Source organism: Novosphingobium sp. (assembly GCF_037133355.1).
Classification (GTDB): Bacteria; Pseudomonadota; Alphaproteobacteria; order Sphingomonadales; family Sphingomonadaceae; genus Novosphingobium.
In genome coordinates this window covers 332,370-389,078 of the sequence record NZ_JBAXOI010000001.1, presented here as the reverse complement: position 1 = coordinate 389,078, position 56,709 = coordinate 332,370, and the positions used below count along the sequence as shown (strand labels likewise).

Annotated in this window: 52 protein-coding genes and 1 pseudogene (1 of these 53 cut by a window edge); 28 read left to right on the top strand and 25 right to left on the bottom strand. The window is 66.6% G+C overall.

Features of this window, described 5'->3' with window-relative positions:
* Together WCL10_RS01945 and WCL10_RS01940 are read right to left on the bottom strand one after the other, a co-directional pair.
* Positions 1-52 carry the 5' end (the start) of a tRNA (guanine(46)-N(7))-methyltransferase TrmB gene (locus tag WCL10_RS01945; RefSeq protein WP_336893918.1) on the bottom strand. Its footprint begins 689 nt before the window's first position, so only the first 52 of its 741 coding nucleotides appear in the window; it begins with the start codon at positions 50-52; the stop codon falls past the left edge of the window.
* 45 nt (positions 53-97) lie between these two features.
* A complete protein-coding gene (locus WCL10_RS01940) occupies positions 98-2,470 on the bottom strand; it encodes a TonB-dependent receptor (protein WP_336893917.1) in 2,373 nt (790 codons plus the stop codon).
* Between the two features lie 173 nt (positions 2,471-2,643).
* Between WCL10_RS01940 and WCL10_RS01935 the strand changes: the two genes are divergently transcribed.
* Both WCL10_RS01935 and WCL10_RS01930 read left to right on the top strand, forming a co-directional pair.
* Entirely contained in the window at positions 2,644-3,789 is a 1,146-nt protein-coding gene (locus WCL10_RS01935; RefSeq protein WP_336893916.1) for a calcium-binding protein, read from the top strand.
* A 65-nt stretch (positions 3,790-3,854) separates the two neighbouring features.
* On the top strand, positions 3,855-4,733 hold the full coding sequence (locus WCL10_RS01930; protein ID WP_336893915.1) for a helix-turn-helix transcriptional regulator: 879 nt from the start codon (positions 3,855-3,857) through the stop codon (positions 4,731-4,733).
* A 73-nt stretch (positions 4,734-4,806) separates the two neighbouring features.
* Here WCL10_RS01930 and WCL10_RS01925 read toward each other — a convergent pair whose 3' ends face one another.
* Positions 4,807-5,508, bottom strand: a complete 702-nt coding sequence (locus tag WCL10_RS01925) for a response regulator transcription factor (protein WP_054121404.1) — start codon at positions 5,506-5,508, stop codon at positions 4,807-4,809.
* A 51-nt stretch (positions 5,509-5,559) separates the two neighbouring features.
* On the opposite strand from WCL10_RS01925, the gene WCL10_RS01920 reads away from it, so the two are divergent.
* Positions 5,560-5,775, top strand: coding sequence for a hypothetical protein (locus WCL10_RS01920; RefSeq protein WP_336893914.1), 216 nt, complete (start codon positions 5,560-5,562; stop codon positions 5,773-5,775).
* Here WCL10_RS01920 and WCL10_RS01915 read toward each other — a convergent pair.
* The gene (locus WCL10_RS01915; RefSeq protein WP_336893913.1) at positions 5,772-6,710 is read right to left on the bottom strand and encodes a tetratricopeptide repeat protein; all 939 of its coding nucleotides are present in this window, start codon (positions 6,708-6,710) and stop codon (positions 5,772-5,774) included. The genes WCL10_RS01920 and WCL10_RS01915 overlap by 4 nt on opposite strands.
* A 398-nt stretch (positions 6,711-7,108) precedes the next feature.
* On the opposite strand from WCL10_RS01915, the gene WCL10_RS01910 reads away from it, so the two are divergent.
* From WCL10_RS01910 to WCL10_RS01895, 4 genes are read left to right on the top strand one after another with little or no spacing between them, the layout of a single operon-like run.
* On the top strand, positions 7,109-9,697 hold the full coding sequence (locus WCL10_RS01910) for a cyclic nucleotide-binding domain-containing protein (RefSeq protein ID WP_336893912.1): 2,589 nt from the start codon (positions 7,109-7,111) through the stop codon (positions 9,695-9,697).
* A 3-nt stretch (positions 9,698-9,700) separates the two neighbouring features.
* Complete coding sequence (locus WCL10_RS01905; protein ID WP_336893911.1) at positions 9,701-10,621, top strand: hypothetical protein; 921 nt, start codon at positions 9,701-9,703, stop codon at positions 10,619-10,621.
* 8 nt (positions 10,622-10,629) lie between these two features.
* Positions 10,630-12,510, top strand: coding sequence for a cytochrome c3 family protein (locus WCL10_RS01900; protein WP_336893910.1), 1,881 nt, complete (start codon positions 10,630-10,632; stop codon positions 12,508-12,510).
* A 19-nt stretch (positions 12,511-12,529) separates the two neighbouring features.
* Positions 12,530-13,378: a phosphodiesterase gene (locus tag WCL10_RS01895; protein ID WP_336893909.1), complete on the top strand. Its 849-nt coding sequence runs from the start codon at positions 12,530-12,532 to the stop codon at positions 13,376-13,378.
* A 9-nt stretch (positions 13,379-13,387) separates the two neighbouring features.
* Here the strand turns inward: WCL10_RS01895 and rpoN are convergent, their stop codons facing one another.
* Complete coding sequence (gene rpoN, locus WCL10_RS01890; RefSeq protein ID WP_336893908.1) at positions 13,388-14,917, bottom strand: RNA polymerase factor sigma-54; 1,530 nt, start codon at positions 14,915-14,917, stop codon at positions 13,388-13,390.
* Between the two features lie 50 nt (positions 14,918-14,967).
* Positions 14,968-15,696, bottom strand: a complete 729-nt coding sequence (gene lptB, locus WCL10_RS01885) for an LPS export ABC transporter ATP-binding protein (RefSeq protein WP_336893988.1) — start codon at positions 15,694-15,696, stop codon at positions 14,968-14,970.
* Positions 15,697-15,950: 254 nt separating this feature from the next.
* Here lptB and WCL10_RS01880 point away from each other — a divergent pair, with 254 nt between their 5' ends.
* Together WCL10_RS01880 and WCL10_RS01875 are read left to right on the top strand one after the other, a co-directional pair.
* Complete coding sequence (locus tag WCL10_RS01880; protein ID WP_336893907.1) at positions 15,951-16,334, top strand: hypothetical protein; 384 nt, start codon at positions 15,951-15,953, stop codon at positions 16,332-16,334.
* Positions 16,335-16,439: 105 nt separating this feature from the next.
* A complete protein-coding gene (locus WCL10_RS01875; protein ID WP_336893906.1) occupies positions 16,440-17,786 on the top strand; it encodes a metallopeptidase TldD-related protein in 1,347 nt (448 codons plus the stop codon).
* Between the two features lie 12 nt (positions 17,787-17,798).
* Here the strand turns inward: WCL10_RS01875 and ppa are convergent, their stop codons facing one another.
* The 3 genes from ppa to WCL10_RS01860 form a co-directional block, all read right to left on the bottom strand.
* Entirely contained in the window at positions 17,799-18,335 is a 537-nt protein-coding gene (gene ppa / locus WCL10_RS01870; RefSeq protein WP_336893905.1) for an inorganic diphosphatase, read from the bottom strand.
* A 94-nt stretch (positions 18,336-18,429) separates the two neighbouring features.
* The gene (locus WCL10_RS01865; RefSeq protein ID WP_336893904.1) at positions 18,430-19,095 is read right to left on the bottom strand and encodes a DUF1345 domain-containing protein; all 666 of its coding nucleotides are present in this window, start codon (positions 19,093-19,095) and stop codon (positions 18,430-18,432) included.
* A gap of 7 nt (positions 19,096-19,102) precedes the next feature.
* On the bottom strand, positions 19,103-21,118 hold the full coding sequence (locus WCL10_RS01860; RefSeq protein WP_336893903.1) for a peptidase M61: 2,016 nt from the start codon (positions 21,116-21,118) through the stop codon (positions 19,103-19,105).
* Positions 21,119-21,241: 123 nt separating this feature from the next.
* Here WCL10_RS01860 and hisS point away from each other — a divergent pair, with 123 nt between their 5' ends.
* The 8 genes from hisS (at position 21,242) to WCL10_RS01820 (ending at position 29,219) form a co-directional block, all read left to right on the top strand.
* Positions 21,242-22,495, top strand: coding sequence for a histidine--tRNA ligase (gene hisS / locus WCL10_RS01855; protein WP_336893902.1), 1,254 nt, complete (start codon positions 21,242-21,244; stop codon positions 22,493-22,495).
* 34 nt (positions 22,496-22,529) lie between these two features.
* Positions 22,530-23,600 (top strand): peptide chain release factor 1, encoded by a 1,071-nt coding sequence (gene prfA, locus WCL10_RS01850; RefSeq protein WP_336893987.1) that lies wholly within the window; start codon positions 22,530-22,532, stop codon positions 23,598-23,600.
* 30 nt (positions 23,601-23,630) lie between these two features.
* Positions 23,631-24,470 (top strand): peptide chain release factor N(5)-glutamine methyltransferase, encoded by an 840-nt coding sequence (gene prmC, locus WCL10_RS01845; protein ID WP_336893901.1) that lies wholly within the window; start codon positions 23,631-23,633, stop codon positions 24,468-24,470.
* 311 nt (positions 24,471-24,781) lie between these two features.
* Positions 24,782-25,624 (top strand): DUF4167 domain-containing protein, encoded by an 843-nt coding sequence (locus WCL10_RS01840; protein WP_336893900.1) that lies wholly within the window; start codon positions 24,782-24,784, stop codon positions 25,622-25,624.
* Positions 25,625-25,661: 37 nt separating this feature from the next.
* Positions 25,662-27,245 carry an apolipoprotein N-acyltransferase gene (gene lnt, locus WCL10_RS01835; RefSeq protein ID WP_336893899.1) on the top strand — a complete coding sequence of 528 codons (1,584 nt, stop codon included), beginning with the start codon at positions 25,662-25,664 and terminating at the stop codon, positions 27,243-27,245.
* A gap of 39 nt (positions 27,246-27,284) precedes the next feature.
* Positions 27,285-28,490 (top strand): methionine adenosyltransferase, encoded by a 1,206-nt coding sequence (gene metK, locus WCL10_RS01830; RefSeq protein WP_336893898.1) that lies wholly within the window; start codon positions 27,285-27,287, stop codon positions 28,488-28,490.
* A gap of 110 nt (positions 28,491-28,600) precedes the next feature.
* Positions 28,601-28,891, top strand: a complete 291-nt coding sequence (locus tag WCL10_RS01825) for a nucleotidyltransferase family protein (RefSeq protein WP_336893897.1) — start codon at positions 28,601-28,603, stop codon at positions 28,889-28,891.
* A gap of 133 nt (positions 28,892-29,024) precedes the next feature.
* Complete coding sequence (locus tag WCL10_RS01820; protein WP_336893896.1) at positions 29,025-29,219, top strand: HepT-like ribonuclease domain-containing protein; 195 nt, start codon at positions 29,025-29,027, stop codon at positions 29,217-29,219.
* Between the two features lie 9 nt (positions 29,220-29,228).
* On the opposite strand, the gene WCL10_RS01815 is transcribed toward WCL10_RS01820, so the two are convergent.
* The gene (locus tag WCL10_RS01815; RefSeq protein WP_336893895.1) at positions 29,229-30,530 is read right to left on the bottom strand and encodes an acyl-CoA dehydrogenase; all 1,302 of its coding nucleotides are present in this window, start codon (positions 30,528-30,530) and stop codon (positions 29,229-29,231) included.
* Positions 30,527-31,921 (bottom strand): phosphotransferase family protein, encoded by a 1,395-nt coding sequence (locus WCL10_RS01810; protein WP_336893894.1) that lies wholly within the window; start codon positions 31,919-31,921, stop codon positions 30,527-30,529. Before WCL10_RS01810 ends, WCL10_RS01815 begins: the two co-directional genes overlap by 4 nt.
* 172 nt (positions 31,922-32,093) lie before the next feature.
* Between WCL10_RS01810 and WCL10_RS01805 the strand changes: the two genes are divergently transcribed.
* Positions 32,094-33,071 carry a serine hydrolase gene (locus tag WCL10_RS01805; protein WP_336893893.1) on the top strand — a complete coding sequence of 326 codons (978 nt, stop codon included), beginning with the start codon at positions 32,094-32,096 and terminating at the stop codon, positions 33,069-33,071.
* A gap of 139 nt (positions 33,072-33,210) precedes the next feature.
* Here WCL10_RS01805 and WCL10_RS01800 read toward each other — a convergent pair whose 3' ends face one another.
* Positions 33,211-33,402, bottom strand: a complete 192-nt coding sequence (locus tag WCL10_RS01800; protein ID WP_336893892.1) for a hypothetical protein — start codon at positions 33,400-33,402, stop codon at positions 33,211-33,213.
* 289 nt (positions 33,403-33,691) lie between these two features.
* On the opposite strand from WCL10_RS01800, the gene polA reads away from it, so the two are divergent.
* A complete protein-coding gene (gene polA, locus WCL10_RS01795) occupies positions 33,692-36,535 on the top strand; it encodes a DNA polymerase I (RefSeq protein ID WP_336893891.1) in 2,844 nt (947 codons plus the stop codon).
* 16 nt (positions 36,536-36,551) lie between these two features.
* Here polA and WCL10_RS01790 read toward each other — a convergent pair whose 3' ends face one another.
* On the bottom strand, positions 36,552-37,244 hold the full coding sequence (locus WCL10_RS01790) for a hypothetical protein (RefSeq protein ID WP_336893890.1): 693 nt from the start codon (positions 37,242-37,244) through the stop codon (positions 36,552-36,554).
* 157 nt (positions 37,245-37,401) lie between these two features.
* Here WCL10_RS01790 and WCL10_RS01785 point away from each other — a divergent pair, with 157 nt between their 5' ends.
* Entirely contained in the window at positions 37,402-38,910 is a 1,509-nt protein-coding gene (locus WCL10_RS01785; RefSeq protein ID WP_336893889.1) for a YifB family Mg chelatase-like AAA ATPase, read from the top strand.
* Positions 38,911-38,930: 20 nt separating this feature from the next.
* Here the strand turns inward: WCL10_RS01785 and WCL10_RS01780 are convergent, their stop codons facing one another.
* From WCL10_RS01780 to WCL10_RS01770, 3 genes and pseudogenes are all read right to left on the bottom strand, one after another.
* Positions 38,931-39,674: a LytTR family DNA-binding domain-containing protein gene (locus tag WCL10_RS01780; RefSeq protein WP_336893888.1), complete on the bottom strand. Its 744-nt coding sequence runs from the start codon at positions 39,672-39,674 to the stop codon at positions 38,931-38,933.
* A gap of 13 nt (positions 39,675-39,687) precedes the next feature.
* Positions 39,688-40,419: pseudogene (locus WCL10_RS01775) on the bottom strand (histidine kinase); the annotation flags it as partial.
* Between the two features lie 1,260 nt (positions 40,420-41,679).
* A complete protein-coding gene (locus WCL10_RS01770) occupies positions 41,680-43,203 on the bottom strand; it encodes a fumarate hydratase (RefSeq protein ID WP_336893887.1) in 1,524 nt (507 codons plus the stop codon).
* Positions 43,204-43,401: 198 nt separating this feature from the next.
* Here WCL10_RS01770 and WCL10_RS01765 point away from each other — a divergent pair, with 198 nt between their 5' ends.
* From WCL10_RS01765 to WCL10_RS01745, 5 genes are read left to right on the top strand one after another with little or no spacing between them, the layout of a single operon-like run.
* Positions 43,402-44,007, top strand: a complete 606-nt coding sequence (locus WCL10_RS01765) for a protein-L-isoaspartate O-methyltransferase (RefSeq protein WP_336893886.1) — start codon at positions 43,402-43,404, stop codon at positions 44,005-44,007.
* A 5-nt stretch (positions 44,008-44,012) separates the two neighbouring features.
* Complete coding sequence (locus WCL10_RS01760; RefSeq protein WP_336893885.1) at positions 44,013-45,476, top strand: TolC family outer membrane protein; 1,464 nt, start codon at positions 44,013-44,015, stop codon at positions 45,474-45,476.
* Between the two features lie 59 nt (positions 45,477-45,535).
* Positions 45,536-46,057, top strand: coding sequence for a DUF2497 domain-containing protein (locus WCL10_RS01755; protein ID WP_336893884.1), 522 nt, complete (start codon positions 45,536-45,538; stop codon positions 46,055-46,057).
* Between the two features lie 32 nt (positions 46,058-46,089).
* The gene (locus WCL10_RS01750; RefSeq protein WP_336893883.1) at positions 46,090-46,518 is read left to right on the top strand and encodes a thioesterase family protein; all 429 of its coding nucleotides are present in this window, start codon (positions 46,090-46,092) and stop codon (positions 46,516-46,518) included.
* Positions 46,503-46,880 (top strand): (2Fe-2S) ferredoxin domain-containing protein, encoded by a 378-nt coding sequence (locus WCL10_RS01745; RefSeq protein ID WP_336893882.1) that lies wholly within the window; start codon positions 46,503-46,505, stop codon positions 46,878-46,880. The genes WCL10_RS01750 and WCL10_RS01745 overlap by 16 nt, the downstream gene beginning before the upstream one ends.
* 1 nt (position 46,881) lies before the next feature.
* Here WCL10_RS01745 and WCL10_RS01740 read toward each other — a convergent pair whose 3' ends face one another.
* A complete protein-coding gene (locus WCL10_RS01740; RefSeq protein WP_336893881.1) occupies positions 46,882-47,193 on the bottom strand; it encodes a hypothetical protein in 312 nt (103 codons plus the stop codon).
* A gap of 123 nt (positions 47,194-47,316) precedes the next feature.
* On the opposite strand from WCL10_RS01740, the gene WCL10_RS01735 reads away from it, so the two are divergent.
* Genes WCL10_RS01735 through xth form a run of 3 tightly spaced genes read left to right on the top strand, consistent with a single transcriptional unit; the run spans position 47,317 to position 48,920 of the window.
* On the top strand, positions 47,317-47,748 hold the full coding sequence (locus WCL10_RS01735) for a CBS domain-containing protein (RefSeq protein ID WP_336893880.1): 432 nt from the start codon (positions 47,317-47,319) through the stop codon (positions 47,746-47,748).
* Positions 47,749-47,784: 36 nt separating this feature from the next.
* Positions 47,785-48,138, top strand: a complete 354-nt coding sequence (locus WCL10_RS01730) for an iron-sulfur cluster assembly accessory protein (RefSeq protein ID WP_336893879.1) — start codon at positions 47,785-47,787, stop codon at positions 48,136-48,138.
* 2 nt (positions 48,139-48,140) lie between these two features.
* Entirely contained in the window at positions 48,141-48,920 is a 780-nt protein-coding gene (xth, locus tag WCL10_RS01725; RefSeq protein ID WP_336893986.1) for an exodeoxyribonuclease III, read from the top strand.
* Here xth and WCL10_RS01720 read toward each other — a convergent pair.
* The 8 genes from WCL10_RS01720 to WCL10_RS01685 form a co-directional block, all read right to left on the bottom strand.
* The gene (locus WCL10_RS01720; RefSeq protein ID WP_336893878.1) at positions 48,917-50,761 is read right to left on the bottom strand and encodes a hypothetical protein; all 1,845 of its coding nucleotides are present in this window, start codon (positions 50,759-50,761) and stop codon (positions 48,917-48,919) included. The genes xth and WCL10_RS01720 overlap by 4 nt on opposite strands.
* The gene (locus WCL10_RS01715; RefSeq protein WP_336893877.1) at positions 50,761-51,174 is read right to left on the bottom strand and encodes a GtrA family protein; all 414 of its coding nucleotides are present in this window, start codon (positions 51,172-51,174) and stop codon (positions 50,761-50,763) included. Before WCL10_RS01715 ends, WCL10_RS01720 begins: the two co-directional genes overlap by 1 nt.
* A gap of 50 nt (positions 51,175-51,224) precedes the next feature.
* Positions 51,225-52,844, bottom strand: coding sequence for an NAD(P)/FAD-dependent oxidoreductase (locus tag WCL10_RS01710; protein WP_336893876.1), 1,620 nt, complete (start codon positions 52,842-52,844; stop codon positions 51,225-51,227).
* 112 nt (positions 52,845-52,956) lie between these two features.
* Positions 52,957-53,595, bottom strand: coding sequence for a PilZ domain-containing protein (locus tag WCL10_RS01705; RefSeq protein ID WP_336893875.1), 639 nt, complete (start codon positions 53,593-53,595; stop codon positions 52,957-52,959).
* A 163-nt stretch (positions 53,596-53,758) separates the two neighbouring features.
* Positions 53,759-54,637, bottom strand: coding sequence for an FAD:protein FMN transferase (locus WCL10_RS01700; protein ID WP_336893874.1), 879 nt, complete (start codon positions 54,635-54,637; stop codon positions 53,759-53,761).
* 16 nt (positions 54,638-54,653) lie between these two features.
* Entirely contained in the window at positions 54,654-56,003 is a 1,350-nt protein-coding gene (locus tag WCL10_RS01695) for a DUF3570 domain-containing protein (protein WP_336893873.1), read from the bottom strand.
* On the bottom strand, positions 55,994-56,215 hold the full coding sequence (locus WCL10_RS01690; RefSeq protein WP_336893872.1) for a DUF4266 domain-containing protein: 222 nt from the start codon (positions 56,213-56,215) through the stop codon (positions 55,994-55,996). Before WCL10_RS01690 ends, WCL10_RS01695 begins: the two co-directional genes overlap by 10 nt.
* A gap of 4 nt (positions 56,216-56,219) precedes the next feature.
* The gene (locus WCL10_RS01685) at positions 56,220-56,693 is read right to left on the bottom strand and encodes a TlpA disulfide reductase family protein (protein ID WP_336893871.1); all 474 of its coding nucleotides are present in this window, start codon (positions 56,691-56,693) and stop codon (positions 56,220-56,222) included.
* Positions 56,694-56,709 lie beyond the last annotated feature (16 nt).

The window sequence follows — 56,709 nt, the reverse complement described above, 5'->3', positions numbered from 1 at the left end:
GGCCATAGAGGCGGTTGATGGTGAGCGGATCGCCCGGCTTGTGCGCGGTCATGGTGCGGGCCTCTGGCAGCGAGACTCCACGAGGTCAATGGCGCGCTCAGAACCTGCGCCGCACTCCGATGGTCCAGCGGCGCGGCGCGCCGGGCCCCAGAAAGCGGGGGGACGACGCCCCCGGCGCCTCGGCCAGCGGGACGTCGCCGATCTCGCCGAACGTGCCGAACGTGGTATGGCGGCGATCGAACAGATTGCGCACTTCGCTGAACAGGGTGATTTCACGCACCAGTTCGATCCCGGCGCGCAGGTCCACCAGCACATAGCCTGGTACCAGCGGCGCGCGGTTCGATTCGTCGCCCAGAAGAACCTGGCCCGAGCGCACCGAGACCGTCCCGCCCAGGCTGAAGCGCCGCCATGGCCCCGCTTTTCCGGCATAATCCAGATTGAGATTGGCGGAATGGCGCGGCACGCCGGGGAGCCGGTCGCCCGGCTGGACGAGGATCGCACCGTCTTCTCCAGCCGCCGGATTGGCCGGGCTGGCGATCCGCACCGCCGTGCGGTTCGTCGCGTCGCTGAAGGCATACGTCGCGGCCACGCGAAGCCCGCCTCGTTCGGCGTTGAGCGAGAGTTCGATCCCCTGCCGCCGTGCATCGCCCAGGTTCTGGAAATAGGCCCGCCCCCGCACGCCCGAGGCGACGCGGCGAATCTCGTCGCGGCTGTCCGCACGATAGACGGAAAGCAGCCAGCTGGCGCGCCAGCCGCCTTGCCGCACTTCACCCGATGCACCCAGTTCCCAGCTTCGCGCGACGACCTGCCGCAGCGGCGGATCGGCCACAAAGAAGTTGGCAAGGCTGCACGGCGCCTCCGGATCGGCGCACGACAGTTCCGCCGGGGTCGGCGTGCGATTGGTCTCGGCATAGCCGGCGCGCAGCGACAGCCCGGGGGCCGCTTGCCAGTCGAGCTCGATCCCGGGATTGAGCCGGGTGAAGTTGTGCCGACCGTTGAGCGCGGTGCCGATCCGGTCATCCAGCCCGATCGCGGCATAGTTGTAGCGCAGCCCCGCCTCGAGTCGCAGGTTGGGCCCGAGCGGTAGGGTCTCGGCCAGGAAGAACCCCGCATAGAGATTGCGCGCGACAACCGAAACCGGCGTGATCGCCGCATCGGCCTGCACGATCACCGGCCCTGCCGCCCGCACACCGCGCGTCTCGTCGAGGGTGCCGAGCACGGTGGTGGCGGCAAAGTCGCTGCGTCCATAATCGAGGCTGGTGCCAATGGTGAGCACGTTGCTGCCACCCGGCAGCGGCCGCCGGTCGGTGATCTGCGCGAGCAGGCCCAGCGCACGCGAGCGCAGCGCGCCGCGGTTGAATACGGCATAGGTCGGATCGCCGGGCAGCGCTCGCAGCGTGCGGCCGAGGGGGTCGGTCAGGACTTCGGCTTCCTGCGCCGCGTCGCTTTCAAGGCACAGCAGTCCCGGCTGATCCTCGCACGGCGCGATTTCGGCGGCATCGCCGTTCAGCGCGCGGGCTTGCTGCCACTGCGCATAAAGCGCAGCCTGGAGCCGCGTCGTGGGCGCCAGAGCGGCCCAGGGATGCAGGCTCACGCGGGCGTAGCGGTTTTCGGTACGGTCGGGATGCGTGAAAACCGCACTCCGCCGAACGCGCAGCAGTTCCTCCGGCGCGGCGCCGTTGCCGCTGAGGCCGGTGCTTGCGAGGATCAGCTTGCCATGCAGCCCGGCCTTCGCGCCATCGAACCCCACGTCACCGAAGCCGCTGGCGAGCCGCGACGGGCTGAAATCGCGCCAGCCGTCCTCGCCGCGCAGCTGTACCGCGGCGAATGCGCTCCACCGTCCGGCAGCGCCTCCTGCCGCCACGCTCAACTCGCGCGCGCCATAAGCGCCGAGCGAGGCGGCGGCGCTGAGGCCCGGATCGCTGCGCCCCGTTGCGGTTTCGAGGACGAGCGTGCCGCCGAGTGCATTGAGGCCATAAATGGGGCTCGAATCCGCCAGCTCCACACCGCGCAGCGCGGCATCGGGTAGCAGGTCAAGCGCGATGGTATCGCCGAACGGCAGATTGAAACGCGCCCCGTCGAGATAGGCGGCGAGGCCCTGCGCCTGCCCCAGCGCGCCCGAGGCGGTCTGCCCGCGGTAGATGAGTGCGGGCTGCCAGAGATTGCCCTGCACGTCCTGCAGAGTCACCCCCGCGACCTGCCGCGAAAGCGCGCCGATCAGATCGGGCCGCCCGCCGCGCGCCAGATCGCGCCGAGAAAGCGTCAACGCGTCGTCACTGTCAACGCCCGCACCGGGCGCGGTGACGAGAATGGCCGCGTCGCCGGTATCGGCCTGCTCCTGCGCTTGAAGCGGCCCGGACAGGCCTGCGCCTAATACAGCAGCCGGCATCAGGGCGGCAGCGGCAGCGCGCAGGGTGGAGAGCAGGATCGATCGCATGGGGACGCGGCTGGCGAGGTAACCGCGATGCACGCGCACTGCAACGCAGGCGGTTGGCGACCTGCCTCGCCAAAGGTGAAAGAAGCCAAACTGGTTGCGACAGCGTTTGCCCGCTCGCGCGCTCGGCTGCTAGGCGGCCACGCAGCCAGGGCCTGCGGGGAAGGGACGATTGCATGGCAAAAGTATCTGCTTTTCAAGCATTTGATATGACGGCCATGCTCGATCTGAGCGCCCTTGGCACCTCAGCGGAAGACTTCGACTTTCTCGACAACGTGAACTTCGCGCTGCTGGGCAATGTGTTCCAGGATGTCGCGGCCTACCAGTTCACAGCCGGCACAACCCAGCTTGCAGCGTTCGGCGGCCGCAACTTCTCCTTTATCAACGGCGTGCCTGTTTCGGGCACCGTCACCGGCATCGCGCTGACCGAAGGGTCGCTGGCAGACGGGCTGGATGGGCAGTCGCTGAGCGTGCTGATCACCGGTCTTTCGGTCAGCACGATCGATATCGCCAAGGCCGTCGCATCGGCCAGCAGCGCCGATGATGCAGTTGTGCTTTCGAAGATATTCGCGGGCAACGACCGGTTCGACCTCAGCCAGGGCGACGATGTGGCCTTCGCGCTGGGCGGCGCGGACCGAATGTTCGGAAATGGCGGCAACGACACGCTGCTGGGCGGCGCCGGCAACGATTCGCTGTTCGGCGGAGCGGGTGACGACATTCTCGACGGCGGAACCGGCGCAAACCTGCTTAACGGAGGCACCGGCAGCGACACCGTCTCCTATGTCAGTGCATCCGGCGCCCAGACGATCGACCTCAGGCAGACCACCGCACAGACAAACGGCGATCGGCTGGTGGGCATCGAGAACCTTACCGGCAGCGATTTCGACGACGTGTTCACTGCCGGCCGGGCCGCCTCGATCCTGCTCGGAGGCGGCGGGGATGACACGCTGGTTGGCGGCGCGCGCGGCGACGTGCTCGCGGGCGGCACCGGCAATGACTTGCTCACCGGCGGGGCGGGCAACGACATCTTCCTTTTCGATGCACGCCCTACAACCGCCGCCAACGCTGACGTGATCACCGATTTCGTAAGGGGCCGAGACAAGATCGTCCTCTCGAGCGGGGTGTTCAAGGACGTGCCGCTGCTGGGCGAGAACGGGCTCGACCCGGCCGCGTTCGTGCGCTCGGCTTCGGCAACCGCAGCGCGCGATGCGGATGATCGCCTGATCTACAACACCAAGAGCGGCATTCTGTTCTTCGATGCGGACGGTGTGGGCGGCAAGGCCCCGGTGGCGATTGCGCAGCTTGGCCTTGATCTCCATCCGAACCTCACGGCCGGCGATATCCTGTTCATCTAGCGGCCTTGGGGCCCCCCAAGAAAATTGGGATGGACGCCTGTCGGGGCTTGTGGTGAGCAAGGCCCATGTCGGCCATGGAATGTCTCCCCGCAGCGCACCCCGATGGGGCCCCTGATCGGCCACCTGATCGGCAAAGCGCGCTCGCAGGCAAGCTTACCGAGAGGGAGATCGAAATCCTGCGCCTGCTGGCGGCGGGACATACAGTCAAGTCAATCGCCGCCCGCCTCGCCCGCTCGGAAGCCTCGATCAACGAGCGGCTGCGCGATGCGCGCCGCAAGACCGGCGTGGGCAGCAGCCGCGAACTGGCCCGGCTGCTCGACGAACAGAAAATCTGGGACAAAATTCCTGATCTGGCATCGCCGCCATCCTCCGGGGCAGCACCGGGACAGCCCGCAAGCCGTGGGCTCACCCGAACCGGAGGAACGATTGCCATGCTTATCGCCATGCCCATTATCGCCGCAGGATCTCTGATCATGGCGGCGGACGCGCCCTTCCGCGCTGCCCGCCCGCAGGCGGCACCGGCGGCGGCTGCAGTGTCCCGCGCCTCGCCGCTTGTTGGCCGCTGGGCGCTCGATGTCGCCCGTGTGCCGGCGGAGGAGCGGCCTCGCAGCGTCACCATCAGCTTCAGCGTTGCGCCCGATGCGCGCTGGACCACACAGGTGGAGATCGTGAACGCCGACGGCGCGGCGTTTCATGCTGCATCGACCGCAGCGCTCGATGCAGCGCCCGTGCCGATCACCGGCAACATGCCCTTCATCGACAGCGGCTCGCTCCGCCAGCCCGCCCCCGGCACACTGGTGATGACCCTGGGCAAGGACGGCGCGCCCGTTTCCACGCGGGTCTACACGGTCTCGCGCGATCGCCGTTCGATGACCGAGACGATTATCTGGGCCGGCAGCGCAATGCCCAAGCTGGAGACCAACACGTTCCGCCGCATCGGCTGAGCCCATAACGCGAGCGGCCCGCCATTACTGACGGGCCGCTGCGGGAGGTAGTCGTTCGGGGGGTCAGGCCAGATCAGGCCGCTTCGACATCCAGCTTGTCGTCCGGATCGCGCAGAACGTAGCCGCGGCCCCAGACGGTTTCGATGTAGTTTTCACCGTCACAGGCATGGGCAAGCTTCTTGCGCAGCTTGCAGATGAAAACGTCGATGATCTTGAGTTCCGGCTCGTCCATCCCGCCATAAAGGTGGTTGAGGAACATTTCCTTGGTCAGCGTGGTGCCCTTGCGCAGCGAAAGCAGCTCGAGCATCGCGTATTCCTTGCCCGTCAGGTGAACGCGGGCGCTGTCGACCTCGACCGTCTTGGCATCGAGGTTGACCGAAAGCTTGCCGGTGCGGATGACCGACTGCGAATGGCCCTTCGAACGGCGCACCACGGCGTGGATGCGGGCGATCAGCTCTTCGCGGTGGAAGGGCTTGGTCACGTAGTCGTCGGCGCCGAAGCCGAAGCTGCGAACCTTGGAGTCCATCTCGGCAATGCCGGAAAGGATCAGCACCGGGGTCTGCACTTTGGCAACGCGCAGCTTCTTGAGCACGTCGTACCCGTGCATGTCGGGCAGATTGAGATCCAGCAGAATGATATCGTAGTCATAGAGCTTGCCGAGATCGAGGCCTTCTTCCCCGAGATCGGTTGCATAGACATTGAAGCCTTCGGTCGTGAGCATAAGCTCGATTGCCTTGGCCGTGGTCGGCTCGTCCTCGATCAGCAGCACGCGCATGGATCAGCCCCTTGTTGCCATTCCCCAGTGGCAGCTTGCCCCGCTTCCGGGGTGTTCACCGCCATTAACCATATGACCAATGAACATGAAAGGTTAATTTATCGTAAGCACGGCCAGCGGGGCCGACCTGATGGGGTGCAATCGACTCCGTTCTGGCGCAAAGCTGAAAATCAATGTGTTTCAATACCTAAAGGCAAGCGCGGTCGACCCATTCCGCCGCCTGCCCTGATCGCGCCGGCAAGCTTTTTTAAAGCAGCAGCCGCTTAATTGGGGGCGGCAGCGCCGGGAACGCCGATCGCGCTGGCCGCTTCGCGCAGCTTGCGCGTTGCGGAAAGATCGTTGCGGAAGGCGGCGAGCCCGCCCTCAAGCGCCTTGGCCGCCTTGCCCGGTTCGCCAAGTTGCATGCGGCTGCGCATGAGCATGATCCAGCCGTCGGCATTGCCCGGGTTCTGCTTGAGCTTGGCCTCCAGCCCATCGACCATGCCGCGGATCATGGCTTCCTGCTGGCCCTTGGGCAGGCCGGAGGCTGCCTTTATCTCCGCAGACGAGGGCCCCGGGATGGCGCCCGAGGCGACTTGCGCCCCATTTGTTGCCATGCCGCCTGCGGGCGCGGCGAACTGCGCGGCGGCAAGACGCTCCTCGTACGGGATCTTGTAGCGATCGCCGACGTTCTTGATCACCGCACGGATGTCCTCCGCATAGGGCGCATCGGCAGGCGTTTCCTTGAGCAGGGCAAACCACGCGTCGATCGCCTTGCGGTGCTGGCCGGCCAGATCCATCGCCACCGCGCGGAAATAGCGCGCGCGCGCATCCTTGGGATCAAGCTTCAACGCCTTGTTGAACGCAGCCTGCGCGTCAGCGGGGATCTTGCCTTCGGTCTTGCTCGCCAGCACCAGCGCTTCACCCAGGAACGAAAACGTCTGGGCATTGCCGGGATCGAGCTTGACCGCCTGCTTGAGCGCGGTCGCCGCCTCGGCAAAGCGCTGGGTCTGGAAATAGGACCAGCCGAGCATCTGCCAGCCCTCGGCATCGTCGGGCTTGGCCTTGAGCCGGGCTTCGAGCCGGGTGATCACATCGTCGACCGATGGCGCCTGGCTTTCGGTCGGCGCAGGAGGCCGGGTGATAATCTCGGCATCGCGCTGGCCGCGCCAGACCGCAATACCCCCGGCGGAGAGCGCGACCACTGCAGCGAGGGCGAGCACGATCCGTCCGCCTCGGCCCGAACCCGACGGTGCCGAAGCAGGGGCCGGGGCCGGGGGCGAAGCTTGCGGCGGAGAGGGGGAAAGGGCAGATTCAGCGCTCGGCGTTGGTTCGGCCTCGGTCATCACATGCTCCCCGGCGCGCCGCGATCGGTGCTGCCCTCGGTTACCGGGCATATCCTCTGCCCCCCGTGCCTTGCAAGCGGTGCAGACTATCCGCGGTGCCCAGCGCCATATCGCACCAAAGCGGCACGCATACCCACTAGAAGCAGCCAAATAGCGACTGGCAAAGCGCGGCGCTTGGGCTAATGTTCCGGCCCGACGGGATCGCTAGTCGGGAACACGAGACGCAAGGCCAGCGTAAAAAAGGCCTGCGCTCGCATGGCGGGGGGCACGCACCGGTGAGCGGAGTGGAAGGCGAAGTGTTCCGGGTTGCGATCATCGGATCGGGCCCTGCCGGTATGAGTGCGGCGAGCCGGGCGGCCCAGCTGGGGCTTGCGCACGTCCTTCTCGAAAAGACGGACCACCTCTCCGACACGATCTTCAAGTACCAGAAGGGCAAGCACGTGATGGCAACGCCGTCGCAGCTCGTCCTTCGTTCCGATCAGGAATTCGACGCTGGCAAGAAGGAAGACATCCTCGGCCGCTGGCAGCGCCGCACCGAGGAGCTGGGCGTCAATGTCAAATACGGCGCCGAGGTCAAATCGATCCGCGGCACCGGCCCCGCTATCGAAGGTTCGATCCAGAAGATCGTCACCCGCGCGCGCGACGGATCTTCCACCACGACCGAACTGCAGCGCCACGCCCCGCCTTATGCGATCACGCTGACCAATGGCGAAGTGGTCATGGCCGAAGCGGTCGTGCTCGCCATCGGCACGCAGGGCAATCCCAATCTGATGCGCTGCCCGGGCGGCGACCTGCCCCACGTGACATACCAGCTCGACGATCCCTATGCGGTGCTCGACCAGCACATCGTCGTCATCGGCACCGGGGACGCAGGCATCGAGAACGCGCGCGGCCTTGCCGAGGATTCGGCGCAGGGCAACGTCGTCACGATCCTCAACCGCTCGGCCAAATCGTCCAATGTGCGCGAGAGCTTTGCTACCGCCAAGGAACCCAATGCCAAGGCGCTGGTGGAGGACGATGCCGCAGGCAAGCTGACGATCCGCTACGAGACCGAGACCAAGGCGGTCGAGCCCGGCTGGATCACGCTCAACACACGCGACGGCGAGGAGCGCATCCGCTGCGACCGGATCATCGCGCGCATCGGCTCGGCCCCGCCGCGCGGCTTTGTGGAAGGGTGCGGCATCGAGTTTGCGAGCAATGACCGGCTCGCCTTCCCGACGCTTTCGCCGCAGTTTGAATCGACCGCACCGGGCATCTTCGTGATCGGCGCGCTTGCGGGTTACCCGCTGATCAAGCACTGCATGAATCAGGGCTACGACGTCATCGAGTTCATCAACGGCAACTCGGCGCTGAAGCCCGCGGACGAGCCCCTGCTCGAAGCCAAGTTCGCCGGCCTTCCGGGCAAGCGCAGCGTGGCCGAATGGCTTGAACTGCTGCGTACCAATATCGCCATCCTGGGCGGCATGACCACGCTGCAGCTGCGCGAGTTCATGCTCGATTCCGATGCCCGGTTCTACCAGGCGGGCGAGGTGATCTTCGAGAAGAACGATCCCGGCTCGTCACTCTTCGCGATTGCGGACGGCACCGTGCATGTGCGGATCGACGCCAACGACCCAAGCAAGGTCGTGCCGATCCAGAAGGGCTCGATCTTCGGCGAGGTCGGCCTCATTTCCGGGCGTCGGCGCGGGGCGACCGTGGTCGCGGCGGGCGACTGCATCTGCGTCGAGATCAGCCGCAACGCCGCGCTCAAGCTGCAGAGCCAGGTGCCAAGTGCGCGGCGGACCATCGAGCGCATCTCGACCGAACGGCAGTTGCTGCAGATGTTCGGATCAGGCCTGACACCCGAAGACGTGCGCGAAGTGGTCGATACCGCCAAGATCATGCCCGTGCGCGCGGGCGAGGCGATCATCACCGAAGGCGCGGACGACAAGGACATCTTTGTCATCCGCGTGGGCTCGATGATTGTCGAGAAGGTGGTGGGCGGGAAGCCCGTGTTCCTCTCCTATCTGCCGGCCGGCTCTTATGTCGGTGAAATGGCGCTTATCGATGGCGGCCAGCGCACCGCCACGGTGCGTGCGGCGATCAAGTCCGAAGTCATCAGGATCGACGGCGAGGCTTTTGGCCGCGTGCTGGCCGCCAAGCCGGCGCTGCTTGCCCGCGCGCGGGCCGACATGGAAACCCGCCGCGCGACCAATGCCTTTGTCGAATCCAAGAAAGACGGCTTCTCGGGCGTGGTCGATCTCTATTCGGAGCAAGCCAAGTTCCTCGTTTCGCAAGGTCTGGGCGAGGCGACCGACGTGCTGCTCATCGACGAGCGGCTGTGCGTGGGCTGCGACAACTGCGAGAAGGCCTGCGCCGACAGCCACGACGGACTGTCCCGGCTCGACCGCGAGGCGGGCAAGAGTTTCGCGCACCTGCATGTGCCCACTTCGTGCCGCCACTGCGAGCACCCGCACTGCATGGCCGATTGCCCGCCCAACGCGATCCACCGCGGGCCGGACGGCGAAGTGTTCATCAACGACACGTGCATCGGCTGCGGCAATTGCCAGCGCAACTGTCCCTACGGCGTGATCCGCATGGACAAGGTGCCGCCCAAGAAGCCCTCGCTCATCTCGTGGCTGCTGTTCGGCAGCGGGCCAGGACCCGGGGAGCCGCCCTACAAGTGGTCGAAGAAGAACACCAAATACACCGGCGACCCCGCAGTGGACGAGGCGCTTGACCGCAAGAAGGCGATCAAGTGCGACATGTGCGCCGGGATCGAGGGCGGCCCCAGCTGCGTGCGTGCCTGCCCGACAGGCGCCGCCATCCGCGTTTCGCCCGACGAGTTCCTGACCGTTGCGCGGCTCGAGAACGAGGGGGCCTGAGCCATGGCGACAACTCCCGCTCCCGCCCCGGCGGCCCCCGCCAAGCGCCGCCGCACCGGCGCCACGCGCGAACGCCAAAGCACGCACGAGGGCTTCCTCGTCCACCGGAATGGCAAGTGGATCAAGATTTCGTCCGCGCTCGCCGCTGCGCTGATCCTGCTCTACATTTTCGTGCCGCTGCCGCCGCAGCACTTCGGCTCGACCTGGCTCGGCTACACGCTCGGCACCATCGGTGCGCTGCTCATCCTGTGGCTCACCGCGCTCGGCATGCGCAAGCGCGCGATCACACCGGGGCGCTGGTCGTTGAAGGCATGGACTTCGGCGCATGTCTGGCTCGGCGTGCTGCTGATCGTGATCGGCACGCTCCATTCGGGCTTCGCTTTTGGCTGGAACGTGCACACGCTGGCGTGGGCGCTGATGTTGATCGTGATCATCTCGGGAATTTTCGGCGTGACAGCCTATGCCACGCTCCCCCGCGCACTGTCGGCCAACCGCTATGATGCGGAAGGCGCGATCACCGAGAAGCAGATGGTCGAAGCGCTGCGTTCGCTCGACCGGCAACTCCATGATGCCGCGCAGCCGCTCGATTCCGAGTGCGCCATGCTGGTGGGCCGCAGCCTCGAGCAGGACCCGTTCACCGGCTCGATCGTCAATCGCCTGACCGGCCGGTACCCCGGCGATGCGACGCGTGAGGCAGCAGGCGAACTTCGGCGCCTGCGTGCGCACCGCCCGCGCACAGCCGATGATCCGCTCGACAAAGTCGATGCCCTCCTTACCCGCAAGGAAGCGATGCTGGCGCGGCTGCGGCGGCATTTGCGGCTCAAGGGCTGGCTGCAGGCCTGGCTCTATGTCCACGTGCCCATGACCTTCGCGCTGATCGCCGCGCTGTCCGCGCATATCGTCAGCGTCTTCTTCTACTGGTGAGCGTGATCATGAGCTTTGTCGTCCGCCAGATCGCGCTCAAGTCCAGCGGGGAGGAGATCATCCGCCGCTCGGTCGTCGAGGAAGATGTCCTCGTCATCGGCCGCGACGGGTCCTCGGGCATCCACTTGCCCGACCTTGCCGTCGATCCTCGCCACGCGCGCGTGCGCCAGATCGATGCCGACACCCTGACCATCGAATCGATCGGCGACCAGCCCTTCACCGTCAACGGCCGCTCGGTCACTTCCAGTGAACTTGAACTTTCGATCGGCGCCGAGCTCGGCTTTGGCGGCCACCGCATCACCGTGGCGCGCGAGGCGGAAAGCGGGCTGCCTGCCTTCACCGTGCGCCGCGTCGAGGCCGTGTCGGAAAGCGCCGAGGCGATCGAGCTTGGCAGCGCCTATTCGTTGCAGAAGCTGCTCCCGGGCAAGCGCCTGTCTGCATGGGGCTTTGCCGCGCTCGTGCTGCTCGCGTTCCTGGCCGTGCCGATCTGGTCGTGGGCGACCTACCAGCCGCTCGCGCTGCACAAGGACGCGCGGCGCCCCGCCGGCATCCACGGCGACAGCGCGTGGTCCTCGGGCAACCTCAGCCTCGCGCACAAGAATCTGGGCAACGATTGCCAGGCCTGCCACGTCCAGCCGTTCGTGGCGGTGCGCGACAACGCCTGCATGACCTGCCACCAGCAGGATGCGCACCAGCATATCGCGGATGGCGCGCGGCTGCTGAAGGCGCGCGGTGAGCCGGCCGGCTTCGCAGGCTTCCAACGGGCCGTCGCCAGTGCGTTCAACAAACCTGCCGGCAGGTGTGTCGATTGTCACACCGAGCATGAGGGCGCGGGTGCTATGCTGGCCACTCGGCAGCAGTTCTGCACCGATTGCCACGATGGATTGAAAACCCGCTTGCCTGACACGAAGATCGCCGATGCCGCCGATTTCGGGACGGCCCACCCTCAGTTCCGGCCCATGCTGGTGGCCGGCTTGGCTGGGGACAAGCCGCTGTTCCAGCGCGCGGTGTGGCAGGACGGCATGAAGGAAAGCACCGGGCTCAAGTTCACACACGCCCAGCACCTCTCCAAGACGAACGGCATCGCGCAGATGGTGCGCCGCCGTCCGGGCGAGTTTGCGGCCGGCGATGCGCTCAGCTGCAAGGATTGCCACCAGACTGACAGCGGCGGGGCACGGTTCAAGCCGGTCGAGATGGAGAAGGCCTGCCAGAGCTGCCATTCGCTGACCTTCGACGAGATCGGCGGTACCTTCCGCACGCTGCGACATGGCCAGCCTGAACAGGTCGTCGCCGATCTGCGCGCGGCCTTCCGGGGCGGCATGCCGCCGCGTCCGGAAAGCCTTTCAGGCCTTGCGCGCCGCATTCCGGGCGCGGGGGCGCAGCAGGCGACCGCGGCGGACTATGCCCGGGCGGTCCGCTTCTATCCGGTGCAGGCCGATGAAGCCGTGGCGCAAGTCTTCAGCAAGGGCGGCATGTGCTACGATTGCCATACTGTCGGGCGCGGCGGCAGTGCCGCGACGGCAGGCTTTACCGTGCAGAAGGTCGCGCAAAACGGGCGGTATTACAACAAGGGCTGGTTCGACCATAAGGATCACCGCAAGTCCGAATGCGTGACCTGCCATGTGAAAGCCGCAACCTCGAACGATGCCGATGCGGTGCTCGTCCCCGGAATCGACGGAGCGGGGGGCTGCCGTTCGTGCCATGTCGGCGAAGGCGGAGCGAAGCTCGCCAGCGCGCACGTGAAGGAACCGGTCGCATCCGGCTGCGCAATGTGCCACGAATATCACATGGACAATGGCGCCCCTTGGAAGCCGGCCGACAAACGCAAGGGCCCCGCGCTGCTTACCGCAGCGTGGGATCGCCCGCGCCATCCGCCGTTGCCGCGCTGAGGGGTCTGGGAACCGCCGGATGCTGATCGCGCAGATCACCGATATCCATCTGGGCTTCGAGCCAGACAGCCCCGGCGAGTTCAACCGCCAGCGACTTGACCGGGTGATCTCGGACCTCACAGCGATGGTGCCGCGGCCGGACATGCTGCTCGCGACCGGCGACCTGATCGACCGGGGCGATCGTGCCAGCTACGAGCGGCTTTCAGAAGCGCTCTCCGGTCTCCCCTTCCCGGTCTACTATGCGCTCGGCAACCATGATGAGCGCGCCACGTTTGCCGAAGTGTTTCCGGAGGCGAAGTTTTCCGGCGGCTTCCTGCAATATGCCATCGACACGCCTGCCATGCGGATTCTCGTCCTCGACACGCTTGAGGAAGGCCGCCACGGCGGCGCGTTCTGCGAAGCGCGCGCCGCCTGGCTGATGGCGCAGCTCGATGCCGAGCCCACCCGCAAGACGCTGATCGTGCAGCATCACCCGCCGATCGAAGTGGGCATCGCCTGGATGAACACCGACCCAGACGAACCCTGGACCTTGCGGCTGGCGGATTGCCTGCGCGGGCGCAGCAACGTTATCGGCCTGATTTGCGGGCACATCCACCGCGCGATCACCACGCATTGGGAAGACCTTGTCGTCGCAACCTGCCCCTCGACCGCGCCGCAGGTTGCGCTGGACCTTAGGCCGATCGACCCGGAACAGCCCGACCACCGCCCGCTGATCGTTGCCGATCCGCCCGCCTATGCGCTGCACTGGTGGAACGGACGCGAGCTTGTCACCCATTGGCAGACGGCAGAGGACCACACGGTGCTAGCGCGGTATGACGCCAACCTGCAGGGGATGATCAAGGACATGCTGGCCGAACGGCCCAATTGATCCCGGCGCCTAGCGCACCCCCGCCAGCGCCTTCTGCCGCCGCCGCTGCACCGAACTGCCGAGTCCGATCGCCTCGCGGTACTTCGCCACTGTCCTTCGCGCGAGATCGAAGCCACGGGTTCGCAGGAGATCGACCAGCGCATCGTCCGAAAGCACGGCCTTGGGGTCCTCCGCGTCGATCAGCTGGCGGATGGCGGCCTTGACCGCTTCGGCCGAAACCGAACTCTCGCCGTCGGACGAGGCGACGCCGGAGGTAAAGAAGTATTTGAGCTCGAAGGTCCCGCGCGCGCAGTGGAGGTACTTGTTCGAGGTGACGCGGCTGACGGTCGATTCGTGCATCGAGATCGCCTCGGCCACCGTACGCAACGTCAGCGGCTTGAGGTGCGCGACGCCCAGCTGGAAGAAGCCTTCCTGCTGGTTCACGATCTCTGCCGACACCTTGAGGATCGTCTTCTGCCGCTGGTCGAGCGCCTTCAGCAGCCAATTGGCGTCGGCCAGCCGCTCGCCCAGCCAGGCCTTGGCATCCTTGGCCATGCAGGCATGGCGCATCTCGACGTAGTAGCGCCGGTTGACCACGAGGCGCGGCAGGGTGGCGGGATTGAGCGCGATGTCCCAGCCGGGCGCGCCGTCGTCGCCGATCACCGCGCGCACGAGAATGTCGGGCACCACCGCCTCGGCCGGGGCGCTGCCGAAGCGCAGGCCAGGCTTTGGGTCGTAGCCGCGAAGCTCGCGCAGCATGTCGGCAAAGTCCTCGTCGTCAACGTGGCACAGCCGCTTGAGGCGCGCGAGTTCGCCGCGCGCGAGCAAATCGAGGTTCTCGATGAGCCGCGCCATGCACGGATCATAGCGGTCCGCCTCGCGCGCCTGGAGCGCGATGCATTCGGCAAGGCTGCGCGCGCCGACCCCGGTGGGATCAAGCGACTGGACGAGGCCCAAGGCCGCCTGCATCGCCGCCGCTGGCAGGCCCAGCGCCTGGCCCGCTTCATCGAGGCTTGACGTGAGGTATCCCGCCTCGTCGATCTGATCGATCAGCCAGCGCCCGGCGAACAGCAATGCCGGGTCCGACGTGAGCGCGCCGATCTGGGCGTGGAGGTGCTGGGCCAGCGTCTCGCCCGCGCCGCCGCGCTCGTCGATATCAGGGCCCTCGCCCCCTCCGCCGCTGCCGCCGAAATCGCCGAGGCTCTCGGTGAAATCGATCCGTGCGCCGTCGCCGGTGTCGCGGTCGCGGTCAAGCGTGCTGGCATCGATATCGAGCGGCCGGTCATCCGCCGCACGGCCTTCGCTGACGAGCTGGTCGACCGGCGAGGATTCCAGATGGGTGCGGCGCAGCGCTTCGGGTTCGCCCTCCGGCACCGCCTCGAAGGCGCCGTCCGGCGCACCCTCGCCCAACTCAAGCAGCGGGTTGGCGTCGAGCGCCTCGCCGATAAAGGCTTCGACCTCGAGATTCGACAGCGCCAGCAGCTTGATCGCCTGCTGGAGCTGCGGAGTCATGACCAGCGACTGGCTCTGGCGGAGGTCTAACCGCGGGCCCAGCGCCATGGCCGCCTATCCTCCCGGTCGGCGCAGCGTCGAAACGCGTGTCCGCCGCATCACAGGGTGAAGCCCTCGCCGAGATAGAGCCGGCGCACATTGGGATCGGCGACCAGCGCCTCCGGGCTACCGGCAAACAGCACCTGCCCGCCATAGATGATGCAGGCGCGGTCGACGATATCGAGCGTCTCGCGCACGTTGTGGTCGGTGATGAGAACGCCGATACCGCGATTCTTGAGATCGATCACCAGGTGGCGGATATCGCTGATCGAAAGCGGATCGATACCGGCGAACGGCTCGTCGAGCAGGATGATCGAGGGATTCGCGGCCAGCGCGCGCGCGATCTCGCAGCGCCGCCGTTCACCGCCCGAAAGCGCCATGGCGGGCGAGGTGCGCAGGCGCGTGAGGCCGAATTCATCGAGCAGCCGGTCAAGCTCGGCGGCCCGGGTCGCCTTGTCGGGCTCGACCAGTTCAAGCACTGTCAGGATGTTCTGCTCGACCGTCATGCCCCGGAAGATCGAGGTTTCCTGCGGCAGATAGCCAAGCCCGAGGATCGCGCGGCGATACATCGGCAGGCGCGTGATATCGACCCCGTCGAGCAGGATGCGCCCCGAATCCGGCCGCACCAGGCCCATGATCGAATAGAAGCAGGTGGTCTTGCCCGCGCCGTTGGGGCCGAGCAGGCCCAGAACTTCGCCCTTGGCCACGGAAAGCGAGATATCGGTCAGCACCGCGCGCTTGTCATAGCTTTTGGCGATCGAGACGACCTCGAGCCCGCCCTGCGGCATTGCACGCACCGCGGCGGTCGCGCCCTCGGCCGGTTTTGTCTCGGTGGAAGTCATCTCGTCCATATGCGAATTGTGCCATAGCCGGGTCCGCGGCGCGGGCAAAGCCCGTCCGCGCGCATTCTGGCAGGATTTATGCATGCCAAGGCGCGACTCCTCGGTCCATCGCAAGACGGGTGAGGGATTGTTGCAAAGCTTGAAACATGATCGCAGGCGTGGTCTACTCTTCCCCGGAGAGTATTACGGGGGCACAACCGATGCGCGAAAGCATTGCCGAGGGTCTTCAGATCCAGACCGCAGCCGTGAAGGGCTATGGCCTCGATTGGCGCAAGCGGATGAGCGACACGGTCGCCTACAGTTTGCTGGTCTACACCAGCCTTCAGATCTTCGTGACCTTGCGCACGCTTGAGGGCGAAGGCGGCTCCTTGCTGCCGATGATCGCGCTTGTCGTGCTGGTGGCCGGGGTGATCCCGATGTTCCGCCATTTCGAACGGCGCTGGGAAGCGCTGGACGATGCGGCGGCCGCCGATCCCGCGCTGCGCGCCGATTTCCGCCGCGATCAGTTGGCCACCTGGGCCGTTGCGATCGGCCTTCCCTTCCTTCTTGCCGCCGTGTTCCGCATGCTCGTTTCGCTGGCCTGATCGCCAGTCTGATTGCAGCATGCCCGGCGGCGGGCTAGAGCGCGGCGCAACGGTCTGGTTGTTCGCGGCCTGCCGATCTGTCCGCTTGAAAGGCCCATCCTTCCGATGCTCTCCCCCCACGAGGCCCAGGAGCGCTGCCACGCGCTGATCGAGCGCGCGATGCGCAGCGGCGCCGAAGCCGGCGATGTCGTCTACCTTGCCGACGCCTCCGAATCGGTTTCGGTCCGGCTCGGCGCGCTGGAAGAAGTGGAGCGCTCGGAATCGGAACATATCGGCCTGCGCGTCTTCGTTGGCGGGGCCTCGGCCTCGATCGGCTCGACCGACCTTGGCGACGCCGCGCTTGATGAGCTGGCCAGCCGCGCCGTTGCCATGGCCCGTGCCGCGCCCGCCGACAAGTTCGCGGGCCTCGCGCCCGAAGAGCTGCTGCTACGTACCGGTGTGACCGATCTCGATCTCGTCGATGGCGAAGAGCCCGATCCGCAAACGCTGCGCCGCTGGGCCGAGGAAGCGGAGGACGCCGCCCGCGCCGTGCCCGGCGTGACCAACAGCGAAGGTGGCAGCGCCAGTGCGGGCCGCGGCGTCGTTGCGCTGGCCACCAGCCACGGCTTCGGCGGCGCCTACGCCGCCACGAGCCATGGCCGTTCGGCCAGCGTGCTCGCCGGCACCGGCAGCGGCATGCAGCGCGATTACGCCTGGCGCAGCGCGCGCCACCGGGCCGATCTGCTCTCGCCCGCAGACATCGGCCGCGAGGCGGGAGAACGCACGGTTGCCCGGGTCGATCCCGGCCGGATCAAGAGCGGCACCTACCCGGTCGTGTTCGATCCGCGCGTCGGCAGCTCGCTCGTCGGCAACCTGCTCGGGGCGATATCGGGTTCTGCCATTGCCCGCCGCGCCAGCTTCCTGCTTGAGAAGGACGGCGCGCAGATCTTCGATTCGGCCATCACCATCGCCGAGGATCCGCTGCGCCTGCGCGGTCCCCGCTCGCGCCCGTTCGATGGCGAGGGCCTGCCCACCGCGCCGCGCCTGCTTGTCGAGCATGGCCGGCTCACCGGCTGGCTGATGGATACCGCCGCCGCGCGCCAGCTTGGCGCGGCTCCCACCGGCCACGCCTCACGCGGTGGATCGGGCGCGCCGCATGTCACCGCAGGCAACCTTGTGTTGCAACCCGGCTCGCTCAGCCGCACCGCGCTCATGGCCGATATCGCCGACGGCATCTACGTGACCGAGCTGATCGGCCACGGCGTCAACGGCGTGACCGGCGACTACAGCCGTGGCGCTTCGGGTTTCCGCATTATAGGTGGCGAGATTGCCGGCCCGATTGCCGAGTTCACCGTGGCGGGCAACCTCGTCGACATGTTCGCCCGGCTTGTCGCGGCGGATGATCTCGAACTGTGGCGCGGCATCGACGTGCCCACGCTCAGGATCGACGGCATGAGCGTGGCGGGAGACTGAGCGGGAAGCCGCTCAGCCCTTCGCGGCCTGCGCGCGCTCGATCGCCTCGATCGTGATGCGCTTGGCGTCTTCGGCGCCGCCCCACTTGCCCACGCGCACCCACTTTTCCTTCTCCAGGTCCTTGTAGTGGGTGAAGAAGTGCTCGATCTGCTGAAGCACGATCTCGGGCAGGTCGCTCTTTTCCGCGACATCGCGGTAATAGGGGAAGGTCTTGTCGTCAGGCACGCAGACCAGCTTCTCGTCGCCGCCATGCTCGTCCTCAAGGTTGAGCACCGCGATCGGCCGCACGCGCACGACCGAGCCCGGCACGAAGGGCGAGCGCGCAATGACCAGTGCGTCGAGCGGATCGCCGTCGGGCGAAAGCGTGTGCGGCACGAAGCCGTAGTTCGCCGGATAGCGCATCGGGGTGTGCAGGATACGATCGACGAAAAGCGCGCCCGAGGCCTTGTCGAACTCGTACTTCACGGGTTCGCCGCCGACGGGAACCTCGATGACCACGTTGAGCGTTTCGGGCGGATTCTCTCCAGTGGGGATCATGTCGATGCGCATGGGATGCTTTCGCTGGGCCAATCGGCCGGGGAACCTCGCGGCGGTCTCTAGCGCTGTGCTTTTTGCACTGCAACATGAACGTGAGGGCGCCGGATCAGAGGGCGCCGATGCCGTTGATGGTAAAGGCGATGACCCCGATGTTGAATACGAAGGCGGCGAAGGAATGGACCGTGACGATGCGGCGAATCGTGCGCGAGGTGATTTCCACGTCCGAGGTCTGGAACGTCATGCCAAGCGTGAGCGAGAAGTAGGCGAAATCGAGATAGTCGGGCGGTTCGCTGCCTGGAAACGCAAGCCCGCCCGCATCCTCGCCAGGCACCGTGCCCGGACGGTAGTATTCGTGGGCATAGTGCAGCGCATAGACGACATTGGCAAAGAGCCACGTGAGCAGGAGCGTGGCGATGAGACGCGGCAGCGCCCCGGGCTCGCCGTGCTTGGCCGCAGGCAGCTCTCCCGCGATCGCGGCCATGACCACCAGAGTGATCAGCGTGCTGATCGCCAGTACGACCGTGCGGTTGGCATCGTTTTCGATCGAATGCTGCCGCATCGTCGCCATGTCGCAGGCGCGCAGCAGCGGTACCAGCGAGATGAGGAAGCCGATCACCGCGAAATCGAAGCCGACCGCCAACGCGTCTGCCGGGCGGGCAAAGCCGTTCATCGCCCCGCGCGCTGCAACACCGGCAATAAGCAAGACCAGGAAGAGCACAAAGCGCAAGGGGGCGAAGCGTTGGCCGAACCGTCGCTCACCACCCCCGGCCATGGCCACCCTACTTCGCCGCCGCCTTCTTGCCTGCAGGCTTGGCCACCACCGCACGCGGCGCCAGCAACCTGTCGAGCCCGACCGGCGCCGTGCCCGGCGCGGCACGCTCCAGCCAGGGCCAGCGCAAGCCATCGAAATAAGGGACCTGTACCGTCCGCACCGTGTCGTCGCGCTTCACGATCAGCTCGATCGGAGTGCTGCCACCCTTGGCGGCGGTGATCGCGGCCTTGATCGTGTCCTGATCGTAGGCCTTCCCGTTGACCGAAACGATCTGCATCCCCGTCACGATCCCGGCGCGGAAGCCGGGTCCATCCCAGCGGCTGCCGCTGACTTTGCCGTCGTTTTCGATGGCCAGACCCAGCGAATGGTTGAGCGAGATGTACTTGGCGTTCGCCATGCGCGCCTTGTCATAGGGATTGGGCTCATCCTTCCACGCCAGCGTGTAGCCGCCGCGCTCGATTCCGCCGAGCGGCGCGGGCTGGCCCGGGGTCTGGATGCGGGTCTTGAAGAAGCCCGCCCAGTCATAGGGATAGAGCCCGTTCAGCGTCTTCACCACGTCTTCCAGCTCGTAGGTCAGCACGCCCCAGTCGCCGTCCTTCACGCCGAAGAAGGCCTTGGCAAAGTCGTCCATGCCCTTCTTGCCCGCAGTGCCCTCGCGCAGGATCGCCTCGGCCTCCAGCCAGACAAGAGCACCCTCGGTGTAGTATTCCTCATTGCGCGCCAGTGAGGAGAAGGGCTTGGGTTTGCGGCTCGCCATGATCGGATCATGCGTCGTATCCTCGACCGAGCGCCATTCGCGGCCCGGATACTGGGTGAAGGAACCCGCGTAGTTGGCAAGCTGGCCCAGCACCTGCTCCTTGCTTTGCACGCCTGAACGCGCCGCGAGCACGAGGCCCCAGAACTGCGTCTGTCCTTCGTAGACCCACAGCAGGTTGTCCTGCATCGGCTGGCGGTAGTCGGGTGTCCACAACCTGGCCGGGCGGCGATACTTGCCGTCCCACGAATGCGAGAACTCGTGCGGGATCACGTTGCGGTCCCAGTCGCCGGCGGCCCAGTCGACCAGCGTGCGCGGCTCGTACTGGTTCTCGCTCGAGCGGTGATGCTCGAGCCCGATGCCGCCCATGCGGTCGGTCATCGCCAGCAGGAAATCGTAGTGGTCGAAGTGCTTGGCGCCAAAGGCGAGCATCGCCTCGTCGACCATGTTGCGGAAGACCGTGAGGTTCTCGGGCGTGATCTTGAGGAGCTCGGGCTTGTCGGCGACCAGATCGAAGGAGACCCCCTGTCCCAGATCGTGCCGCGCGGCGTAGAGCCCGGCGAAGATCGGCGAATCGACCAGCGTCTCGTAATCGGTCACGTCCCAGGTCACGACGCTGCCATTGGCTGCCTTGCCATCGAGCGCGGTGAAGACCTGCCAGCCGGCCGGGAACGTCACCGTGGGCTTGACCTTGATCTGCCGCACATAGTGGCCTGCGGGATAGAGGCTCATTTTCTCCCACTGCAGGTTGAGCATCTCGCGCGTCATCGTCACCCGGCCTTCACTTTCGCGCAGTGGCGAGGTGTGGATGAACTTCGCGGTCACTTCGCTCGCGCCCGCCGGCACATCGACATGGAACGCAAAGACATCGACCGGATCGCGTGTCCAGGTAAGCAACTGGCTGCCGGCGTAGAAGCGCATGTCGACGAGCTCGGCGATGGTCCCCTTCGGCCCGTGATTGCCGGGCAGCCATTTCGGGTGGAGCACGGTGAGCTTTGAGGTGCCCGGCGCGACCGGGATCGTTTCGGTCACGCGGTAGGCGCCGGTGGTCACGTCGCTTGCATCGATCACGAGGCCGATCGTGCCCGGGTATGGCTTGTCCTGCGCATCGGGGATTGTCTGCGGGATCGGCACCGCCATCGGCCTGGTATTGGCCGGCGGCTGGACCTGCGCGAGGACAGGCGCGGGCAGCACGGCGAGCGTCGATAGGAGCGCTGCGGCAACTGGCAGCATGGCGGAGCGCATCGTGCGCGGGGTGTTGATCGTCATCCCTGCTTCATGGCGCGAAGCCTTGTGGACTGCAACCGGGCTTGCACGGCGGCAAGGCCTGCCCCGGCATGATGGGCGCGCCCCTTTTCGCCGGGCCACAATGCGGCTAATCGCGCGGGGACCATGAGCAAGGACAGCACCCCACCCGCCCCCGCAACCCCGCAGGCGATCCGCGGCACGCAGGACATCTTCGGCCCCGATGCCGAGGCTTTCGCCTTCGTGGTCGAAACCTTCGAGCGCGTGCGCCGGCTCTACCGGTTCCGCCGCGCCGAAATGCCGGTGTTCGAAAAGACCGCCGTGTTCAGCCGCAGCCTGGGCGAGACGACCGATGTCGTTTCCAAGGAAATGTACAGCTTCGAGGACCGCGGCGGCGAATCGCTGACCCTGCGCCCCGAATTCACCGCCGGGATCGCGCGGGCCTATCTCACCAACGGCTGGCAGCAGCACGCCCCGCTGAAGCTCGCGACGCATGGCCCCCTGTTCCGCTATGAACGTCCGCAAAAGGGCCGCTACCGCCAGTTCCACCAGATCGATGCCGAGATTCTCGGCGCCGCCGAACCGCAGGCTGACGTCGAGCTGCTCGTCATGGCGGACCAGATCCTCAAAGAACTCGGCATTGCCGACGGCGTCACGCTGCACCTCAACACGCTGGGCGATGCGCCCAGCCGCGAAGCCTGGCGCGCGGCGCTGATCGACTATTTCCGCGCTGTGAAGGGCGAGCTCAGCGAGGATTCGCAGGAGCGGCTCGAAAAGAACCCGCTGCGGATCCTCGACAGCAAGGACCCGCGCGACAAGGTCTTCACCGCCGATGCGCCGATGATCGACGCGTTCCTTTCGGACGAGGCACAGAGCTTTTTCGCCAAGGTGACCGCCGGGCTCGACGCAGCTGGCGTCAGCTGGACACGCGCCCCGGCGTTGGTGCGCGGGCTCGACTATTATCGCCACACTGCGTTCGAGTTCGTGACCGACCGGCTGGGCGCTCAAGGTACCGTGCTGGGCGGCGGGCGCTATGACGGGCTGATCGAAGCGCTGGGCGGACCGCATACGCCGGCGGTCGGCTGGGCGGCGGGGATCGAGCGGCTGGCGATGTTGGTGGGCGACAAGGTCGAGGCGCCGCTGGATGTCGTGATAGCGCTTGAAAGCGATGTCCTGCTGGAGTTCGCCATTGCCCGTCTGACACAACTGCGCCGCGCAGGCCTGTCGGCGGAAATGGTTGCATCCGGATCGCCCAAGAAGCGTTTCGACAAAGCGGCCAAGATGGGCGCCGTACGGCTTGCATCGATCTCTGAGCGCGACGGAAAGCCCTTCGTGAACGTGCGCGGCGAGAACGTTGATGACGCCCGCACCGCGCTGATCCACGGTATTCTTGCCCCGTGAGAATGCCATCCTTCTCCTCTCGGGGCGCGCGACCGTGAGCGTCTCGGACACCCGCCTTGCCCAGATCGCGTCTCGCTTCGCCGAACTCGAGGCGCGCCTTGCCTCGGGCACGCTTGAAGGCCCCGCCTTCGTTACGGCGAGCCGGGACTACGCCGAGCTTGAGCCCGTCGCCCGCGCCGCCGCGCATGTCCGCACGATGCGGGGCGAGCTTGCCGCGCTCAGCGCCAGCACCGATCCCGATCCCGAGATGCGCGCGCTGGCCGAGGAGGAAATCGCCCATCTGCGCACCGAACTGCCCGAGGCCGAGCGCGTGCTCGCGATCGCCATGCTGCCGCGCGACAGCGCCGACAGCCGCCCCGCCATGCTCGAAATCCGCGCCGGCACCGGGGGCGATGAGGCCGCGCTCTTCGCCGCCGATCTCTACCGCATGTACGAGCGCTTTGCCTCCGAGCAGGGCTGGAAAGTCGAGATGGTCTCCGCGAATGCCAACGAACTGGGGGGCTTCAAGGAAGTCGTCGCCAATGTGGCGGGGACCGGCGTCTTCGCGAAGCTCAAGTATGAAAGCGGCGTCCATCGCGTGCAGCGCGTACCCGTCACCGAAAGCGGCGGGCGCATCCACACCAGCGCCGCGACGGTTGCCGTGCTGCCCGAACCCGATGAAGTCGACGTGCAGATCGAGCCCGGCGACATAAAGATCGACATCTACCGCGCGAGCGGGGCGGGCGGCCAGCATGTCAACACCACCGATTCGGCGGTGCGGTTGACGCACTTGCCCACCGGCCTTGTCGTGATCCAGCAGGACCAGCGCAGCCAGCACAAGAACAAGGACAAGGCGATGCAGGTGCTGCGCACGCGGCTCTACGACCTGCGCCGTGCCGAGGCGCACGGGGCGGAGGCCGAGGCGCGGAAGGCCATGGTCGGCTCGGGCGACCGTTCCGAACGCATCCGCACCTACAATTTCCCGCAAGGGCGCGTCACCGATCACCGCATCAACCTCACGCTGCACCGCCTGCCCGAAATACTCGAAGGCCCGGGCCTCGGCGAACTGATCGACGCACTCGCCGCCGAGGATCAGGTCAAGCGCCTCGCCGCCATGGACGCCTGAGGATGAGGCCTTGAAAGCCCGTTTCAGGGAATGGGAGGGGCAGTGACCATTGCCGACGCCTTGCGCGAGGCAGCGACCCGTCTGGCCCCCACCAGCGACACCGCACGGCTGGACGCCGAACTGCTCATGGCCCACGCGCTTGGCGTCACCCGCACCGATCTGCTGCTGAAGCACATGCGAAGCGAACCTCCAGTGCACTTCACGTCCATTCTGGATCGCCGCCTGAACCACGAGCCCGTCGCCTATATTCTTGGCACGCAACCGTTTTACGGGCTCGATCTGGAAGTTGGCCCAGCCGTGCTCATTCCCCGGGGTGACAGCGAGACGCTGATCGAGGCGGCCTGCGACGCGCGCGAGAGTTGCCCACCGGCGCGCATCCTTGACCTCGGTACTGGCTCGGGAGCGCTGCTGCTGGCCGCCTTGACGCTCTGGCCGGGGGCGCAAGGGATCGGGCTCGAACGCTCTGGCCCAGCGCGCGACGTGGCCGCCCGCAACGCCGCACAAAACGGGCTCGCAGCGCGTGCCCAGATCATCGCCGGAGACTGGACGCAAGGCGGCTGGGCAGACCAACTGGGCCGTTTCGACCTGATTCTCGCCAATCCGCCTTATGTCGAGGATGCCGCCGCGCTTGCCCCTTCGGTCCGCGACCACGAGCCGGCAGAGGCGCTCTTTGCCGGGCCCGACGGGCTTGATGATTACCGCCGCCTGATCCCCGAAGTGCCCCGCCTCCTTGCCCCCGGCGGCACCGCTCTGTTCGAGATCGGCGCCACGCAGGCAGGGCCTGTCTGCGCGCTCGCCGAAGCGGCCGGGCTTGCCGCCACGGTGCACCGCGACCTTGCCGGGCGGCCGCGTTCTGTCGAAATGACGTAGATTGCCCAAATATTTCGCTTGGCAAGGGAGCGGTGCGTCACTAATCAAGGCCTCAGGCAGGGCGACGGATGATGGCTTCCCGTCCCGGCTTACTCCACCATTTGCATTGATCGCCGGCAGGGCAAGCCGGCTCTACGCAGATGCTGGGCACCACGATTGTCAACGTTCGTGGTGGAGGATGCGCGGCAGCGGGGCAAGCATGTGGATAGGCCCGGTAGTTGCGCCACGTCAGGCCCGGATGGCATCGCGCACCGCATCAGGTGCCGCATCGCTCCGGGCCAGGGTAGCACCGAACTAGGAAAGTGCCTGACTTGAACAACAATCGTGGGAACAACCGCCGGCGCGGTCGCGGGAACAACAACCGCCCGCAGGGTGGCGGCCAGCAGCTCAACCGGATCGACAGCCGGGCGCGGGGCAATGCGCCGCAGATGCTCGAGAAGTATCGCAAGCTGGCTCAGGACGCGCACCTCAACGGCGACCGGGTCCAGGCAGAGTACTATCTTCAGTTCGCCGACCACTACTTCCGCGTGATTGCCGACAGCCGCTCGCGCGTCGACGACCAGCGGCAGCGCCAGCCTGGCGATCGCTGGAACGAGCAGGAAGGCGAGGACGATGCGATGGAGTTCGGCATGGACGCCGACTTCCCCGCCTTCGACCGCCCGCAGACCCGCCGCGACGAACCCCGCGAACAGCGTGAGCCCCGCGAGCCGCGTGAAAACCGCGAACCGCGTGAGAACCGCGAGCCGCGCGAAAACCGTGAACCGCGCGAAAACCGTGATGTCCGCGAACCGCGTGAGCCGCGCGAACCCTATCGGCCCCGCTTCGAACCTGCTGCGGCCGAGCCCGAAACCATGGTTCGGGCCGACGAGGGCGAGCCGATCAGCGAGGCGGCTGAGAATCCCTTCGTGCGCGAGGGCCGCTCGCAGCGCGGCCTGCGCCCCCGCGGCGAACGCCGCGCCCGCCGCGAGGTGGAAGAGGCCCCGGTTGCCGCACTCGATCCAATGACCCTTCCGCCCGCGATCGGCGTCCGCGCCGCGCCGGAGCCGGAAGAGTCGGAAGCGCCGGAAGCGATTGCTGCCGCTGTCGACGCCCCCGCGCCCAAGCGCCGCGGCCGCCCGCGCAAGAACCCGCTGCCCGAAGCGGCTGAAGGCTGATCGCGGCCTGCCGCAGCGCCTGAACAGGCCCCGCGTCTTGCAGAAACCCGCGCATCGTCTGACGCCACTGGCGCTTGTTGTTGCCGGCGCCGTGGCCGCGACCGGCTTCCAGCCGATCGCGCTTTGGCCCTGCACGCTTGCCGCGCTCGCCTTCCTGATCGACCGGATCGAGCATGCGCGCTCGGCCCGGCATGCAGCGCTCGCGGGCTGGCTGTTCGGCCTCGGCTATTTCACGCTTGGCAACGGCTGGATCGCAACGGCCTTCACCTATCAGGCGGCCATGCCTGCCTGGCTCGGCTGGATCGCGGTCGTGCTCCTTGCGGTCTATCTCGCGGTCTATCCCGCGCTCGCCGCCTTCGTCGCGGCGTGGCTGGCCCGGGGCTGGCGCGCAGCACTTCTGCCCGCGCTGGCGGGCGCCTGGATCCTTGCCGAATGGCTGCGGGCCACCTTGTTCACCGGCTTTGCCTGGAACCCCCTGGCGATGGTCACGCTCGGCGGCTTCGCGCGCCCTGGCCTTGCTGGTCTTGCGGCCTGGACCGGGACTTACGCCCTTTCCGGGCTCGTCGTCATGCTGGGCGGCTTCTGGCTGTTCGCATGGCGCGCGGCGCATGGCCGCCAATGGCGCGCAGCACTCGCCTATGTGGCGGCACCGGCCGCGCTCATGCTGCTGCCCTGGCACGGCAGCGGCGGCGAAGGCCACCTCGCCTACACGCTAGTCCAGCCGAACATCGGGCAGGACACGATCAACGACCCCAGCCTCTATGAAGGCCAGTTCCAGAGCATCGCCCGGCTCTCGCTGCCACAAAGGCCGGGCGCGCGGCGGATCGTGCTCTGGCCCGAAGGCGGTCTCCCCGATTATCTGCGCCCCGGCTATCCGCAGTTTTTCTACAATGCCACGACCTACGCCGCAGATCCGGCCATGGCCCGTGCCCGCATCGGCCAGGTGATCGGGCCGGGCAGTCTGCTCCTCACCGGGGCGACCGATCTCTTGGTTGAGGGCCGGCAGCTTGGGGCCCGCGAGGTGACCGGCGCCCGCAACGTGGTGACCGCGCTGGCGCCCGACGGGGCGATTCGCGGCAGCTATGCCAAGGCGCATCTGGTGCCTTACGGCGAGTATCTGCCTATGCGCGCATGGCTTGCTCCGCTGGGCCTTTCGCGCCTCGTTTCCGGCAGCCTTGATTTCCTGCCCGGCCCGGGACCCCGTACGCTCGATTTCGGCCCGCACGGCAAGGCGGGCTTGCAGATCTGCTACGAAATCATCTTCTCCGGCGAAGTGACCGACCGCGCGCACCGCCCGGATTACATCTTCAACCCCTCCAACGACGGCTGGTTCGGCGCCTCGGGCCCGCCGCAGCATCTGGCGCAGGCCCGCATGCGCGCGATCGAGGAAGGGCTGCCGGTGCTGCGTTCGACGACTACGGGGATCAGCGCAGTGATCGATGCCGACGGGGTGGTGCGCGCCTTCGTGCCGCGGCTCACCGCAGGCCGGCTCGACGGGCAGGTGCCGCCCGCCCATGCACCCACGCTCTTCGCACGTCTGGGCAACCTGCTGGCGCTGTGTTGGGCGCTGGTGTTGTTTGCCTGCGCGCTGGTGGTTGCAAGGCGGCGCGGAGAACGCTAGGGAGCGGACATAAAGAAATCTTTATATCAGGATTCTCCTATGCGCAGCGATTACCTGTTCACGTCTGAAAGCGTTTCCGAAGGCCATCCCGACAAGGTCGCCGATCAGATCAGCGACGGGATCGTGGACCTGTTCCTTTCCAAGGATCCCGAGGCGCGCATCGCCTGCGAAACGCTGACGACGACGCAGCTGGTGGTCCTCGCCGGCGAAATCCGCTGCAAGGGTGTATACGAAGGCGGCGAATGGGCCCCGGGCGCACAGGCCGAGATCGAGCAGACCGTGCGCGAGACGGTGAAGCGCATCGGCTATGAGCAGGACGGCTTCCACTGGGAGAAGTTCGAGTTCATCAACCGCCTGCATGGCCAGTCCGCACACATCGCGCAGGGCGTCGATGCCGCCGACAACAAGGACGAAGGCGCAGGCGATCAGGGCATCATGTTCGGTTACGCCACCGACGAGACGCCCGATCTCATGCCCGCCACGCTCTACTACAGCCACAAGATCCTTGAGCGCATGGCCGCCGACCGCCACTCTGGCGCGGCGCCGTTCCTCGAGCCGGACGCCAAGAGCCAGGTCACGCTGCGTTACGAGGGCTCGCTCCCCGTCGCGGCCACCGCAGTCGTCGTCTCGACCCAGCACGCGCCGGGCTATGATGAGGGCGAGAAGGAAGCCGAGCTCCACGCTTATGTGAAGCGCGTGATCGCCGAGGTGATCCCGCCGGTGCTGCTGCGCGAGACCAAGTACTACATCAACCCGACCGGCTCGTTCGAGATCGGTGGCCCCGATGGCGACGCCGGCCTTACCGGCCGCAAGATCATCGTCGACACATACGGCGGCGCCAGCCCGCACGGCGGCGGCGCGTTCTCGGGCAAGGACCCCACCAAGGTCGACCGCTCGGCGGCCTATATCACACGCTACCTCGCCAAGAACGTGGTCGCCTCGGGCCTTGCCACGCGCTGCACGATCCAGATCGCCTATGCCATTGGCGTCTCGCAGCCGCTGTCGCTCTATGTCGACACGCACGACACCGGCACCGTGGGCGATGACAAGATCGAGCAGGCGATCCTCGCGATCACCCGCCTCGGCGGCCTGACCCCGCGCGCGATCCGCACGCACCTCGGCCTCAACAAGCCGATCTACCAGCCGACGGCTGCCTATGGCCACTTCGGCCGCAAGGCGGACGGCGACTTCTTCCCGTGGGAGCGGCTGGATCTGGTGGACGACCTCAAGGCGGCGTTCGCCTGACGAAGACAAAGCCCCCCGAGCTTACTCGGGGGGCTGCCAGCGCAGCAGGTGGGAGGTGGAGCCAGCCAACGGTCTTGCACCTGGCACCGGCATTCCATAGATTTGCTTTCATGGAACACGCCCGCATCCTTGCCGACCACCGCGTCGCCGTGCTGGCGCTTGCAGCTCGGCGCAAGGCGGCCAACCCGCGGCTGTTCGGCTCCGTGCTCCACGGTCAGGCCGGTCCCTCAAGCGATTTCGACATCCTCGTCGATACCCTGCCGGGCGCCACCCTGTTCGATCTCGGCGGACTTCAGGCCGATCTGGAAGATCTCCTCGGCGCTCCGGTTGACCTCCTCACGCCGGAAGACATAACCCCCGCCTTCCGCGATGCTGTGCTGGCAGAGGCACGCCCGATTTGATGGCGCAAAGCCGGGATGATCTCCTCGCGCATATGCGAGAAGCGGCGGAACAAGCCCTGATCTACACCGACGGGATGGCGCGGAAGAGTTCCTTGCGGACAAGCGCACGCAGCAGGCCGTCATCCTCAATCTCGTGATCATCGGGGAGGCGGCAACGAAATTGATGGCGCAGTCCCCGGCCTTCACCGAAGCGCACCCCGCCATCGAATGGCGCGCCATCCGGGGCATGCGCAACCGGATTGCGCACGGCTACTACGATATCAATCTCGCCGTCGTCTGGGAGACAGTGCAGTCGTCGTTGCCAGACCTTCTGGCGAACCTGCCATAGCCGCAGGCCCTACCCGAACATCCCCTTCCGCGGCCCCAGATAGCCGAACAGATACGCGCCGACCTTGCGCATCTGGATTTCCTCCGCGCCCTCGGTGATGCGGTAGCGGCGGTGGTGGCGGTAGATGTGCTCAAAGGGCTTGTGGCGTGAATAGCCGATGCCGCCGTGGACCTGCATCGCGCGGTCCGCCGCTTCGCAGACCAGCCGGTTCGCCCAGTAATTGCACATCGAGACCTTGTCGGAGAGCTCGCGCTCGATGCGCTTGTGGCCGCCTTCCTCGGCTTCGAGGCGGTCCATTTCCCACGCCGTCTTGCGGATCAGGAGGCGCAGCATCTCGCACTGGGTCGCCAGCTCGACCAGCGGGAACTGGATGGCCTGGTTGCGCGCCAGCTCTTCGCCGAAGGGCTTGCGTTCCCGCGCATAGCGTACTGATTCCTCGATGCAGAACGTCGCTGCGCCGAGCGAGGATGCGGCCTGCCGGATGCGGTTCTGGTGCACGAAGCTCTGCGCAATGGCGAGGCCGCCGCCCTCGGGCCCGAGCATCGCGCTTTCCGGCACCCAGACATTGGTGAGCGACAGGCGCGGGTGGTCGGTCGGCATGTTGAAGGTCCACATGTATTCCTCGATCACCAGCCCCGGCGAAGGGTTGGGTACGAGGAGACAGGTGATCCCGCGCGCGTCGCCCGGCTCGCCCGCCGTGCGCGCGAAAACTGCGCAGTGGCTGGCGATGTGCATGCCGGTGATCCACATCTTTTCGCCATCGATCCGCCAACCGGGCACGCCGTCCCGCGTCTCGCGCACCGCGCGCGTTTCCATATGCGTCGCATCGGAACCGTGCCGCGCTTCGGTCAGGCCGAAGGAGACGCGGCGCGTGCGCGCGAAGCCGCCGAGGATGAATTCTTCCTGCTGCGCGGGTGTGCCGAAATGCTCGAACATATTCACGAACGGGAAGTTCCCGACGATCGAATGCTCATTTTGCAGATCGTTATGAAGACCAAGGCCCTTCTGCGTGAAGTGATCGCGGATCACCGCCATCCAAAGGTTCTTGCCATCCTTGCCGCCGTATTTCTTCGGCGCGGAAAAGCGCCAGTGGCCGGCGGCATCCGAGCGGCGGGTGGCTTCGATCAGCAGGGCTTCCCATTCGTGGCGCGGCAGGCCCTGGTCCTCGAAATTGGTGCGCGCCCATTCGCGGCGGTGGTCGAAGAAGCGGATGTTGTCGTCCGCTTGCTCAAGCGGCTTGATCTCGCTGTCGATGAAGGCATCGAGCTCGGCGAGGTAGTCCAGAAGCTCCTGCGGCAGATCGAAGTTCATTCCGTTCTCTCCCAAAGTCGGCGCGCTTCGCTGAGCGCAGGGTATTTCGGCATGTCGGCGGCGAGCGTATCGAGCACGCGGCGGCGCAGCGCGGCGAGCAGGCCAGGCTCGGCCAGCGTGGTGCGCCCCGAGAGAATCGCCTCGCACAGCGCTTTGTCGTGCGGGCTTGGCCGACCGGCGAGTTCGCGGCGGACGATACCGAGCGCGTTCTGCGCGACCGCCAGCTCGAAGCGCTCGCGCCCGGCGGCCATGTGGGGCTTGACCGTCGCGGCGAGCCATTCGGACACGGCGGTGAGGATCTCGGCGGCGCTCGGCTCGCCCAATCCGGGCTCGGGCGGCGCGGGGGACAATGGCAGGCGGCGCGCGCGTTCGGCCTCGGGTGCCTCGGTCTCGAGCAACAGAAGAAGATCGAGGTCCTGTTCGGCAGAGCGCCGCGCAACGACGACGCGTTCCAGGGAGCGGTCCGCACCGGAGCGCCAGGCGCGCCCCATGCTGAGGCAGCTGAGCGCCCACCAGACGGTGCGGTAAACCAGCCAGAAGCGGAAGCGCGCAGGTTCAAACGCGGTGCCACACGCCGCTTCGTAGGCCCGTGCCAGATCGGCGACCGAGCCGAGGCCAAAACCCTGCTTGTCGAGTCGGCCGAAGCGCCACACCGTCATGCAGCCGAATGCGAGGTCCTCGTGCGCATCGCCGAGATGCGCCAGCTCCCAATCGAGCACGGCGGACAGGCGCCCATCCTCGACCATCAGGTTGCCGATCCTGAGATCGCCGTGGAGCACCCGCAGCTGGGCGGGCGGCGGCAGATTGGCGCGGAGCCAGGCAAGGCCCAGCGCGATCGGCGGACGGTCGCCGCCGGCTTCGGCGAACTGCAGCGCCAGCGCCTCGACTCCAGCGGCAGGCTCAAGCACTGGCAGGAACGGAAGCGTCGCGGGATCGAGCGCGTGTACGCCCGCCAACGCCGTGGCGATTTCGGCGAGCAGCGCGGGCGGGGAGGACAGCGCGTTTTCCGGATCGGGCGAACCGGGTGCACAGCGCATCACGAAGCCGAGGCCGATGTCGTCCTGCGGCGCCAGCTCGGCCACTACTTCGGGCGCAAGCACGCCGCCGGCGCGCGCGGTGCGGATCACTTTGGCTTCCTTCGCCATATCAAGCTGGCGCGTGGCGACCCATTCTTCAGAAGGCGCGCGGCGCAGCACGAAGGCCTCGCCGCCCAGTTCGAAGCGCCAGCTCTGCATGTTGGCGCCGCCGGAAAGGCGCAGCAAATCAGTCACGGCGCCGCGCCGACCCGCCCGCGCCATCACGCGTTCAAGCCCTTGCGCCAGCCCCTCGGCCGGATTCTGCTGCGCCTGCGCCGCCATGCGCTCCTCTCGTCCGCCCGTTCGGGCTGTCATTCCAGCTTGTTTGGGAGACTATCCTTAATCGTGCGATTAATGTCCAGCCTGCGCTTGGGCGCGGCAAGCCGCGCGTGCGGCGCGACTATCCGAGTCGTCATGGCTTGCGCTGCAATCACAATCAGTTAGGCTGCTAAGAATACCTAAACAGGTTTCAGGTTAAGGGATCGGCATGGCGCGCCGCGACAACAGGATGCACAAGTGGATTGCGGCGGCGCTGTGGTGTGCTGCGCCGCTCTTGCTGGTCGCCAGCCCTGCGCAGGCCCGCCCCGGAACCAGCCTGCAGAGCGCGCGCGATGACGCGATCGAGCAGCAGGTCTCTGCAATCGTTGCACAAGGTCGCGGCCGCATCGGCGTCGCGGCGGTCGATCTCGATGGCGGCGGGCAGATCATGATCAACGGCGACATGCCGTTCCCGATGGCCAGCACTGCCAAGATCGCGATCGCGGCGACCTACCTCTCGGGCGTCGAGCAAGGCCGCTTGCGGCTCGACCAGCCGTTTCCGATGATGGTGCCCGTGGCCGAATCCGCCGAATCGCGCGGGTCTGTCGCTGCTGTCCGACCTGGCGAGGTCATGACGGCGCAGAGCCTGATGGAACTCAGCATCACGCGCAGCGACAATCACGCGACCGATGGGCTGATTGCTGCGGTCGGCGGGATCGGCGTGGTCAACGCTTGGCTCAGCCGCATAGGCGTGAACGGCCAGCATCTCGATCACACGATGGCAACGCTGGTGCGTGATGATGGCCGCGTCAATCCGGCCACCACAATCGACAACCGCACCAGCAGCACGCCGCGCGCCATGGTCGCGCTGCTTGCCGCGATCGATCGCGGCAGCGCCTTGAGCCCGGAAAGCCGGGCCGTGCTGCTCGACACGATGACGCGCACCAGCACCGGCAAGAACCGCATCCGCAGCGGCCTGCCCGAAGACGTGGTTTTCGCGCACAAGACCGGCACGCTTGCCGGCGTCACCGACGATGTCGGCATTGTGCGCCTGCCTGATGGTCGGCACCTCGCCATAGCGATCTTCGTGACCGGCCCGGAAGGCCACACCGCGCATGCCGGCCTGATCGCGCAGATCGCGCGCGTGCTTTACGACGGTTATAGTCAGCCGCTCCCGCTGAGCGGGCTCGAGACGGCGCGCCGCTGATTTTTCCCCAAGGGCTGCAAACCTGGCGCGTCTTCTGCCGCGCAGAGCCTTGCCGCGCGCAGTGCGCGCAAAGAAAAAGGGGCACGGCTGCGCGCGCAACCGTACCCCTTTATCTGTAACCTGCCCTTGCGGGCGGGAATTACATCTTGGCGGCTTCGCTCGAAGCGTCGGCAGCCGGAGCCGATTCCATAGCCGCGTCAGAAGCAGCAGCCGAATCCATGGCGGCATCCGATTCAACGGCTTCAGTGGCAGGAGCTTCGGGAGCCTTTTCCGAGCAACCGGCGAGAGCGAAGGCAGTGCCGGCGACAGCGGCGAGGAGGAGCTTGCGCATGCGTTACAATCCCTGGATTGAAGTGGACCGCGCCGGGCCCGCAGCCCGCCGCAAAGCCTACTCTGGCGGTAGACTTCTCGCCCCAATTAATCGGCAATTCACCGCCTTGCAAGCCTTTGGAGCAGCAAACCCGTCATACATGGATTATGTTACGGAATAACAAGAATTTTTGCAGGGTGATGACAGGCCTGAAATACCCCCCGGACGCCGATGAATCACCCCGTCAATGCTGCATTGCCGCATCGCGAAGCGCTTTCGCTGGAACGGCCAAGGCGCTACCACGCCCCGCATGGACTCCGCCCCGCCCCCCCAAGCCGCAACCGCCGAACCGCCTCGGCATCTCTATCTGATCGACGGTTCGGCCTATATCTTCCGCGCCTATCACCGCCTGCCGCCGCTGACCAATCCGGCCGGCGTGCCGGTGGGCGCGGTCTATGGCTACACCACGATGCTGTGGAAGCTGGCGGAAGACCTGCACAAGGCTGACGGGCCAACCCACCTCGCCGTGATCCTCGACAAGGGCTCGATCACCTTCCGCAACGATCTCTACGACCAGTACAAGGCCAACCGCCCGCCGCCGCCCGAAGACCTCGTGCCGCAGTTTCCGCTGATCCGCGATGCGACGCGCGCCTTCAGCCTCGCCTGCATCGAGGAGGAGGGGCTCGAGGCGGACGACCTGATCGCTTCCTATGCGCGCGCGGCGGCCTTGCAGGGCTGGAACGTGACCATCGTCTCCTCCGACAAGGACCTTATGCAGCTGGTCGGACGCAAGACCGAGGCTGGCGGCTATGTCGACATGCTCGATACGATGAAGAACCAGCGCATCGACATACCGGAGGTGATGGAGAAGTTCGGGGTCGAGCCTGAGCGTGTCGGCGATGTGCTGGCGCTGATGGGCGACGCGGTGGACAACGTGCCCGGCATCCGCGGCATCGGCCCCAAGACCGCGACCAAGCTTATTCAGGAGCATGGCACGCTGGAGGGCGCACTCACCGCCGCGCCCGCGATGAAGCCGGGGAAGCTGCGCGAGAGCCTGATCGAGCAGGCGGACATGGCGCGGCTTTCCCGCCAGCTTGTCCAGCTCAAGGAGGATTGCGCGCTGCCGCTCCCGCTCGAATCGTTCGAACTCACCGCGATTCCGCCCGAGCCGCTCGCCGCGTTTCTGGGCGAGCATGGCTTCACCAGCTTGTTGCGCAAGCTCGGCACCGCGCCGGAAGCCTCTTCTGCACCCGCCGGTGCGGCCCCGGCAGCGGGCGCCGACACGCGCCAGAGCCTGCCCGAATGGCCTGCCATCGATACCGGCGGCTATCGCTGCCTGCAGACGCTGGAAGATATCGCGCAGTGGGTCCGGCGCGCCTTTGCTGCACGCGTGGTCGCGGTCGATACCGAGACCAGCGCGCTTGATGCGATGCAGGCGGAGCTTGTCGGCGTGAGCCTCGCGCTCGGGCCGGGCGATGCCTGCTATATCCCGCTCGGGCACCGCGGCAGCGACATGTTTGCCGAAGCGCCGGTGCAGGCGCCACGCGACGCGGCGCTGGCCCTCCTGAAGCCGCTGCTGGAAAGCGATGCGGTTCTCAAGATCGGGCAGAACATTAAGTACGATATCAATGTGCTGGCGCGCTACGGCGTGATGGTCTCGCCGATCGACGATACCATGGTCATGAGCTTCTGCCTTGATGCGGGGCGCGGCGAGGCGGGTGTGGGCGGGCATGGCATGGACGAGCTCGCACAGCGCCTGCTTGGCCACACCACGATTGCTTTCAAGGACCTGTGCGGCACCGGAAAGAAGGCGATCTCGTTTGCTGAAGTGCCGCTCGCCGATGCGACGCGCTATGCCGCCGAGGATGCCGAGGTTACGTGGCGGCTCCACGGCCTGCTCGCCCCGCGCCTTGCGGAAGAAGGCGGCACGCGCATCTACGAGCGGGTTGATCGCCCGCTGGTTCCGGTGGTCGCGGCCATGGAGCGGCGCGGTATCCGGGTGGACCGCGAGCGGCTGGCGGGGCTTTCCGCGCAGTTTGCCGAGACCATCGCCGGGCTGGAAACGGTGATCCACGAAAAGGCCGGCCAGCCCTTCACCATCGGCAGCCCCAAGCAGCTGGGCGAAATCCTGTTCGACAAGCTGGGTTACAAGGGCGGCAAGAAGGGCAAGACCGGGCAATACTCCACCGACCAATCGGTGCTTGAAGGCCTGGCCGCCGGTGGGGCCCAAGTCGCGACACTGGTGCTCGAATGGCGCCAGCTCTCAAAGCTCAAGTCGACTTACACCGATGCGCTGCAGGCCGCGATCAATCCGGCAACGGGCCGGGTCCACACCAGCTACAGTCTGGTCGGTGCACAGACCGGGCGGCTGTCCTCGAACGATCCCAATCTGCAGAACATCCCGATCCGCACCGAGATCGGCCGCCAGATCCGCGATGCTTTCGTGGCGGAACCCGGCAACGTGCTGCTGGCGGCGGACTACAGCCAGATCGAGCTGCGGCTCGCGGCGCACATGGCCGACGTGCCGGCGCTCAAGGAGGCGTTCGCTGCGGGCGAGGACATCCACGCCCGCACCGCGCGGGAACTTTTCGGCACGGTCGATCGCGACACGCGCGGGCGGGCCAAGACGATCAACTTCGCGATCCTCTACGGCATCAGCCGCTGGGGCCTGGCCGGACGCCTCGGCGTGAGCGCGGACGAAGCGCAGGCGATGATCGACCGATATTTCGAGCGCTTCCCCGGCATCCAGCGCTATATCCATGAGACGCTCGAAAGTGTGCGCACGCTGGGCTATTCGGAGACGCTGTTCGGCCGCAAGACGTGGTTCCCGCGGATCAACTCGAAGAACCAGGCAGAGCGTCAGGGCAGCGAGCGCGCGGCGATCAACGCGCCGATCCAGGGCACCAGTGCCGACATCATCAAACGCGCGATGGCCCGCATGGACCCGGCGCTTGCGGCAGCCGGCCTTGGCCATGTTCGCATGCTGCTGCAGGTGCATGACGAACTGGTGTTCGAACTTCCTGAAGGGGACGTCGCGGCAGCGCGGCAGGTGATCGAGGCGGTCATGGCGGGCGCGGCCGAACCGGCGGTGAAGCTCACCGTGCCGCTTGGTGTCGAGATCGGCACAGGGCCAAGCTGGGGCGCGGCGCACTGACGCCTGCGCCCGCGCATTACTCCACGGGGACGAAGCGCTGGATATCCCCGGTGTGGAGCCAGAGCATCTGCTCGTTGGGCACCGAATTGGTCAGCGCATAGAGGCCCTGAGCGTTCTCGGAGCTGAGGCCCATGTCGCGGTAGTAGTCAAGGTAGAGCCGGTTGGGTGGCGCATCGGCGGGATAATCGCCGGGCTGACGGCCCGCATCGTCCTTCCAAGCATGAACACCGAACTCCGCGTCCGGTGCGGCACGCCGCGTCACGCCCGCCAGAAACAGCTCGAGCCCGCCGGAACGCACCGAGCCGCCCGAAGGCACATCGGTCGCCACCCCATGCTCGCGGATCAGCCGGCCAAGCGCGAGATTGGCGCCGTCGTCTGCGGTGCCCGGACAATCGACCAGCTCAAGCATGCGGATGCCGGGGAAGGCCTTCATCATCGTCTTGAACGAATCGGGCGACTTGCCATCGGTTTCCCCGACAAGCGCTGCATGCGTCGTATCGACCACTGCAAAGGGGCCGAAGCGCGGCAGCCCGACGATCGCTCTGGCAATCCGCAGGTTCCGCGGTTCCTCGGGCACAGTTCGCGTCGTCGTCACCTCGGTCCAGGTGGTACCGTGGGAATCGACCCAAGTGCGCGTCGCAACCTGCTGCGCGGAAGCAGCGGTCGCGCCGGCGATGATCAAAAGCAGGGCACAGGCGATTCGTTTCATGACATCTCTATTCTTCATCCATGGTTGCCTTTTTGCCAGCAAAAGGCGGTAAACCGTGCCTAAATGGCTATTGCTTCCATAATGGCTGGAGCGGCATGCCAGCCCTTTCCCGCAAGGCACCGCGTCCCTAGGCTGATGCGCTTGCTTGGGGCTCTGTATGGTCGCGCTGGTTTCGACGGTTGCTTATCTGGGGCTGGAGGCGCGCGCCGTGGAAGTGCAGTGCCAGATCGCGCCCGGCCTGCCGTCGTTCCGCGTCGTCGGCCTGCCCGACAAGGCGGTGGGCGAAAGCCGCGAGCGGGTGCATTCCGCGCTTGCCGCGTTGGGCCTGGCGCTGCCGCCCAAACGCATCACGGTGAACCTCTCGCCGGCCGATCTGCCCAAGGAAGGCTCGCACTATGACCTTCCGATCGCGCTGGCACTGCTGGCGGCGATGGGCGTGGTCGATCTGGAAGCGGTCGCGGACTTTGTGGCGGTTGGCGAACTGGCGCTCGACGGGCGGGTCATCGCCAGCCCCGGCGTATTGCTCGCCGCGCTACACGCCAGCGGCATTGAAAAGGGCCTTGTCTGCCCCGCCGCGCAAGGCGCCGAGGCGCGCTGGGCGAGCGGGATCGAAGTGGTCGCCGCGCCCGATCTGATCGGCCTGCTCAACCATCTGAAAGGCACGCTGCGCCTGCCGCTGCCCGAACCCGGCGAAGTCGCCCCGCCCGAGCGGCGCGCGGACCTGCGCCAAGTGAAGGGCCAGGAAACCGCCAAGCGTGCGCTGGAGATCGCGGCAGCGGGCGGGCACAATCTTCTGATGATCGGGCCGCCGGGCGCGGGCAAGTCGCTCATGGCCTCGTGCCTGCCCGGCATTCTGCCTGAACTGACCCCGGCGGAGGCGCTCGAAACCTCGCTGGTCGCTTCGGTCGCCGGACTCTTGGAGGAAGGCCGCATCAGCCGCGCGCGCCCTTTCCGCAGCCCTCACCACTCCGCCTCGATGGCCGCGCTGACGGGCGGCGGGCTGCGGGTGCGGCCGGGCGAGGTGAGCCTGGCCCATCTCGGCGTGCTGTTCCTCGACGAGCTGCCCGAATTCCAGCGCGCGGTGCTTGATTCGCTCCGCCAGCCGCTGGAGACGGGCGAAGTCACCGTCGCGCGGGCCAATGCCCATGTCACATTCCCGGCGCGGGTGCAGCTGGTGGCCGCGATGAACCCCTGCCGCTGCGGCCACCTCGGCGATCCGGCGCTAGGGTGCAGCCGCGCGCCGCGCTGCGCGGGCGATTACCAGTCCAAGGTCTCCGGTCCGCTGCTCGACCGGATCGATCTTCATGTCGAAGTAGATCCCGTCTCCGCCGCAGACCTTGCCCTGCCGCCGCCTGCCGAAGGATCTGACGCCGTCGCCGCGCGCGTGGCAACGGCGCGGCGCTTGCAGACGGCGCGGCTGGAAGGCAGCGGGCGGCGCACCAATGCCGAGCTCGAAGGCGACCTCCTCGAACGCTTCGCCACGCCCGACGAACCGGGCCGCAAGCTGCTGGCGCAAGCGGCGGAGGCGATGCGCCTATCCGCGCGCGGCTATACCCGGATGCTGCGCGTGGCGCGCACGATTGCGGACTTGGCGGGAACGGATACGATTGGCCGGGTACATGTGGCCGAGGCGCTGAGCTATCGGCGGATTGCGCCCAGAGCCTGAAGACGCGCCTGACGACGCGCTTAACGCCCCGCCATCGCCTTGGCCTTCGCCAGATAGGTCCGCCCGATGCGCAGCAGTTCGCCATCCGCCAGCTGCGCCGACCACACGCCCAGCCCGTCGTGCTTCAGCCCCGCGATCCGGTCTCGCCGCACGATGGTCGAGCGGTGGAGGCGGATGAAGCGTTCGGGATCGAGCCGGTCTTCGAGGCGCTGGATGGTGTGCAGCAAGAGGTAGCTGCGCCCGCCTCCGTCCCTCTGACCCACATGAAGCCGCACATAGTCGCGCTCGGCGTCGATGCGGTCGATATCATCTGCCGCGATGCGGACCAGCTCGCTGCGATGCGGCACCCAGAATTCCTCGATCCACGGGCTTTCTGCCGGCGCTTCAGCTGCCGTCGCGCCTGCATCGCGCCGGGCCAGCGCGCGTTCGACCGCGCGTTCGAGGCGGTCCTGCGCGACGGGCTTGAGCACGTAGTCCACCGCATCGCAATCGAACGCCTCGACCGCGAAATGGTCATGCGCCGTCACGAAGATCACAGCCGGGCGCGGCGACTGGCGGGCAAGGCCGCGCGCGACACCGAGGCCGTCGACTTCGGGCATGGTCATGTCGAGCAGCACCAGTTCAGGCTCCAGGGCCTCGCACAGGCGCAGCGCGGCGGCGCCGTCGCTCGCTGTGCCGACCACGCTGAGCGCCGGGATGCGCGCGCAGAGGATCTGCATGCGCTCTACCGCGAGCGGTTCGTCATCGACAATCAGCGTGCGCATGGAGCCTCCCTTCTCAATCACAGCGGTTGCGAACGAGCGGGATCGTCAGCAACGTGGCATAGCCCCCGGCGGGAAGCGGTCCGCTTTCGACCCGCGCTTCCTCGCCGAACCGCGCCGCGAGGCGATTGCGCACGTTTTCAAGACCGATCCCGGTGCCCCCGTTCTCGCCGGTCTTGCCCGGCCCGTCGTCCGCCACGGTGAGCACGAGCCTGCCGCCAGCTTCCTGCGCCGCGATACGGATCGTCACCGGCCGGGTGCTCGCCGAAACGCCGTACTTTATCGAGTTCTCGACCAGCGGTTGGAGGATCATGCCCGGCACGCAAGCATTGGCGAGCGCATCGGGGACGTCGAACTCGGTGACCAGCCGCTCGGGAAAGCGCACCGCCTCGATTTCGAGATAGTGCCGCTGCAGGGCGATCTCGTCGGCCAGCGGCACATCGGCGGTGGGATCGCCCGCCAGGCTGTGGCGGTAGAAGCTCGAGATCGTCTGGATCATCTTCTCCGCCTGCTCGCTGCGGCCGACCATGACCAGCGCCGAGAGCGAGTTCAGCGTGTTGAACAGGAAGTGCGGATTGACCTGATAGCGCAGCGAACGCAGCTCCGCAGCCTTTGCCGCGCGCTTGTACTCGCCCTCGCGCCGTTCGGAGGCGCGTGCCATCTCGGCATTTCCCAGCGCCAGATAGAGCGCGGCCCAGGCGATGAGCAGGAAGTAGCGCCCCAGCGCGACATCGGTGAGTTGCTTCCAGAGCCCCTCGTCCTCGATCATCTTGGTGATGATTGCGGCGTGCATCTGCGTTTCGCCGTCGGTGGCGGCAGGCGCGGGTCCGGAAGCAGGGGCAGAGCTAGCCGCTGCGGCGGGCAGGGGCACCGCCGCTGGGGATGCGCTGGCGGACGGGCGCAGCGCCGCGTGACGAGCCGTTGGGCGTGGCCCCGCCCGCGCCTTGTGTTCCTTGACCCCTCGCGCGCGCACTTCCTTGACTGCTTCGCCGACCGCGCCGGACGGGGCAGGCGGCACTTCCTTTTCGGTGATAAGCCCTGCATCGGCGAGGCCGCGCAGCACGTTCCAGCGCACCGCGTCGATCCCGGCGAGGCGGGCCTGCGCGGCGGAAAGCCGGGCCTCGTCCTGCGCCCGCTCCATCTCGCGCTGTGCCTCGGCGACTTCGCGCTGCGCTTCGGCCAGTTCGTCGGCGAGTTCGTCGGCTTGGTCGGTGTCGGTTTCGAAGCGGCGGTTACCCACGCGCACTTCGGCAGTACCATCGGCGCGCCGGATGATGGCTACTCCGCCGGGGGCGGTGATGATCGAGTTCGGCTCGGCGCTGTTCGCGACAGCCTCCTCCGGTGCCGGATCGGCTGGCGGCGCGGGCGGGGCCGGTGGTGCGGGGGGCGGCAGCGGCGGATCGGAGATGTCGATCAGCACGTTACCCGAAACATCATGACGCACCCGCACTGCAGGCACGGGCAGCGGCACTGCGGCGGATGGCGCGGCGAGCGGTGCTGCAGTCTGCGCCGCACGGATCGCCTTGGCGGCAGCCTCGGCCTGCTGCTGCGCCGCCCGCGCCTCACGCTCGATCAGCTTCTGCTCGACCGGCGCGAAGCATTGCTGGTTGATCACGGCAAGCGCGAGCGCGGCGGGCAGCATGATGATGAGCGCTGCCGCAATGCGCGCGCCGTTGCTGCGTCCGTCGAACCGGCGCAGCACCGGCCAGGCAAGCAGCGTTACCGCGATGCCCGCGAGCGTGACCACTGCGCGGCGCCAGAGCAGCTCCTGGAACTCGCCGAGATCAACCACGATCCCGCGCAAGGTAATCAGCACGAAATACGTAAGCCACAGCGCCGCCGCCGACAGCAGAACCGCCCGCGCGGGCACGTGCGGGCGCTGCGACGGTTCGGCGGCAATATCGGCAGGAAGCGTGGCCATCCGATCGCTTCTAGGCCCAATCGGCCCGAAAGCGCCAGCCGGGCGGTCGAACCCGGTCAGCGGTTGGTCGAACGGCCATCGCTCCGATCAGGCTGTCAGCAGCCCCTCCTCGGCGATCTTCCTCTGCCAAACCAGCGGCGCCAGCCGGTGCACGTTCTGGCCGGTCGAATCGACCGCAACCGTCACCGGCATGTCCTCCACGGTGAATTCGTAGATCGCCTCCATGCCAAGATCGGCAAAGCCCACGACCTGCGATTGCTTGATCGCGCGGCTGACGAGATAGGCCGCGCCGCCCACGGCCATGAGATAGGCCGACTTGTGCTTGGCGATCGATTCGGTCGCCGCAATGCCGCGCTCCGCCTTGCCGACCGAGGCGAGCAGCCCGAGGTTCAGCATCATGTCGGAGAACTTGTCCATGCGGGTGGCGGTGGTCGGGCCGGCAGGACCGACGACTTCCTCGCGCACCGGATCGACGGGGCCGACGTAGTAGATCACGCGGCCCTTGAACTCGACCGGAAGCTCCTCGCCCTTGGCCAGCATGTCCTGAATACGCTTGTGCGCTGCATCGCGGCCGGTGAGCATCTTGCCGTTGAGCAAAAGCCGGTCGCCCTGCTTCCAGCCCTGCACGTCCTCGGCCGTCAGCGTATCGAGATTGACGCGCTTTGCCGCGACGTCGGGCGTCCAGTGCACGTCGGGCCATTCATCGAGCTTGGGCTGCTCGAGGAAGGCGGGGCCTGAACCGTCGAGCGAGAAATGCGCGTGGCGTGTGGCAGCGCAATTGGGGATCATCGCCACCGGCTTGCCGGCCGCATGGCACGGCGCGTCCATGATCTTGACGTCGAGGATGGTCGAAAGCCCGCCGAGGCCCTGCGCGCCGATGCCCAGCGCATTGACCTTGTCGAATATCTCGATGCGCAGCGCCTCGATATCGTTCCGGGGCCCGCGCAGTTTGAGCTGGGCCATATCGATCGGCTCCATCAGCGCCTGCTTGGCGAGCAGCATGCAATGCTCCGCCGTGCCGCCGATACCGATGCCCAGCATGCCCGGCGGGCACCAGCCTGCGCCCATCTGCGGCAGCATCTCCACCACCCAGTCGACGATCGAATCGCTGGGGTTCATCATCTTGAACTTGGACTTGTTCTCGCTCCCGCCGCCCTTGGCCGCGACATCGACCGAGACCTTGCGGCCCTTCACCATCTCGACATGCAGCACGCAGGGCGTGTTGTCGCGCGTGTTGCGGCGGGTGAAGGCGGGGTCCGCCAGCACCGAGGCGCGCAGCTTGTTGTCGGGATCGAGATAGGCGCGGCGCACGCCTTCATCGACAACCTCCTGCAGGCTCTTGTCGCTCTCCAGCCGGCAGTCCTGGCCCCATTTCACGAAGACATTGACGATGCCAGTGTCCTGGCAGATCGGGCGGTGCCCTTCGGCGCACATGCGGCTGTTCGTCAGGATTTGCGCGATCGCGTCCTTCGCCGCCGGACCTTTTTCGGCCTCGTAAGCTTCACCCAGCGCGCGGATGTAGTCCATCGGGTGGAAGTAGCTGATGTATTGCAGCGCGTCGGCCACGCTTTCGATGAGGTCTTCCTCGCGGATCGTCGTCATGTCGGCCATGGCCACTCGTGTCCTTGTGCTGTGCCGGGCCCGTCTTGCTGGCGGGCCCGGATCGATGAACCGGGGTTTAGCCATCGACCAGCGTCATGCAAAGCGCTTGGCGCGCCGAAGACGATATTCTAAGGGCTGAAATCCAAGCACCAGACGGCACTTGGCGGCAAGCAGGCAGTGCTGCCCGGCTGACGAACGAGGAAATTCATGACGGTAGTGGAAGAGCGCGCGATGGTTGCAGATGCCAATGTCGAGGCCGCGCGCCGTGCGATGGTCGACAGCCAGCTGCGCGTGAGCGGGATCAACGACCCGGCGATCCTCGCCGCTTTCCTCGCCGTGCCGCGCGAGGACTTCGTGCCAGCAGCGCGGCGTCCGGTCGCCTATGCGGATCGCGCAGTCACACTCGAGGACGGCGCGGTACTTGCCCCGGCACTCACCTATGGCCAGATGCTCACCGCAGCCGAGCCGACCGCCGATGACAGCGTGCTGGTGATCGGCGCTCCCGGTGGCTATCTCGCCGCGTTGGCCGAAAAGCTCGCTGCCAAGGTCACGCTCGTACCCGTCTCCGCAGACTGGGCCGCGACGGGCGCGCATTCGCTCGTGCTGATCGATGGCGCGATCGAGGACGTGCCGCAAGCGCTTGCCGGCGTCGTCGCGGCCGAGGGCCGTCTGGTGACCGGCGTGGTCGAACGCGGCGTCACACGCCTCGCGCTCGGCCGCAAGGTAGGCGAAACGCTCGCCCTCACCGTGCTGGCCGAAGCCGATTTCGCCCCGCTGGCGGCCTTTGCAGCGCGCCCCAAGTGGAGCTTCTGACCCCCATGATCCGCGCCCTTCGTGCCGGCCCCGCGCTTGCGGCGCTCGCCATTGCCATTGTCGGCGCCGCCCCGGCGCAGGCCGACGATCTGCAGGGTGCGCTTGCTGCGGCCTATGCGACCAACCCCGATCTCGCCGCTGCGCGTGCCACCCAGCGGGCGACCGATGAGGGTGTTCCGATCGCCCGCGCACCGGGACTGCCCAGCCTTTCGGGCACGGCGAACTACACCGAATACCTCAAGCAGGGGCCAAACAGCTTCCTTGCGCCGAAGCGGTCCTTCGCTGTCGACCCGACTCTCTCCATGCCGATCTTCTCGGGCGGGGCCGTGCGCAATTCGCTGGCGGCGGCCAAGATTCGGGTCGAGGCGGGACAGGCGGGCCTTCGCGGCACCGAGGCCGGCGTGTTCAGCCAGGTTGTCGCCGCCTATATGGACGTAATCCGCGATGCCGCGACTGTCGGCCTCAATCGCAACAACGTCCAGGTGCTCGAGGTCAACCTCAAGGCAACCAGTGACCGCTTCGAGATCGGCGACGTGACGCGCACCGACGTCGCGCAGTCCAATTCGCGTCTTGCCCTCGCCCGCGCCGATTTGCGCAGCGCCGAAGCGGCGCTGATCGCCAGCCGCGAGCGCTATGTGCAGGTCGTCGGGCTGGCGCCGATCGATCTCCAACCGCCACCGCCACTTGCCGGCCTGCCCGCGAGTCCCGAGGAAGCGGTACAGGTGGCGCTCGACAACAACCCCGATCTCATTGCAGCACGCGAACGCGCTAAAGCTGCGGGCTTCGACGCCAAAGCGGCAGGCGCCAGCCGTTTCCCGACGATCTCGCTCTACACCTCGGGCGATTACTCGACCTATTTCGGCACGCTCGGCGGCGGTGCTGGCGGCACCGGTTTTGCGCAGAGCCAGACTACCGCGCAAGCCGGGATACGCGCCACGATTCCGCTGTTCCAGGGCGGTCTTCCCGCCGCGCGCCAGCGCCAGGCGCAAGCCACCGCGACTGCCGCGCAGGAACTGGAAATCTCGGCAGAGCGCCAGGTGATCGCCAATGTCCGCTCCGCCTTCACCCAGTGGCGCGCGGCGAACGACGTGACCACGCTCAACCAGACCGCGGTCGATGCCGCCGCGCTCAGCCTTGAAGGTGTGCGTGCGGAGAATACCGTAGGCAATCGCACGATCCTCAACATCCTCGATGCCGAGCAGGAACTGCTGCGCGCGCAGGTCGGGCTCGTATCCGCGCGGCGCAATGCCTATGTCGCCTCGTTCAATCTGCTTGCCGCGATGGGCCGGGCGCAGGCCGCCGATCTCGGCTTCGATGCCGCCTCGCTCTATGATCCCGAGGTGAACTACCGCCGGGTGCGCGGCCGGGTGTTTGACTGGGCGCTTGATGCCCCGGCTCTGCCCAAGTCCACCCGCACGGTTGACAGCCCCGCGCAAACTGCAACAATTCCAGCGCAGACTGTGCCATAACGGTACAGGGTTTTGTTGTGGCCGCCCGATTCGGCCCGGTTGCTGTTGTGGGGATGAATATGCGTCAGGCTTCGGAACCTTCGGTCGAGGAAATCCTCGAATCGATCAAGAAGGTGATCGCGCGCGACAACCGCGCCGAAGCCGCCCGCGAACGCGTGCGCCGCGATGCCGCGGCCGAGCCTGCCCCTCGCGTCGCAGCCCGTTCCACCGGCATCCCGCAGGGACGGCCCGCCTCCTTCCCCGCGGATGTTCTCGACCTGAGCGAAGTCGCCGCGCATATCCTGCGCGAAGACCGCGTCCACATGGCGGCCGACGGTGCGGATGACGACGAGGAGGCGGACGCCCCGCTCCTCGCGGACACCGCAACCGCCTCGATGCGCGATTCGCTTGCCGCGCTCGCCATGTTGTCCGCCCCCGGCGCCTCGCCGCAGATTGTCCGCTCGGGCGAAACGTCGCTCGAGAGCCTCGTGCGCGAGATGCTGCGCCCGCAGCTGGCGGAATGGCTAGATCGCAATCTGCCGCCCATGGTTGAAAAGTTGGTCGCAGCGGAAATCGCACGTATCGTCGGCAAGAAGGGCTGATTTCGTCCTCCCCCGCGTGTTAGGGCGCTTTCATGGCCAGACCTGATCCCGCGCTGCTCGATCCCGCGCGCTACCCCTTCGCCAACGCGGTCACCACGCGCTTTGCCGATCTCGATCCCAACGGGCATATCAACAACGTGGCCATGGCCGCGGTGTTCGAGGATGCGCGGCTGCGCTTCATCTCCAATGTCGGCATGCCGCGCAACACCCACGACGCACGCTTCATGGTCGCGAACGTGACCATCGACTATCTCGCGCAGGCCTATTACCCCGCAGGCCTTGAATGCCGCGTCGGCGCGCTGCCCGGCGGGCGCAGCAGCTGGAGCCTGAGGCAGTTGCTGCTGCAGGATGGCCGCCCGGTGGCGACCGCGCATGTCACCATCGTCTTCACCGATGGCGAACGCCCGCAGCCGATCGATCCCGCCTTGCGTGAAAGGCTCGATGCATGGCTGATTCGCTGAAGCCAGATGAACTGACGCTCGCGCGGCAGGCCGTTGCCGGACTGGGCGGCTTTGCTCCGCAGCGCCACATCCTGCTCTGCGCCGGGCCCGAGAAGGACAAGTGCGCCCCGCGTGAAGAAGGCGACGCGGCGTGGAACTTCCTCAAGCGCCGGCTGGGCGAGCTCAAGCTGGGTGGGCCGCAGGGCGTGCTGCGCAACAAGGTCGGCTGCCTGCGCGTCTGCGCAGCGGGGCCGGTCGCGCTCGTCTATCCGGACAACGTCTGGTACCACTCGTGCACGCCTGACGTGCTCGAACGGATCATCCAGGAACACGTGATCGGCGGCATTCCGGTTGAGGACTACCGGCTAACACCGCCGGAATAGCTTACTTCCACCAATCTTCGACATGCTCTTCGAGGCCGTTGTCGACCGCTTCGTCGTGCCCGGTGCCGCTGGAAAGGAACACAAGGCCCATCAGCGCCGCCATCAACATCATCGTGAAGCCGATGCCCAGCATCGCCGCGATATAGAGGTGGATCGAGACCGGCCCCACCGCTTCGTAGAGGTACCAGGCCGAGGCCGCCATCACGCAGAGCGTGAGCAGGCCCATACCGCGCATCACGCGGAAATAGCGACCCCACGCGAACTCGGCATATTCCGGATCATCGAGCGGAGAGGGGCGTACGGGGTTGGCCATGCCTGTTTCCATGCGCGTCCGGCCCGCCCAAGGCAATCGCTTTCCCCGCCTGCCCTTTGGTGGCATGATCGGGTGACGGGCAAGCATTCCAAAGACTTCCCGCGCACAAACGAGGAGGATGCCATGTCGATCGCGCTGATGATCGCCGGCCGTTCGGGAGAGGTGTGGCATTGCCATGCCGACGATCTCGTTGCCGACGCTGTTGATACGCTGGCTACGCGCCGGATTGGCGCCCTGCCGGTGACCGATGCCGGGAATGAGGTTGCCGGCATCTTCTCCGAACGCGATGTGCTCTATGCGCTGAAGACCCATGGCGCCGCGGCGCTGCAGATGCGCGTGCGTGATGTCATGACCGCGCCGGTGATCTCGGTGTCACCCGAGAACAGCGCGCTCGAAGCGCTCGCCCTCATGACCCGGCGGCGGATCCGGCACTTGCCGGTGCTCGATCAGGGCCGCATGGTCGGCTTCGTCTCGATCGGCGATCTGGTGAAATACCGAATCGACCGGATCGAGGCCGAAGCCGAGGCTCTCAGGGAATATATCCAGACGGCGTGACTTGAGCGGGCCGGTCATGCAGCCTATCTTGTGTGCATGACCACAACGCTCTCTGATCCTGCCCTCGCCGGCGTGACGCTCGCCCCCAGCGCGGCGGCGCGCATTGCCGCCATTGCGGCGAAGCAGAACCGCCCCGCCGCACTGCGCCTCGCGGTTGAGGGAGGTGGCTGTTCGGGCTTCCAGTACAAGTTCGAGATGGCGGGTGAGCCCGAGGCCGACGATCTCGTCACAGAGACCGATGGCGTGCGCCTCCTTGTCGATGCGATGAGCCTCGAGCTGATCGCGGGCGCCACCGTCGAATACGTCGAATCGCTCGGCGGTGCGGCGTTCCGGGTCACCAATCCGCAAGCGGCTTCTGGCTGCGGCTGCGGTGCGAGCTTCTCCGTGTGACGATCAAGGTCGCTTCCTTCAACATCAACGGGATCAAGGCGCGGCTGCCCCGCCTGCTCGAATGGCTCGAAGAGACACGGCCCTCGGTCGCCTGCCTGCAGGAGATCAAGACCCAGGACGCCGACTTTCCGGCCGCCGAGTTCGAGAAAATCGGCTATCACGCGATCTGGCACGGGCAGAAGGGCTTCAATGGCGTCGCCATCCTGGCGGACGGCACAAAGCCGATCGAAGTGCAGCGCGGCCTTGCCGGGGAGCCCGAGGACGAGCATTCGCGCTATCTTGAGGCAAATGTCTTCGGCCTGCGCGTGGTGTGCATCTATCTCCCCAACGGCAATCCGCAGCCGGGCCCCAAGTTCGATTACAAGCTGCGCTGGATGGAGCGGCTGCGCAAACGCATGGCGGCGATTGCAGCGGAAGAAGTCCCCGCGCTCGTGATCGGCGATTACAACGTGATTCCCGAGGACAAAGACGTCTGGGACACGCGCGCGATGGCGAGCGATGCGCTGATGCAGCCGGAATCACGCGATGCCTATCGCCGCCTGCTCAACGATGGCTGGATCGACGCGATCGATCTGCACCACCCGCGCGGCGGCATCTGGACCTTCTGGGACTATCAGGCCGGCGCATGGCAGCGCGACCACGGCTTCCGCATCGATCACGCGCTGCTCTCACCTGAACTGGCTGACCGGCTGGTGGGTGCGGGTGTCGACAAGGCCTATCGCGGGCGCGAGAAAGCCAGCGACCACGCGCCCGTCTGGGTCACGCTCAAAGAGCCTGCCTAGTTGAGGACGCGCCAGAAGCGGATGTTCGATCCCGGCGCGATATCTACCGGCTGGAGCCATTCGGGCGCCTTGCCATGGAGCAGCTGCGCCATCAGGCCGTTCGGCGCGCGGGTGGCGTAGACAGCGGGCTCGTAGATATCGGGGCACACCGCGATCAGCGTAGCGTGGCGCTTGCGGATAAGCGCATGGGCTTCCTCCGCCGGAGCCATGAATGCCGCGATCACATCATGCATGCCCGAAGCACCGCGATGGTGGCCGGTGGCGACCACGCGGTCGTGCGATTTCACGATCAGGTCCGGTCCGATATCGAGCGGTGCGAAGATGTCTGTCGCTGGAAGCTTGTTCAGCGCAGCGCCCGCCACGTCATAGCGGCATTTCGAGATGCCCATCGCGCCGACCTTGATCCCGGCGACGGACTCGACCGCGCCGCCGGATGCAGAATTGGCCGAGGCCGGGTTCAGCGCGCCCATCACGAGCACTACCGGCAGCCCCGGCGCGAGGAGCGAGACGACCATGGCGTAGCCGCCAAGGCGCGGCAGGATCGCCACGGAGCGCAGGCGGTAGACCCAGCCGAGGATCAGCGCGGCGGCAGGCACTGCGGCAAAGACCAGCGCGGTTGCCGAAGCACGCGCCACCATCACGCCGATCAGCCAAGCGCCGGCGAGCAGCAGCATGTGATCAAGCCAAAGCATGCGAGTGGGCGCATCCTTGGCCTCGCGCCAAAGGCGGAACACGCCGTAGAGCCCGACCAGCGGCCCGGCAACAATCGCTGCCGCCATCGGCGCACTGGTGTGCCAGAAGGGCATGCCCTCGGCGACCGAATCGTACCAGTAGCGCTTGACCAGTGGATCGAGCATCACGAACGCGCCGCCTCGGCATTCTGGCGCCACGCCGAACAGGATCGCCGCCGCGCCAAGGCCCATCACGCCCAGCCCGGCGAGTTGCCCCACGAGCGTGCGCGGCGTGGCGAAGCGCAGCGCCGCAGCGCCTGCCGCGACCCATGCGAACAGCGCCAGGTGGACCGGCGAAATGGCGTCGCAGTGGGTCGAGAGGTCGAAGTTGCCGCGCGTGGCAAGGAAAATCACCGCACTGCCGAGCGCCAGGCCCAGCGTTGCGGCGTGAAGCCAGTCGAAGCGGCTGGCGGGCGTCCGCAAGCCGCGCAAGGCGCAGAGTCCCAGGAACAGCGCGGTGAGCGGCAGACCCTCGATGGAAATGGCAAGCAATGCGGCGAGCGAGACGCCGATCACCGCGCCGCCCCTCAGCGCGGTCTTGGCGTGGAGCCCGCTCAGTGCGGCAAGCGCCAGCACGATTTGCCAGCCGTGGTGATCGATGCGCATGGGCGTGAACTGGCACAGCACCGGCGGCGAAAGCCCGATCATCAGGCACGACATCGCCACGACTTCATCGTTGAACCAACGCGCTGCAAGCCGGCCAATCAGCGCCATGCCGCACAGCAGGGTGAACAGCGGAACCGCAACCACGGTCACAAACTCGGCCCCTGCAGTGCCAAGCAGCGGGCGCAGCAGCAGGATCATGCCTGCAATCGGAATATCCACCAGCCGCGACCAGTGCATCGGCACGCCTTCGGGCGCGGCGATTCGGTACTGGTGAACATCGAACCAGGATTGTCCGGCGAGCAGGTCGCGCACCTGCAGCAGGCGCAGCGCATCGTCCGGATCGGTGAAGCGCAGCGTCGCGATGAGCTTGAAGTTGACAAGGATCATCGTCGCCGCGAGCAGCGCCCAGGCAACGATCACGCGCAGGCGCGCGCCCTTGGCGGGATCGGTGACCGATACGGTCTGCGGCTGGGCCGTCTCGCCCCCGGCGTAGAGCGTCGCCATCAGCGGAACACCACGCGTTTGCGCAGCAGCCAGGTGACGGTGAAGCTGACGACGATGGCACAGAGCTTGGCCACGCGCGGATCAAGCCCCGCTGCGCTCGCCCCGCCGACGATCATGGTGGTGACACCCAGCCCGATCAGTGCAGAAACAACGAACATCGCCTTCTGCCGGGTGCGCGCGATGCCGCCCGATGCGACCTGATCGGCAAAGACCTTGCGACTGGAGAGGATCCAGTGAACCGCAATGCCGATCGAGTAGCCCACCGCCGAGGCGGCGACCGGTTGGATGCCGGCGGAGAGCAGGGCCTGGAACGTGCCCATATCCACCGCCAGCGCGCCCACACTGGCAAGAATATACCGCGCCAGCACAAGCTGCCGGAGGCGATGAATGGGAGCGATATCGAGCACGGTCACGGCTGGATCCTGTTCATTGGAACGTCACGGACAGGCAGGGGATCTGCCGGTCAGGCGGCGGCGCGATCCTTGCCTTTGCTCGCGGCGACTTCGTCTGCCACGATCCGCGTCGGCACGTCGCGTACCGAAGCCAGCGCAGCGGCCTGGTCCTCGCTAACGGCGCGCGCGGGGATCGCGGCCTGCGCGCCCTCGTTGCCAGCCTCGTGATACTCGGCGTCTTCGTTCACGCACCAGATGTCATAGACGCGGTGACCGGCGAGGATGTTCTCGACCGTGAGCATCGCGGTCATCATCGCGTGGTCCTGGTTGTTGTAGCGATGCATGCCGTTGCGACCGACAAGGTGCAGCGTCGGGTGGCTGGCTTCCAGCTCGTGGCGCATCGCGGCGACATTGGCGGCATATTCGTCGTCATAGACCGGATAGGCCTTTTCCTGACGGACGACCGCGCCGCCGATGACCTTTGCGGGATCAACGAGACCAAGGATGTCCATTTCCTTCGTCGCGAGCTTGATCAGGTCCTCGTCGCTCGAGGCCCAGAGGTCATCACCCTCGAAACAGAAGTATTCGAGCCCGACGCAGGCCACGCTCTCGTCGGGCACCATTTCGGGCGACCACGAGCGGAAATTCTGGACGCGGCCGACCCGGACCTTGCTGTCGTGGATGTAGATCCAGTTGTCGGGGAACAGGTCCTCGCTCTTGATCTTGAGCGCCACCGTCAGGAAGTCGCGGTACTTGAGGCGGCTCGCTTCCAGCGTCGACTCCGGCAGCGGATGAAGGCGCGCGGCAAGCTCGCGCATGGGGGCCGAGCTGATCGCATGGCGGGCGCGGATCACCGTCTCGCCGCCATCCTCGGCGCGGCTCGCCGAAAGGCGCCAGCCGCCCTGGCCGTCGCTGGCGAGCTGCTTCATCGCGTGGCCCATCAGGACGTTGCTGCCAGCCGCAACGATCTTGTCGCGCGCGGCTTCCCACATCATGCCCGGGCCCTGGCGCGGATAGCGGAAGGTTTCGAGCAGGGTCTTGGTCTGCATGCCGTCATTCGGGCGCTTGTTGAGCCCGAGGCTGCGCTTGAGCCCATCAAGCACCGCAGCGCCGAGCGAAAGCCCCTTGATGCGCTGCGCGGCCCAGTCGGCGCTCATTTCGTTGCAAGGCATGCCCCAGACCTTCTCGGTGTAGGTCTTGAAAAAGATCGAGTAGAGCTTCTTGCCGAACTGGTTGCTCGTCCAGTCCTCGAAGCTCTTCACTTCCTTGATCGGAAAGGCACGCGACCAGGCGTAGCTCACCATGCAGCTGGTCGAGCGCAGGATCCCCAGATTGCGCAGCGCCTCGAAGGCGCGCAGCGGGTAGGAGTAGAACCGGCCCTCGTAGTAGATGCGGCTCATGCGCGGACGCTGGATGAAGTCGTCCGGCAGGATTTCGTTCCAGAGGTCGACGACCTGCTGCGACTTCGAAAAGAAGCGGTGGCCGCCGATGTCAAAGCGGTAGCCTTCGTGCTCCACCGTGCGGCTGATGCCGCCGACATAGCGCGTGTCCTTCTCGATGATCGCGACCTTGAGGCCCTGCTTCGAGAGGAGGTAGCCGGCCGTCAGCCCCGCAGGCCCCGCGCCGATGATCGCCACATCGACATCGTATTCGCTGCTGTCCCCGTGCACGCCCGTGAAACCGTTACCCATCACTTGCTCCCGCTGATGCGTTCATGCCTTGGCAACGGAAGTGAACGAAAATGGCTAAGAGACAGTTAACGAGAAGGCCGTGGACAGCGAATCGCGACCCCGGCAGAGGCCCTCACACCGGGCGGGGCGAGGTCGGCTGTTCGCTCGCCGACCGGTGCGCTTCGAGCGCCTGGGCAAGCTGAAGCGGCGCAGAGAGCCGCGCGAGTTCGTCGAGCTTGAAGGTGTGCTCGAAAATCAGGCCGTAGCGCGGGTGGCTGCGCCAGCGGACCTTGGCATAGAGCGGCGGAGTGACCCCGGTTTCGACGCGCACCAGCTCGTTCATCAGAAGCCACTTGTCGCATTCCACGCAGGCGCCCTGCTGCGAAATGTCCTTGAAGGCGACAGTGACCGCCTCACCGCCCGAATGCAGCACGCCGTCCAGCGCGATTCGCAGCCGCACTTGCCGACGGGGATATCGGCCACGGGTTTCGTCGAGCAGATGCTCGACCGGAATTTCCTCAAGGAAGTGCAGGCCGGCATAGTCGTCCGTCTGCCAAACCAGCTCGGCGGGGTATCGATCGCCGGTGACCAGCTCGATGGCGTAGTCCTTGCCTTGGGGAAGCGGGGAGAACAGCCGAATCTTCACGCCCGTGGAAGAAGCGTCACGGATGATGCAGAGGAATTCGCGGCCATCGGAAACAATCTTGGCGGTGCGGATCAGCAGGGCATAGCGCGGCGCGGAGCGAAGCTCCGACCCGGGGGGCGCACCCATCTGTTCCTGCCGGGCCACTCCCGGCAGCTCCTGTTCCTGCGCCAAGCCTGTTCCCCTCGCGCGGCAGACCCGCTGATTCGGGTCACAAGCGCGCTCCGCTGTGCAGTCAGGTCTCTAACTCACTGATCCTTGACATGTTGTTACCCACGGTAAAGCGCGCGGGTTACCACAGCACCCAGGCTTCGGCCTTTTCCGCCTTCAGAAAGGCTTCCGCGCCGGGGCCAAGCAGCATGGCAAGGGTGGAGAGCGTGCCGGCCTGAACGCAGGTGCGCGCCGCCACCGTTACTGATCGCGGCGGGCCCTCAACCGGCCAGCCGGTGCGCGGATCGAGGATGTGGCTGTAGCGCTTGCCCCCGCGCAGCAGGAAGCGCTTGGCATCGCCGCTCGTGGCAATCGCGCCCTCCCCGATGTGCAGGAGACCGCCCGCGGCCTTGGCCGGATCGAGCGATTCGATTGCGACAGCCCAGCGCCCGTTTGCCTTCGCGCGCGTCGTGCGCAGATCGCCCCCAAAGTTAACGAGCGCCGGACAATCGCCTTGCGCCATCATCGCCATAGCCGCGCGGTCGACCGCGTATTCCTTGCATATCCCGCCCAGATCGATCTCCATGCCCGGCGGCAGCGTGAGGCGCGGCCGCTCCCAGCGCACCTTGCCCCAGCCGATCAATGGCATGAGCGCGGCAACCTGCTCCGCGTCCGGCACTCGGTCCGATCCGTCGAACTTCCACGCTCGCCGCAGGACGCCCGAGGTCACATCGAAGCGCCCCTCGCTCAGCGCATGCACCTGCCCGGCATAATCGATGAGGCCCGCGGTCTCCTCGTCCACCTCGACCGGCTGGCCCCCGGCGTTGTTGATCGCCCAGACAATGCCCGTCGGTTTGTAGCGGGTGTACTTCTCCTCGATGCGCCGAGCCTCGGCCTCGCCGATCCGGGCCAGTTCGGTGGCGAGCTTGCTGTTGCGCGTTTCGACCTGCACTTCGCACGGTGTACCCATCGCGGTGAAGCGATGCTTGTGCACCCCCGAAGGTTTTGCCGGCTTGGCCATCAAAGGCTCCCGCGGATCAACGCCATGTGTAGCGCAGCCCGCTGATCAGGCTGGTCGAGCGGGTACCGGTGAAAAGGTCGGTCCGAGCCAGCACCCCGGGGGCGGACCGGTCAAAGCGCCGGCCTTCCTGCACATAGCGTTCCGCCGCGCCGTAGAGTTCGAGCCGCGGCGTGATGTGCACCCCGCCCTTCAGCGCAAACGTCCAGGCATGGAACCGCCCCAGGCGGCTGTCCGAGCTGACAAAGGGCGGCGTCGGCACATCGATACCAAGATAGGGCGCAAAGAAGCGCGCTGCGGTCTGGCGATAGAAGCGCAGCCCCGGCTCTACATACGCCGCTCGTCCCACCGGCGCGTGTTCGGCAAGCGCGTAGGTCATCGAATTGATGCCCCAACTGTCATGGTACCAGCGCACAGAGGCATCGGTGACCGCCGAACCGAGGGCGAACTTGGTTGCGGCATAGACACTGCTGCGCTCGCGCCGGTTGGGCCGCTTCTCGTAGATATAGTAGAAGGGATCGCCCGTGGCGGTGTCGACCAGAGCGAAGATCTTGTAAGGATCGGTGTGATAGCCGCGGCTGTCGCCATAGCTGTAGTTCAGCTGCACCAGCCAGTGCGGCGTGAGCACCTGGGTTACCCCGGCGACCATGCTGTAGACCTGCTTTACCTTGGCATGCCCCACGATCATGTCGCCCATGTACGAAAGCGCCCGCGGCACCCCGGTGAAGGGCCTCACACTGTCGCGCTCATAATTGAAGCCGAGCGAGAGCGTGGTGTTCTTGTTCCAGAGGTCCTTTGCCAGCGAGGCGCGCGCAGAATACGAGGTAAAGTCCGTCTCGAACGAAGCCGCCCCGCCCACGCTGAGCTTGAGCGTCGGACTCACCGGCAGCGTGACGCCGAGGTCATAAGCCTCGCGGTGGTCCTTGAAGCCCTTGTCCACCGGCAGCTGGTTCGGTGCCACGGTGTAGCGGCCCGATGATCCGGTGTGGGTGTCGGGATTGGTTCCCAGCCCTCCGCCGATAAAACGCGTCTTGCGCGGCGGCACGAACGATTGCTCGTAGCGCGAGCGGATCGAACCGTTGGGGGTCGCCCCGGTCAGCGAATCGTAGGTGAACTTGCCCGAGACGACCATGCCGCTGGCCGCGTTCCAGGTCAGGCCGCTCGAAGTCTCGACCGCGCGGACACGGTGGTCATCCTCCTGATAGACCAGCAGCGCGGCGTCGGCGACAACAGTGCCGACTTCGCTCGATGTCTGGTCATAGGCGTTCTGCGTGCCGGTATCGGATTGTGCCGCCGCGCCTTGCGCACCAAGCAGCGTGCCCGCAAGCACACCCAGCGCAGCGGACAGCCCGCCCCGGCTCAATTGCACCCGCAGCCCCCGCCATCGAAGCTGCGTCCGCCAGAGGCTGCTTCCTTGCTGAAATAGGTGTGCTCGTCGAAGGCCATCACGGCGGGCTCACGCGCGAGTTGCATTGATTTCCTCGCCAGCACGTCACGCTGCCAAGGCTGGACGCCGATATGCGCGCAACCGCCGAGCAGCGGCAGTGCGGCAAGAACCAGGAGCCGGGCAAGCCGCCGCACGCCGTCAGCCCTCACGCACGAGCTGTGCGACATGGCCTTCGTACTCGCGCACCTTGCCCGGGAAGAAGCCTTGATGACGGAAGCGCATCGCCCCCTTGCGGTCGAACACCAGAGAGGTCGGCATGTCCGCCACCTTCCACGCCTGCGCGATATCGCCGGCCGCGTCGTAGATCACGGGGAGGCTGGAGCGGACCTGACGCAGGAAGGCATCGGCCGGCCCGCGCTGCCGGTCGAGATTGATGGTCACAACCGCAAGGTCTCCGGCGGGATAGCGCGCTGCGAGCTGTTGCATGAATGGGAAGGACAGCTTGCACGGGCCGCACCACGAGGCCCAGAAATCGGCATAGACAACCTTGCCGCGATACTTCGCCAGATCGAGCGCAGCCGCAGCCTGTGCGGGCGCGGCCAGGCCTGCAAGCGCCGCCGCCCCCAATCCGCCCAGAACGGTGCGGCGCGAAAGCGGGTCGGATTCAATCATCACTCAGGCTCCGGAT

Coding starts and splice junctions, on each gene's coding strand:
- WCL10_RS01935 (WP_336893916.1), top strand. CDS start 2,644: ATGACGGCCATGCTCGATCTGAGCGCCCTTGGCACCTCAGCGGAAGAC.
- WCL10_RS01930 (WP_336893915.1), top strand. CDS start 3,855: ATGTCGGCCATGGAATGTCTCCCCGCAGCGCACCCCGATGGGGCCCCT.
- WCL10_RS01925 (WP_054121404.1), bottom strand. CDS start 5,508: ATGCGCGTGCTGCTGATCGAGGACGAGCCGACCACGGCCAAGGCAATC.
- WCL10_RS01905 (WP_336893911.1), top strand. CDS start 9,701: ATGGCGACAACTCCCGCTCCCGCCCCGGCGGCCCCCGCCAAGCGCCGC.
- WCL10_RS01900 (WP_336893910.1), top strand. CDS start 10,630: ATGAGCTTTGTCGTCCGCCAGATCGCGCTCAAGTCCAGCGGGGAGGAG.
- WCL10_RS01895 (WP_336893909.1), top strand. CDS start 12,530: ATGCTGATCGCGCAGATCACCGATATCCATCTGGGCTTCGAGCCAGAC.
- rpoN (WP_336893908.1), bottom strand. CDS start 14,917: ATGGCGCTGGGCCCGCGGTTAGACCTCCGCCAGAGCCAGTCGCTGGTC.
- lptB (WP_336893988.1), bottom strand. CDS start 15,696: ATGCCGCAGGGCGGGCTCGAGGTCGTCTCGATCGCCAAAAGCTATGAC.
- WCL10_RS01880 (WP_336893907.1), top strand. CDS start 15,951: ATGCGCGAAAGCATTGCCGAGGGTCTTCAGATCCAGACCGCAGCCGTG.
- WCL10_RS01875 (WP_336893906.1), top strand. CDS start 16,440: ATGCTCTCCCCCCACGAGGCCCAGGAGCGCTGCCACGCGCTGATCGAG.
- ppa (WP_336893905.1), bottom strand. CDS start 18,335: ATGCGCATCGACATGATCCCCACTGGAGAGAATCCGCCCGAAACGCTC.
- WCL10_RS01865 (WP_336893904.1), bottom strand. CDS start 19,095: ATGGCCGGGGGTGGTGAGCGACGGTTCGGCCAACGCTTCGCCCCCTTG.
- WCL10_RS01860 (WP_336893903.1), bottom strand. CDS start 21,118: ATGACGATCAACACCCCGCGCACGATGCGCTCCGCCATGCTGCCAGTT.
- hisS (WP_336893902.1), top strand. CDS start 21,242: ATGAGCAAGGACAGCACCCCACCCGCCCCCGCAACCCCGCAGGCGATC.
- prmC (WP_336893901.1), top strand. CDS start 23,631: ATGGGAGGGGCAGTGACCATTGCCGACGCCTTGCGCGAGGCAGCGACC.
- metK (WP_336893898.1), top strand. CDS start 27,285: ATGCGCAGCGATTACCTGTTCACGTCTGAAAGCGTTTCCGAAGGCCAT.
- WCL10_RS01825 (WP_336893897.1), top strand. CDS start 28,601: ATGGAACACGCCCGCATCCTTGCCGACCACCGCGTCGCCGTGCTGGCG.
- WCL10_RS01815 (WP_336893895.1), bottom strand. CDS start 30,530: ATGAACTTCGATCTGCCGCAGGAGCTTCTGGACTACCTCGCCGAGCTC.
- WCL10_RS01810 (WP_336893894.1), bottom strand. CDS start 31,921: ATGACAGCCCGAACGGGCGGACGAGAGGAGCGCATGGCGGCGCAGGCG.
- WCL10_RS01805 (WP_336893893.1), top strand. CDS start 32,094: ATGGCGCGCCGCGACAACAGGATGCACAAGTGGATTGCGGCGGCGCTG.
- WCL10_RS01800 (WP_336893892.1), bottom strand. CDS start 33,402: ATGCGCAAGCTCCTCCTCGCCGCTGTCGCCGGCACTGCCTTCGCTCTC.
- polA (WP_336893891.1), top strand. CDS start 33,692: ATGGACTCCGCCCCGCCCCCCCAAGCCGCAACCGCCGAACCGCCTCGG.
- WCL10_RS01790 (WP_336893890.1), bottom strand. CDS start 37,244: ATGAAACGAATCGCCTGTGCCCTGCTTTTGATCATCGCCGGCGCGACC.
- WCL10_RS01785 (WP_336893889.1), top strand. CDS start 37,402: ATGGTCGCGCTGGTTTCGACGGTTGCTTATCTGGGGCTGGAGGCGCGC.
- WCL10_RS01780 (WP_336893888.1), bottom strand. CDS start 39,674: ATGCGCACGCTGATTGTCGATGACGAACCGCTCGCGGTAGAGCGCATG.
- WCL10_RS01770 (WP_336893887.1), bottom strand. CDS start 43,203: ATGGCCGACATGACGACGATCCGCGAGGAAGACCTCATCGAAAGCGTG.
- WCL10_RS01765 (WP_336893886.1), top strand. CDS start 43,402: ATGACGGTAGTGGAAGAGCGCGCGATGGTTGCAGATGCCAATGTCGAG.
- WCL10_RS01760 (WP_336893885.1), top strand. CDS start 44,013: ATGATCCGCGCCCTTCGTGCCGGCCCCGCGCTTGCGGCGCTCGCCATT.
- WCL10_RS01755 (WP_336893884.1), top strand. CDS start 45,536: ATGCGTCAGGCTTCGGAACCTTCGGTCGAGGAAATCCTCGAATCGATC.
- WCL10_RS01750 (WP_336893883.1), top strand. CDS start 46,090: ATGGCCAGACCTGATCCCGCGCTGCTCGATCCCGCGCGCTACCCCTTC.
- WCL10_RS01745 (WP_336893882.1), top strand. CDS start 46,503: ATGGCTGATTCGCTGAAGCCAGATGAACTGACGCTCGCGCGGCAGGCC.
- WCL10_RS01740 (WP_336893881.1), bottom strand. CDS start 47,193: ATGGCCAACCCCGTACGCCCCTCTCCGCTCGATGATCCGGAATATGCC.
- WCL10_RS01735 (WP_336893880.1), top strand. CDS start 47,317: ATGTCGATCGCGCTGATGATCGCCGGCCGTTCGGGAGAGGTGTGGCAT.
- WCL10_RS01730 (WP_336893879.1), top strand. CDS start 47,785: ATGACCACAACGCTCTCTGATCCTGCCCTCGCCGGCGTGACGCTCGCC.
- WCL10_RS01720 (WP_336893878.1), bottom strand. CDS start 50,761: ATGGCGACGCTCTACGCCGGGGGCGAGACGGCCCAGCCGCAGACCGTA.
- WCL10_RS01710 (WP_336893876.1), bottom strand. CDS start 52,844: ATGGGTAACGGTTTCACGGGCGTGCACGGGGACAGCAGCGAATACGAT.
- WCL10_RS01705 (WP_336893875.1), bottom strand. CDS start 53,595: ATGGGTGCGCCCCCCGGGTCGGAGCTTCGCTCCGCGCCGCGCTATGCC.
- WCL10_RS01700 (WP_336893874.1), bottom strand. CDS start 54,637: ATGGCCAAGCCGGCAAAACCTTCGGGGGTGCACAAGCATCGCTTCACC.
- WCL10_RS01685 (WP_336893871.1), bottom strand. CDS start 56,693: ATGATTGAATCCGACCCGCTTTCGCGCCGCACCGTTCTGGGCGGATTG.